We start from the raw sequence: 56,336 nt of genomic DNA, 5'->3' as shown, positions 1-56,336 counted from the left end.
CCGCAGCCGAAACCATGGCCCAGACTGAGCGGCCCGAGGTTAATGAATTGCCGAACTGGCCATGCAACAGGTTCCAGACGTAAAGGCCGAACTGCTCGATGAAGGGCCTGTTCAGACCAGCACTTTCGCGGATGGCTTCGATGCGCTGCGGATTATAGGCGACATCGCCGGGCGCGCGCAGAAAGATCAACTTAATCGGATCGCCGGCGCCGTAGAAGGCCAGCGCGTAGACGGCCAGCATCACGATCAGAACGGACGGAATCCAGATGGCAAACCGGGTCAGCACGTAGCGTAACAAGGTTACCTCCCACCGGTTGGCAGACACGTTCCGCATCAACGCGGACATGCGATGTCTTCTTGAAACTTGCGCGAAGGCCTTGCGGTCTTCGCGCGGTTGCTAGTATGCCCGAGGGCCATCTATTTCAGAATTCGTGCCGGCTCAGCCGATCGAAATATCCCAGGGCGCCACGACCTGCCAGTCGAGGTTCTTGTCCATGCCCTTGACCTCCTTGGTGGCCCAGCGCGACATCGCCTGAGAGTACCACGGAATGAAGGCCCAATCCTCGCGGAATGCCTTCTGGGCATCCTGTGCGAGCTTGATGCGCTGCGGATCGTCAACGGCCTTCGTCGCAGCTTCGGCGAGCGCCGCATCAACCTTGTCGTTCTTGTATCCGCCAAGCTTGTTTTGTGCGTTCGACGAGGTCGAGGCGATGCAGCCGGCAAGGTAGGAAACGGCATCGGGAACGCGGGTGCCGACGTCATCACGGAAGATCTGGACCGCATTCTGGTCCGGACCGGCATAGGAGTCCTGCTGCGGCTTCATGTCGACGGCCGTTATGCCGAGGTTCTGGCGCCACTGCTCGGCAATGAACTGAGCTGCTGCCTGGATTGCCGGTGCGGAAATGCCGACGAAGAGAATCTTCGGCAGGCGCTCGGGACCACCGTAGGTCGATTCCGCAAGCAGCTTCTTGGCGGCTGCGGGATCGTAAGGATAGGGCTCGAAGCCGGAATTGTCGGCGCCGGGCACGGAATTCAGGATCTGATCGGCCTTCTTGTGTGGGCCATCCGGATAGGAAGCCTTGAAGAGACCGTCGCGATCGATCGCCATGATCAGAGCCTGACGAACCTTCGGATCATCCATCGGCGCGCGACTGATGTTGAACCAGAAGTGCTGGCTGGTTGGGATCAGCGGACCGGCGGAAAACTCAGGGCCGAGGTCCTGGATGATCGTCGAGGTTACCAATTCGGTGTGGGCATTGAATTCGCCCGACTTGATCAGCGACGTCGCGGTGACGTTGTCTTCGATCGAGGTGATTTCAATGCGCGAGAGCTTCGGCTTTGGGCCAAAGAATTTCTCGTTCGGCTCGAACACCAGCTTGCCGGCGTCGATGTCGATGCTGATGAGCTTGAACGGGCCGGAATAAACGGCGCTATTGTCGGGCTTATACCAGTCGGCCACTTCCTCGCCGTCGCTGCCGCGCGACTGAGCGGCCTTGGCGATCGGAACAATGTGGTTGGCCAGGCGCATGTAAAAGATCGGGTCGGCTTCCGTCAGCGTGACGATAACCGTGCCTTCATCAGGGGTGGCGACGCCCGTCAATTCGTTGCCGGAACCGGCGCCGATTTCCTTATAGCCCTGAACCTTGCTCAGCACCTGGTCTGCACGCTGACTCTTGGTATTGGGCATGGAGGCGACTTCCCAGGATCCCTTGACGTCGGCCGAGGTGATCTTGCTGCCGTCGGAGAAGACAGCCTTGGGGTCGATCTTGAAGGTCCAGACCTTGTTATCGGGGGATTCCCAGCTGGTGAAGACGTAAGGTTTGATCTTGCCTTCGCTGTCGAAATACATCGGCGAGGCCCACCAGATCGAGTTCCAGCGGAACGGAACGCCGCCGCCGCGCAGTGGCGACCAATCCTGGTTGAAGGCCGGATTAGCAACCTTTAGAACCTGGCCATCATCGGCAAGTACGATGCGTGCATTCATGCCGAAGACTGTGAGGCCGACGCCGGCGGCGAGGCCAAGCTTCAGCGCTTCGCGACGCGACATCTGCGCTTTCTGCGCAATATTCCCTTCATTCCGATCAGTCATCGTGTCCTCCCATGACAAAATCAGTGACGGCACCACTTTCACTCTGTTTCCCGAAAGTGCGTCACGACATGGCGCAGACACTTGCGCGATAATGTAAATATGTCAACTAAAATTAATCATGATCGCCCGCTTTCAAAATATCTAAATATTTTTGTGAATATTTTCAGCATATTAAAAATTCACCGGCGAAGCTTTCGGTATTGTCATATTGACAACAAAGCTTCGAGGGATGAAGAAAGTGCCATCTTGCGGGTCGGGTTTCCCGCCGCCGCCCTATTTCGCGGCGTTCATCCGAGGAGGACGATATGAGCAATCACAAGATTACAGGCGTGTTCAGCGCGGCCGCGACGCCGCTCACTGCGGATGGCAGCCCGGACCTTGGTCTCTTCACCGAGCACTGCCAGCGATTGCTGCAGGAAGGGTGCCACGGCGTCGCCCTGCTTGGCACGACGGGTGAGGCAAATTCCTTCTCATCCAGCGAGCGCCGGGGAATTCTGGAGGCGGCGCTCAAGGCGGGTGTGCCGGCCGACATGTTACTCCCAGGGACAGGTGTCGTCGCCATTCCGGAAACCGTCGAACTGACCAAGCACGCCCTTTCACTCGGTGTGACGAAGGTCGTGATGCTGCCACCCTTCTACTATAAGGGCGTATCCGACGATGGACTGTTTGCTGCCTACTCGCAGGTTCTGGAAAAGATCGCCGACGCCAGGCTGCAGGTCATTCTCTATCATATCCCGCAGGTCTCGGGTGTTCCGCTTTCTATTCCGTTGATCGGTAGGTTGATAGAAGCCTTCCCCGACACGGTGGTCGGAATTAAGGAATCTGCCGGCGATTTCAACAACATGCAGGCAATCATCGCGGCCTATCCGGGCTTCTCCGTCCTGGCCGGCGCCGATCCGCTGCTGTTACCGCTATTGAAGGCTGGAGGTGCGGGCTGCATCACGGCAACCTCCAATCTCGTCGCGGATTCGCTGCGCACCGTCTATGACAAGGTGCATGACGAGGCGCAAGCAGGCGAGGTCGAAGTAGCCCAAGCCCGCATCAATGCCTACAGAACACTCTCCAACTCCTATGTGCAGATCCCGACGATCAAGGCCATGGTGAGCCTCAAGACCGGCAATGCTGCGTGGCGGCGCACGCGCGCGCCACTTATGCCGATCAGCGACGCCGATTATGCCGCGCTTTCCGAAGCCTACGCCAAGCTGCCGTAAGGAGCGCGATCATGAGCTTTACAGGTTTGCCACCCGAGGCCGTGCCGGCACTGATGACCGGAGAGATCGTTGCGAATTCGAGCGAGAAGGGACGCGCCGATGCATATCTTCCCTCTCCCTGCATTCAGAACCACGCCGCCAATCTCGCCTTTTTACCTGATGGGACGCTGACCTGCGTCTGGTTCGGCGGCACGATGGAGGGCATGGGCGACATCTCGATTTACATGTCGCGCCTCGCACCGGGAGCAACGCACTGGTCGCAACCGGAAAAGATGTCGGACGATTCGGCGAAATCCGAGCAAAACCCGTTGATTTTCAATGCACCAGACGGAAACGTCTGGCTGCTTTATACCTCGCAGACATCGGGCAACCAGGATGGCTCTGTTGTCAAATGTCGGATCTCTGAGGACGGCGGCAAAACCTTCGGAGTGGTGCGTGTTCTCTGCGACATCCCGGGCACCTTCGTCCGCCAACCGATCATCGTCAACAAAACCGGCTCCTGGCTTCTGCCGGTCTTTCGCTGCATCGGATTGCCAGGCGAACGCTGGACGGGCGACGTGGATACGGCAGGCGTGCTGATCTCGCGCGACCAGGGCAAGAGCTGGGCCATGGCCGAGGTCCCGGATAGCATTGGGGCGGTCCATATGAACATCGTGCCGATAGACGATGACAACCTTGTGGCCTTCTATCGCAATCGCTTCGCCGAATCGGTTTTGTATAGCCGCTCGAGTGACGGTGGTGAGCATTGGAGCGCGCCTCGGCCGATCGGTCTGCCGAACAACAACTCGTCGATTCAGGCGACAAAGCTAGAAAACGGCATGATCGCAATGGTTTACAACCATTCCAATGCCTTGACGTCGGATGCCCGGCGTCAATCGCTGTACGACGAGATCGAAGGCGATGAGGAGACCAAGGTCGCGCCAGCACCGACGGTCGAGCGCCGCAAGGCTGTCTGGGGCGTGCCTCGTGCACCACTCAGCCTCGCTTTCTCCCGCGACGGCGGCGCCAGCTTCCCCCGCCGCATCGACCTCGACACCGGAGATGGATATTGCCTCAGCAATAACTCGAAGGACTCCGTCAACCGCGAGTTTTCCTACCCTTCGATCGTCGAGGGGGCCGATGGCGCCGTGCACGTCGCCTATACCTATTACCGCCGAGCCATAAAATATGTCCGGCTTTCGGCTGACGCGATTGCGTGACGCCTTCACAGGTTGTCAGTTGTGAGCATTCATCGATCCGACGCGGCTTCGCAGAAGAGCCAGCCGCGTCGGATCGCGCTTCTGTTTTGACAACTTCATATCACTTGCCTAGCGATTCAGTGCCAGTCCGGACTCAACACCGCTAGATGGGGGTGTTTGCCATTTTATCATTTGTATCAGTGTAATAACCGGAATTTCGATTTTGCTTTGCGCACGCAACGACAAGGCGAATCGCAATTTCTTCCGGCTCCTGTGATCTCCTCGCTTGCCAAATGCGATGGCATTGTATAACAAATTTACATCTTTGTGACGCGGGGCGTCGCGGCATTTGCAGGGAGGAGTGATCCAGTGGTCAGCTTGGATTCGCCGATAACAATCGTCCGGCCGCATTTGATCGAGTTCGGCGTCGGCACGGCGGAGCGGCTCGGCAAGTGGGCAAGCGAGAAAGGCTATATCAGGGTTCTCGTCATTTCCGACGCCTTCAATGCGACGCGTGTCGATGCGCTGGCGCTCAAGGGTGAAGTCACGGTGTTTGCTGATGTGACACCCGAGCCGGATATCACCAATCTCGACAAAGTGCTGGCGGTGGCGAATGCGGCAGATGCTCAGCTCGTCGTCGGTTTCGGCGGCGGCAGCGCCATGGATCTTGCCAAGCTTGCCGCCGTGCTCGCCAGCTCGCCGCAGACGCTGCATGAGGTTGTCGGGCCGAACAAGGTCAGAGGGCCGCGACGCGTTGCGCTGGCGCAGGTGCCGACGACGTCGGGCACCGGCAGCGAGGCGGGCATCCGAGCCCTCGTCACCGATCCGAAGACGATGGCCAAGCTTGCTGTCGAGAGCATGCATATGTTGGCCGATATCGCTGTCGTCGACCCGACGTTGACTTTCAGCGTGCCCGCACGCACGACCGCGGCGACGGGTGTCGATGCCATGGCGCATTGTGTTGAAGCCTTCACCAATCGCAAGGCGCATCCGATGATCGACCTCTACGCGATCGAGGGTACACGGTTGGTCGGAAAATATTTGGCCCGCGCCGTCAAGGACGGATCCGACGCAGAGGCGCGTGCAGGCCTGTCGCTAGCCTCGCTCTATGGCGGCTTCTGTCTTGGCCCGGTCAATACGGCCGGCGGTCACGCGCTCGCCTACCCGCTCGGTACGCGCTGGCATGTGGCGCATGGTGCGGCAAACGCCCTGATCTTTCCGCATGTTCTAGCGTTCAACACCCCGGCGGTTTCCGAGAAAACGCGTGCCATTATGGAGGCGCTTGGCCAAAAGACCTCCGACAGTGTCGAGTCCGTCTTTGACGCCGCTTATTCCTTCTGCGCCGGACTCGGGATTGAAATGAAGCTCTCAGGCCTCGGCGTACCGGCAAGCGATCTGGACGCGATGGCCGACGATGCCTTTGCCATCCGTCGCCTGCTCGACAACAATCCGCGTGATCTTTCGCGCGCAGATATCCGCTCGATCTACGAAGCCGCCTTTTGAGGCAGGCTTCCATTCAAAGAGGACCGTGAGTGATGGACAGGAATGCGAAAGTCGCCGTAACGCTCGGCGATCCGGCCGGCATCGGCCCCGAGGTGATCGTCAAGGCGCTTGCCACGATGCCGGAGCAAGAGCGGCGGGATTTCGTCATCGTCGGCAATACGCAAGCACTCGAGCGCGCCAACCGTAGCGCAGCGGCAGGTCTTTCCTTTGCGCCGGCAGATGCATCGGGTGCGGGCAAGATTGCCGTCGAGGAGGTGGAGCTTGGCGCGCCGCTGCCTGAGATCGGCAAGGTCAGCCCGGTCGCGGGCGATGCTTCCGTGCGATACATCAGCCGCGCCGTCGATCTTGCGATGTCAGGCAATGCTGATGTCATCGTCACCGCGCCGATCAACAAGGAAGCGATGAACCTTGCCGGTCATCACTATGACGGTCACACCGGCCTTCTGGCGCACCTTACCGGTTCGAAAAGCTCGTTCATGCTGCTCGCTTCGGAGCGGCTGAACACCATCCACGTCTCTACACACATTTCGCTCAAGGGGGCGATCGAGCGCGCCAAGACCGAGCGCGTGCTGGCAACGATCGAGGCGGGTCACAATCATTTCATGCGTCTTGGCAAGAAGGCGCGTATCGCGGTTGCCGGTCTCAACCCGCACTGCGGCGAGAACGGTCTGTTCGGCACCGAGGATATCGAATTCCTGGCGCCCGCCGTCGAGCTGGCGCAGGCAAAGGGCATCGATGTCGTGGGGCCAATCTCGGCCGACACCGTGTTTGCCCGAGCCTACAATGGGGCCTTCGATCTGGTGATCGCGCAGTATCACGACCAGGGCCACATCCCGATCAAGCTCATCGCCTTCGATACGGCCGTCAACGTCTCGCTCGGCTTGCCGATCGACCGTGTGTCTGTCGACCACGGCACGGCTTTCGACATCGCCGGCACGGGCAAGGCCAACCATGTGAACATGCTCTCGGCCATCGCCTATGCGCGGCTGATGGCGCGCTCCCCACGCCGACAGGCGACGTAACGCCCGGAAAGCGCTCTGGATCGTCGACGGCGCAGTGTTGCGCCGCCTGCCGCTTTGCTCTTTGGAGGAGATGAGCGATGGAAAAGACTGTTGTCGTTCTCGGCGGCGAACTGGCGCCGGAAGGTCGTGCGCTTCTGGAAGATGTCGGGGCAAATGTCATTGCCACGCCGCCCTATATCGACCGGCAAGCCGTCATCGCAATAATGAGGGCCCACAAGCCGGATGCAGTCATCGTGCGCCTGCTCGCCGATCTTCTCGGGCCGGAGGAAATGCAGGTGGGCGGCAGGCTCCGGCATATCGCCAAGCACGGTGTCGGAACAAACGACATCGACGTGGACGCGGCCACAGCGCTCGGCATTCCGGTTTCTATGACGACAGGCAGCAATGGGCACTCGGTCGCCGAGCACGCGCTCGCGCTGATCATGGCGCTGGTCAAGGATCTGCCGCGTCAGGACGCGCTGATCCGCGACGGCATCTGGGACAAGAACCAGTACAAAGGGCGCGAGTTGCGCGGCCAGCGGCTCGGTCTTGTCGGTTTCGGCTTTATCGGCCAGACGGTTGCCAGGATAGCTGGCGCCATCGGCATGATCGTCTCGGCCTTCGATCCGCATACGCCGGACGGCGCCTTTCAAGATGGCGTCAGCCGCGAAACCGATCTGGATACGCTTCTTGCAAACTCCGACATCGTCAGCCTGCACTGCCCGTTGACGTCGGAGACGCAGAACCTGATCAACGCCCGCCGCATCGGGCTGATGAAGCAGGGCGCGTTCCTGATCAACACGGCGCGTGGCGAAGTCGTCGACGAGAAGGCGTTGATCGCGGCTCTTGAACATGGGCATCTCGCCGGTGCCGGGTTGGACAGTTTCGCCCTCGAACCGCCCGACATCGACAATCCGCTATTTCAGCTGTCGAACACGCTGGTGACCCCGCATGTTGCAGGCGTCACGCTCGATGCGAAATGCGCGGTTTCGATCATGTCGGCCGAGAATGTGCTGGCGGCGCTCGATGGCAGGACGCTTGCCCCCCGCTTTCTGGCGCGCTGACCGGTTTGGTGGCGAGACATCATGGAGATGAACATGGGCGAGACACCCGATACCCGCTATGCACCGGATACGTTGCGCCAATTCGCGCAGGCGCTGTTTGCCACTGCCGGGCTCGAGGAGGAAAAGGCGGCCGCCGTTGCCCACTATCTCGTCGAAGCCGATCTGATGGGGCACACGACGCATGGCCTGGCATTGGCCGGCTGGTACCTGCAAAGCATTGCCGATGGCGTGATGAAGCGTGAGGGCGTGCCGGGTATCCTGTCCGATCGCGGCCCAGCCGTCGCCTGGTGTGGGCGCCGCCTTCCCGGTGCATGGCTGACATCCGAGGCGGTCAAGCTCGCCTGCGAGCGCGCCGTCACCTATGGCACAGCGACGATCGCAATTGCCGACAGCCATCATATCGGTTGCCTTGCCGCCTATCTCACCATTGCAACCGATCGCGGCTATATGGTCAGCATTGCAAGCTCCAGCCCATCCGGTGCACAGGTCGCGCCCTTCGGGGGAAGAAAAGGCGTCTATACGCCCAACCCGGTCGCCCATGGCATTCCGACGCCCGGCGATCCGATCCTGATCGACATCAGCGCGTCGATCACGACGGTCAACATGGCGCAGCGGTTGGTCCGCGAAGGCCGACAGTATGAGCACGAGTGGCTGATGGATGAAAACGGCGAGGCGAGTCGCGATCCGCGGGTGATCGAACGCGGCGGCACGCTACTGCCGGTCGGAGGGCTTGATCATGGCCAGAAGGGCTATGGCATGGCACTTCATGTCGAAGCCTTCACGCAGGGTCTTGCTGGACTTGGCCGTGTGGATGACCTCAAGGGTACGAACGCGGCCGTCACGGTTCAGGTTTTCGATCCGGACGCCTTTGGTGGCCGAGATGCCTTTCTGCGGCAGACCGGCTGGCTCGCCGATGCCTGCCACAGCAATCCGCCGCGGCCCGGAGTTACGCGAGTTCGGCTGCCGGGAGAGAACGGCCTGGCGCTAAAGCGTGGCGCCCTTGTAGATGGAGTGGTGCTGCACCCTAACATCATGGCGTCTCTGGCGCCCCATGCCGAGCGACTCGGGGTTGTCATGCCCTAGCTCCGGCATGGTTCCTCCTATCCTGAACAAAAGCACGTGGAGAGCTCGATCGAACCGTTTCGATGGGCGCCGCGAGGCGGTAAGTGTTTACACAGTGTAAACACTCAGAGGGATGAGATGAGAAGCTTTGCAGTAAGCCTGACCGCAGCTCATTTGGAGCAAATGCTGACGCCCTACATCGCCGAGCGGCAAGTGGAAGCTGAACGCGACAATGCGGAGCGTGGGGATGGGCGCGGCAATGCTCCCACCAAGGAAGCCGCGGAGAACGCCTGGACGTCGTCTCGCAATTATTCCCGCTAACCATATTCCGAGAACCGACACTTGGCGCCGCCGATCGTCGGTTTTTTGTTGTCCGGCGATCTCATCGAGCCGCGGTGAGCCGTTTGCTTCATGCACCATGATTTAGGATACATCGACCTGGAGCAGAGAACCTTGGAAACCATCGACAACCCGTTCGGCACGAGGTTGTTACCCATGTGTTAGGTACGTTTTGTTACCTATGTCTCTGGCCTGGACAAGAAAAACTGGAGCGGGCGAAGGGATTTGAACCCTCGACCCCAACCTTGGCAAGGTCGGTGTTGCGTGTTTCTCGGGATCACTGAGAAGCACTTGAATGTCACTAACTAGTTATTTTTGTTGCGTATCATGTCATTTATATATATCCATGGATCCTCACATATAACTCCTTGGTGGCGACACGGTGGCGACACGTGGTGGCGACACAAAACACCGGCCCATTCACATGACCTCACAAAAACGCAAGCTTACAAAATCGCATGTCGACGGCCTCGAGCCGGGTCCGAAACCGTTCCGCGTCTATGACGCCGAGTTGAAGGGCTTCTCGGTCCGAGTGGCTCCCTCTGGCGACAAGCGTTGGCAGGTCGAATACCGCCCCCACCCCGGCGGACGCGATATTCCAAAGAAGCGGATGACGCTGGGCGCGACCAATGTGCTGACGGCGGAGCAGGCGCGGGAGCGGGCAAAGGCCATTCTCGCCGAGGCCGCCAAAGGGGCCGACCCCGCCGCCGAACGACTTGAGAAGCGTCGAGAGATCAAAATGAGCGATTTGATCGACGTCTACGAGAAGGAGGGCTGCTACGTCCTGCGAGGTACCCGGATCGGGCAGCCGATGGCGGTCAAGACGAAATCCTACACGATGGCGCGCCTTCGCAACCACGCCGTCCCATTGATCGGAAAGAAGCGGGTTTCTGAGGTGACGTCGGCTGACATCGAGCAAATGGTCCGCGACATCGCCGCTGGCAAGACCGCCAAGGATGAGAAGACCGGCCCACGTCGCCGTATCATCGTGCGGGGAGGAGATGGCGCGGGCCGCAAGGTGGCGAGGGACGTGTCGGCGCTTTTCACGTTTGCCATCCGCAACGGCTACCGGTCCGACAATCCGGTTGAGAACGCCGCCGTCAACAAGGTCGATGGACAGCGGACCCACTTCCTCACCCTTGAGCAAATCCGGCAGCTCGGTACGGCGCTCGATGAGCTTGTGGCGGAAAATCTCATTAACCGAAAGGCAATCGACATCACCCGGCTTTGGGCAATGACCGGCTGCCGCCGTGACGAGGTCGCTGCCTTGAAATGGTCTGAGGTTGATCTTCAGCAGTGCTGCCTTGTTCTTGAAAAAACCAAGACGGGCCGCTCAATCCGGCCGTTAGCCGCCCCTGCGCTCATGCTGCTTTCATCGCTGCCTCGATATTCGGATAGCCCCTTCGTGTTTCCAGCCTCATCGGGTGAGGGGTATTACCAAGGCACGAAGCGCGTCTGGCCGAAAATCGTCAAAAAGGCCAAGCTGCCGGGACTGACGCCGCATGTTCTCCGCCATACGGTCGGAGCCGCTGCCGTGTCGAGTGGCGAGACGCTGCAGATGGCCGGATACCTGCTCGGCCACGCTAGCCACCGCTCGACCGCGATCTACGCCCATATTGCGGCCCATCCCGGCGCACAGGCAGCCAACCGCACCATCGGTGGCATTGCCGCTGCCCTCGGGGGCAAGAAGCCCGCCTCGGTCGCGTCGCTGGCCGAAGAAGAAGGCAGGGAGGTGATGGATGATTTCGCCAAGGAGTAAAACGGATGCTGGAAGAACAGGCAAAGTCCGCTCATCCGATGGATGACATCATCTTATCGGTGGAAGGGGCGCTGTTTGACCGCCGAGGCTCAAAACCACTTCCGGATGCGTTGAGTCTGCGAGATGATCTCCAGTTGATGATCGATGGGGCCCTACGGTGGTATGAAATTTTCAAGGCATTCGATCCGAAGCAGCCAATAGCCAGTCGCAGGAAAGATGCCGAGAGGGTGATCAAGACGATCGATGCGTTGCTTAACCAAAACGCCTTCCCGGAGGTGATGACGACGGGACTGGTTAGTGAACTGCGCACCGCTCGGGCAGTGTTGAAAGGTAAAACAATGAGGAATACTGCCCGCGCCTCGCATGCAAAAGCCTTCCGCACAAAAGCTGTCCGTGCAAAGACCGTCCTCGCAAAAAACGCCCGTAAAAAAGTGCAGCTTGGCAGAGAGACCTCCGTGCAGTGGTTGATTGGTGAGCACCTAGCAGGCGTTTACGAAGAGATTTTCGGCCAGTCGACGGGCAACCAGCGCGATACTCCCTACATCGCATTTGTTCAGGCAGTCTTCCGATATGCCGGGATGGTGCCGTTTTCGCCGGAGACCGTCTTCCTTTACCGTAAGCAGGGCATTCGAAGGCGCAGGCGCCCAATAGCAAATAGTGAAAGTTGTGCTCTGAAATAATTCGAGTTTACCGTTTTGAATGGGCATCACGAATAACGGAAACTGCTTCCCGACAACGCGAGAGGATCGCGGAGAACGGGAGAAATTAGATGAAACTCCTCCGAAGCAATGGTCCGGCGTCGGACTACCTGCTGGAACAACACGGTATCAAGCGCACACCAGCGACCTTGCGGAACCTGCGGGTCAAGGGTGGCGGACCAGCTTTTATGAAGGTCGGCTGCGAAGTCTATTACGAGGTAGGGGCGCTTGACGCGTGGGTGGCATCGAAGCTGTCCAAGCCGGTATTCTCCACGGCTGAACTGCCCATTAAGGCCGCATAACGAAGCCCGCCACGCTTAGTCGCGACGGGCTTCGTTATGCATCCGGCTCAATCCCAATGGCCGGAAGCATAATCCAGCACCGTACCTCGCGCAACGTGGCATCACGAAGGGGTGGTGCATGGATGTGCCGCAATCTCGAACTCCAAGCTCGTACCGAGCGGCACGCGCTCATCCGACATATTGAGCAGTCCCGCCGTGATTTCGAGCGGGAAATCCAGAGCCGCCGAAAGCTGCTGGCGACGTATCAGAAGGATATGGAGCAGCGAGCGGAGCCGCCCGATCCGTTGCTTGAGGATATCGAGCGGCAGTGGCAGCGGCTTTATGCCGACTATCGACAATATCGTCGGCAGCACGGCTATCCGGTCCCAGCCCAGCCGCAAAAAAGGAGGACCGGGAGATGAACGTCGTCGATCTCTCCAGCGATTGGAGGAAAAACCTTATGTCGAACGGCAATGGTCATATTCTCGAAAACCTCGCTAACGTACTCGTCGCCTTGCGCGAGGCATCGGAGTTCTCAGGGCTCTTTTGCTATGACGAACTGGCTTGTTCGGTCATGGTGCAAGCGCCATTGCCGGGCTCTGATGCCTTGTCGGCTTTCGAGCCGCGTCCGCTGACCGACGCCGATGTGCTTAGTGTCCAGGAGTGGCTACAGACGCAGGCCCTGCCCACAATCGGTCGCGGTGTTGTCGCTGATGCGATTGATCTGGTCAGCCGCGAAAACAGCTTCGATCCTATCTGCGACTACCTCGACAGCGTATTTTGGGACGGCACGCCCCGCATCGAAAATTGGCTGCACTTCTATCTCGGCGCTGAGGAAAGCGAATACACAAGGGCCATAGGCAAAATGTTCCTCGTGGCCATGATCGCCCGCGCATACGAGCCAGGGTGCCAGGCTGACCATCTCCTGGTTCTCGAAGGCGCGCAGGGAACCAGGAAATCGACGGCCTGCCGGATATTGGGCGGCGAGTGGTTCAGCGACAGCCTGCCGGATATCCGCAACAGCAAGGCCGTCAGCCAGCATCTGCGCGGCCTCTGGCTCATCGAACTGTCGGAACTGTCGGCGCTCACAAGAACCGAAAGCGAGGCATTGAAAGCCTTCATCAGCCGGACGACCGAACGCTATCGCCCGCCCTATGGCCGCAATGAGGTACATGAACCGCGCCGCTGCATCCTCATCGGCACGACGAACAAGGATGGCTATCTGCGAGACGAGACCGGGGGCAGACGGTTTTGGCCGGTCAGGACAGGCAGGATCGACAGTGAGGCGCTTGCCGCTGATCGGGACCAACTCTTTGCTGAGGCGGTGCATTTCTATCAGCAGTCCGGCTGCTGGTGGCCCGATCAGGAGTTCGAAGCTGCGCACTCGAAGCCCGAGCAGGAGGGACGCTACGAGCAGGACGCATGGTTCGCGGCGATCGCCGATTATCTTAGCCGCGAGCATGGTTATGTCGAGCTGATGAGCGTTGCCCGCAATGCCCTCAATTTTCAAGACAAGGAAATCGGAACACGCGATCAGCGGCGAATCAGTGCTTTGCTGACGGCCTGTGGATGGGTCCGCGCGCAGACAAACGATCCTCTGACCCGCCGCGCCCGCTGGTACAGGGACAATCTAGATGATTGAAGGCTCTTCGAAGGCATTTCGAAGGCTCCAGAAGGTGGTGCCTTCGCTAAATTCCACATTCATTTCGGATGCTTACCTTATGGCGAAGGCACACGTAGGCATATTTCTAATTAAATACGCACATACATGCGCAGGGAAAAAGTGTTTTGCAGTTCGAAGGCTTCGAGTGCCTACGATCCCCTCGTCGAGGCAGCAACATTTGCCGCGCGAAACATTTACCAAGTGCTTGGTTTCATTCACGGTTGTCATTGTGCGCGCGGCCCCCGACATGGCGGCTGCCTGCAGAGGGCAACCCAAAATCACCCCTCTCTACAACTTTCCAAAGCAGCAGATTGGGAACGCCGGAGCCGACGATCCGGCAGGAGGAAAGGCAATGAAGAAACTAAATGACATCGACCCGGATCTCCGCGAAGCCATTTGGCACGCCTTGCGGAGGGCCGGGATTACCTCACTGGATCGATGCGTGGCGTTCATATCGGCACCCGATGGCAGCCTCCGTGTGGCCAGCAAGGAGGACCTTGAAAACCTTATGCGCGAACCCACCCACCACTGAGTTTCGGCACGCCGGAGCCAACGATCCGGTTAATGAAAGGAATGAGACCATGAGCGACGAACTAACAGTCGGGGGGCTCCATCCTGATGCACGAGTCGGCGAAGCTTTTGAAAATAGACAAGGTTGCTGTTGGCCGAGCTTGGTCCGCTGCATCCAAGTTCTGGCTCCGGCTGAAGCTGGCGACGAGAAATTGTGGCTCAGCGACGATGACGATGTCCGGGATGCCGAACAGTGCCTCACGCTGGCTGATCGGCTTGACGGGCTGCTCGAAGACGGATCTGTCGCGGATTACGTGGCCGGGCGAAACGCCTACTTTTCGGAACGTCCGCGCCCGGAATGTTCCACATGTGACGGGACAGGGGTCCGCCGCCGACGCCAGATGGACGAGCCGTCCGAGGAGCCGGGTGTCCTCACAAGAGAACAACGAGAAATACCACACTCCGCTGAGCAGGTTTGCTTTACTTGTAACGGGTTAGGTACCGTCGAGCATCAGAGGTATCGAGATCTCTATGTCAGCGACATTCGCGAGTTCAGCGAATTTCTGCGCCACGCTGGCGGCTTTTACGTTTGGGTTTTCGAAAGTGCTGTCAACTCAGAGCGCTTCCGCGAGAAATGGGGCTAACGGATGACCTGGTGCCGGGCAATTTCCGCGCTCGTCGGTGGCAATAGGCGGGACGGCTCGAATGAGGCGCTTGTGCCCTCATGTCTCCGGCCGACGACTAAATAGGAAAGGACTGGACGATGAGTAAGCGATACCGTGGCCGTTTCAAGCGCTCGGCGCGCGATCTTTACGACACGCCGCTCCGATCGGTGCTGCCGGTCATCCCGTTCCTGCGAGCCTCTGGCGTCCGTGACTTCGCCGAACCCTGCGCCGGTAACGGCAAGCTGATCGGTCACCTCCAGCAGGCCGGCTTCACCTGCGCCTCGGCCGGGGATATCGCGACCGGACAGGACGCCCTGGCAGTGACATGCTTCGCGATGCCTGTGGTGACGAATCCACCGTTCTCCCGAGATCGGCTCTTGCCGCTCATCGAGCATTTCATCGCGGCAGCGCCGAGCGTCTGGTTGCTACTCCCGGCCGACTTCGCGCATGTCGCCTACGCGCGGCCATATCTCCGACACTGCTCGGATATCGTTGCCGCTGGCCGGGAGGCGTGGTTTGGCGGTGGCGGCACAGAGAACATCGCGTGGTATCGTTTCGACAGACGGCATCACGGCCTGCCGCTCTTCCACAATGGCACGCTCGGGGCCGGTATGGCGTGCGCCAGTTGCGGCCGTTCGTTCTCGACGAGCCGCAGCGATGCGAGGACTTGCTCGGCCACATGTCGGCAGCGGCTTCGACGCAAGCGCCTTTTAACCAGCCGTGACATCAGCCGTGACATCGGCGGCTGAAGGGGCGTTAATGGCGGCCGGAACAGATGCCTATCGCTTTCGTGACACGGTCAGCACGACGAACGATATCGGAAGGCGGCCGGAGTTGCTGTCGACCTTGGCGAGTTTCCCGGGAGGGAGTATTTTGACGCCATGCCACCGCTTTCGAACCAGCGCCATGAAGCTTTCTGCCGCGCCATCAGCCGGGGTGAAGCCGCGAGCAGAGCTTACGGTTCGATCTATCACGCCCCCACCAAAACTGCTGAGGTGAACGGCTCGAAGCTACTGAGAAACCCCAAGGTGGTCGACCGCATCGCCGAACTGAAGGGGCAGGCGGCAAAAAGGACAGTAAAAACAGTCGAAAGTCTGGTCAGCGACCTCGACGAAACCATTGCTTTTGCGAGGGAATGCCGAAATCCGGCGGCTATGGTGGCCGCCATCAACGCCCAAGCGCGGTTGCTTGGATTGGTGGTGGAACGGTCAGAGGTGAGTGTCCTGCATAAGCCCGCACCTTTACCGACAAGAACCCTCGAATTATCCGAAGCGGAATGGACGGCGCAATTCGGGGGCGGAAGCGGCCCACGGCCCGCAATTGTCGGTTCCAAGCGCTCGACCGCAGAGAAGCGGAAACTGAACAGTGGTGCCGTAGCGGCCCCATCCATCACATGGGATGCCGACGCAGCCCAGATACGGGCTAGAGGAGCGATAGACATTGAATAACGACTTAATGGCAAGCCGGAAGGCAAAACCTCCACAGGTCACCCGTGAAGGCGTTGTTGCTGATCTTCGAAGGTTGGCCGATCTAGCGGAAGCGAGTGGCAACAGGGTTTCCGCTGTCCGAGCGCTGAAGTGCGCATGGCGCATTGAGCACGTTTGCCCGATCCGTCCCGTTCCGCCTTCCATCGACCGCATCATTGAAGTTTGCGAGACAATTGGCCCACTCGTGCACCGCTTCATCCCGGAAGATGCCGCAAGGGTCTCAGCGACCGTTGCCGGTCTGCGCCGCTGCCGCATGGAACTGATCGCGGCAGAGCGAGAAAACGCCACCGTTCACTGATGGTCCTCAACCGGCGTGGCGCACGCAACGATCGTTGACACGTGCCACACTGGAGGATATTGGTATGCATATGTGAGACATCTAATGATGGAAACCGCCAATGAACGCCAAAAAGCCCATCAAGTTTGTCGTTTACACCCGCGTTTCGACCAAGGAGCAAGGCAGGTCGGGGCTGGGCTTGGATGCTCAAGAGCGCGACATTGCTCTCTTCCTCGATAACCGTGATGGCGAGGTCATCGGTCGTTTCTCTGATGTCGGGTCCGGTGCCGATACGTCGCGCCCGGAATTCCAGAAGGCGCTCAAGCTGGTGATGAAGGAAAAGGCTGTGTTGCTGGTCGCCAAGCTCGACCGTCTGAGCCGCGATGTCGCTGATATCGCCACCCTCATGAAGTCGATCCACTTCAAAGTTGCTGTCATGCCGGATGCCGACGAATTCCAACTGCACATATATGCCGCGCTCGCAGAGCAGGAGCGCCGGTTCATCAGCCAGCGCACCAAGGCCGCACTTGCCGCTGCCAAAGAGCGCGGGGTCAAGCTTGGCGGCTATCGCGATGGTTCTTTGCAGAATGCTAATATACAACGCGCTCACGATGCCATGAGCTTCGCAACGAAGACCTATCCAATCGTAAGGGCGTTTCTGGGTGAAGGCCTATCATTCCGGCAGGTGGCCGATAGGCTTACTGCAAGTGGGATTGCCACGCCGAGTGGCGGCAACTGGGATGCAAAGGCAGTAACGCGCCTTATCAAGCGCATGGAGGGTGCTGCACCAGAGCAGCGAGCCTAGCGAGGGGGCAACGCCATGGTGGGTCGCCACCCGCCCTCCGGGGGTCGTTCGACGGGCGGGGGTAGGGGGACAAAAAGGGGCCCACTCTTCTCACAAAATTTGGTCTACAGCGACTTGTTGCAAACAGGTCCAGCCAAGGGGTGCGATGCAGAGCGATTTCAGAACCGCAGGTCAGAGATTTTTTAGTATATCGGAGGTCGGCGACGTTAATTCTCGGTCTTTTTGCTGCCTTCAATTGAGCGCGGCGAATAGCATCTGCCTCATCACGGCGCTGTTGTCGCGTCATCGCGCTTGCGCGGACATCGACACTGCCCTCCGGTATGTATGGCCCCAAATCCTCCTGCGGCACTGTCGACCTTCACGATGCCTGCAGGAATGCGTCTAAGCCATATTTAGCCATTGCTTCGTTTCTCGCTCTCGCTTGTTCTACGTGGGTCTTTGCAGCCCGCGATGCATCAACCAATCTTTGAAGGCTGTTCTCTTCTTCGAGGTCTTCGAAGGACGCCTCGATCTCGTGGCGATCCCAGATCACCCGGCCGCCTACTCGCTTTGGCTTCGGCATCCGGCCCTCCGCCACAAGCTTGTCGAACGTCGTTTCACCGACGCCAATATAACGGGCGGCAACCTCCCGCGACATGCCGCGCGGGGGATACGAATACCTATCTTCCTTGTTGGGCATTTGTCTTCCATACGATTTGATAGTTTTGTGTACGGCTCAAAATGGTCCGGACCGATGGCACGTCATCAGCTACGGACGGTTGACGGTGGCTGCTATGGTTTGAGCCGCCGCCATATTGGAACGGGTTCGCTCCCGCCGTCCAGCGGTAGTTAAGAACGGCGACCCAAGCTCCAACGCCTCCCTAAAAGCGTTGTGCATCTTGGCGAAGAATGGCAATCGTCGAACAAAGGCTCAGTCGAATTTCGCGCGCATCGATTTCGACGGCCTATTTGGAAAGTAGGGCGAATGATATTTCTTGGCTTTGATCCCGGTGGCGCAAAAGGGTTCGGATGTTGCGCGCTCGGCCCGTCGTCAATATCTGTCACGACAAAAAGCTCGGTAGCCGAAGCGCTGCAATGGGCGATTACTCAATCCGGGGACGAACCGCCTTTCGCGGCGGGTATCGACACGTTGCTCCATTGGTCGGACGGCCCGTCGGGCTGGCGGCACGCAGACAATTTTCTCAAAATCGCTTATCCCGATGCGATTTCGAGCGTTATGTCGCCCAACTCGCTTTTCGGTGCAATGGCGGTGGGAGGGGTCGGCTTAGCCATTCGTTTGCGGCGACGTTGGCCGGACATAGTGCTGACCGAAACACATCCGAAGGTGCTGTTTCACGCGCTTCGCGGAGCAAGATATACGAAAACAGACATACCTCTCGCATTCGAATGGTTCATGACGAGAACAAAGCTTTCTGCTTGCGAAATCCGAAACGAGCATGAACTGGACGCCCTCATATCTGCTTGGGCCGCCCGAGAAGGCATTCTCAACAATTGGCGCGATCTGTGCGAGCCGAGTTCCCCCGACATGATCTTTCCGGCGGGGCCGGTCTGCTATTTTTGGCCCGAAGTGCGCGAGGAACCGGGAGATCCCAATGAGTGAGGAAGACTATCAACCGAAGAAGCCAAACGAAATATTCTCGACGTCGCCGGAGGCTTCCGCCACCGACTTGGTGAGATGAAGCAGGCCCGTACAGACTTCGTCGTCTTCGGTCACGCAACAAGAACGAATCATAAAACAGCCTGCTCCGGCCATCGCTGGAACACTTGGACATTTAGGTTAGGCAAGTATCAAGATCGGTATTCAGATACCTGTAATTCGTATCGTTCTCAGCTGGTTTCCCTTCCCGAAACGCTTTGGATCAACAGTCTTGCATTGGCAAGACGGATTGTCAGCGCGCGATGATCTGCTAGGGTCGGCGGGAATTATGATGGGGATTGCATAAAGTGACGACTCTGACTTTGTCGCAGCTGGAGAACCATCTCTGGCGGGCGGCGGATATCCTGCGCGGATCGATCGATTCGGGCGATTATAAGCACTACATCTTCGGGCTCCTTTTCTTCAAACGCCTGTCGAACGTCTGGGAGGAGGAGTATGAGGAGCGCCTGGCGCGCTATCACGACGCCGAGCTCGCAGCTGATCCCGACGAGCATCGTTTCGATATTCCGAAGGGTCATTTTTGGAAGGACGTGCGCAAGCACACGACCGACATCGGAACGCATCTGAATGCTGCCTTCCGCGCCATTGAAGATGCGAACATGCGCCTGCGCGGTGTGTTCCAGGATGTCGACTTCAACAACAAGGAGCGCTTTCCGGATGCCATGCTGGAAAAGCTGCTTCAGCATTTCGAGACCTACCGGCTGCGCAATTCCGATGTCGAGCCGGATGTGCTCGGGCAGGCCTATGAGTATCTGATCGCTCAATTCGCAGACGATGCTGGCAAGAAGGGCGGCGAGTTCTATACGCCGAAGATGGTCGTGCGGCTGATCGTCGAATGCCTGGAGCCGAAAGAAGGCATGTCGATCTACGACCCGACCTGCGGCTCGGGCGGCATGCTGCTGGAGGCTGTGCATCATCTGGAGCGGCAGGGCAAGAATCCGAAAAGCTTGTCGCTATTCGGCCAGGAGAAGAACCTCAACACCTGGGCGATCTGCCAGATGAACCTCTTCCTGCACGATATCGACGACGCCCAGGTGGCGCGCGGCGATACGCTACTGGAACCCAGGCATCTGACCGGGGAGGGTGTGAAGGCAATGCGGACCTTCGACCGTGTGCTGGCCAACCCACCGTTTTCGCTGAAAAGCTGGGGCTATGATGTCTGGAGCCAGGGTGATGCCTATGGTCGCGACCGCTATGGCTGCCCGCCGAAGTCCTACGGCGATCTCGCCTTCGTGCAGCACATGGTGGCAAGCCTGAAGGCAGACGGCGTCTGCGGCGTGGTGCTGCCGCATGGCGTGCTGTTTCGCGGCGGCGCGGAGGGTAAGATCCGCGAGGGGCTGATCCGGGATGATCTGATCGAGGCCGTCATTGGCCTTGCGCCCAACCTGTTTTATGGCGCGGGCATTCCCGCCTGCATCCTGATCCTGCGCAAGACGAAGTGTGCGGCGCGCAAGGGCCAGATCATGATCGTCAACGGGGCCGAGCATTTCGTCGAAGGCAAGGCGCAAAACCATCTGTCGGAGGCCAATGTCGCCACGCTGGCGAAAGCCTATTGCGATTTTGCCGATGTCGAGCGGCTGGCTCGGGTCGTGCCGGTGAGCGAGATCGAAGCGAACGACTTCAATCTCAATATCAGCCGTTATGTGCATCTCGGCGAGCAGGCGGAAGAGGTCGATGTCGCGGCGGAAGTGGAAAAGCTTGTCGAGCTTCAGGCCGAGCGGGATGCGGCGGAAGCGCGGATGATGGGCTTTCTAGGGGAGCTTGGCTATGTTGCGTGATGTGCCTGAGGGGTGGCGGACGGAGGCCCTTTCTGAGCTGGCGAGCTACATCAATGGTCGCGCTTTTAAGCCGACGGATTGGTCAACCAGTGGATTGCCAATCATTCGAATCGCAAACATGACCAACCCGGAAGCCGTATACAATTTGTATCCGGGCGACGATCTGGATGACGGTCACCTGGTATACGACGGGGACATTCTGTTCTCATGGTCTGCTACATTGTCGATCATGAAGTGGTCCAGAGGTCCAGGCATTTTAAACCAACATATTTTTAAGGTAGTGCCTGCCGAGTTCGTGCATCCCGATTGGCTTTTGTATGTCCTGCAGAATGAAGTTGAAGGCCTTGCTGGTCAGTCGCATGGCAGCACCATGAAACATATTAAGAAGGGTGTATTGAAGACACATATAGTCGCTCTCCCCCCACTCCATGAACAGCGCCGGATCGCCGAAATCCTGTCCAGTGTCGATGATGCCATCGCGGCCACGCGGGCGGTGATGGAGCAAACCAGGAAGGTCAAGCAAGGCGTGCTCGAACGCCTGCTGACCAGTGGCATCGGCCATACGCGCTTTAAGCAAACGGAGATCGGGGAGATCCCGGAGGGGTGGGAGGTTGTTCAGCTCCATGAAATTGCAGCCGTGCGGACTGGCATGGCAAAAAACAAGAAAGAAATCGCAGATCCAGTCGAACTTCCATACCTCCGAGTTGCGAATGTGCAGGATGGCTATGTTGATTTGGCCGACCTCCAGACCATTCGTGTCAGCCGTAGTCAGGTAGAACGGTATCGACTTATGAAAGGTGACGTGTTGATGACGGAGGGCGGCGACTACGACAAGTTGGGGCGAGGAGACGTCTGGGATGCCTCCGTAGACCCGTGCCTACATCAAAACCACGTGTTCGCAGTGCGGGCTGATAGGGCCAAGATTCTCCCGGAATTTCTTGCGCTCCTGACCGCGTCAAAAGGTGGGAAGGCATATTTCCAATCGTGCTCGAAGCAAACTACCAATTTGGCTTCCATAAACTCAAGCCAGGTCAAGGAGTTTCCTGTTCGCCTACCCGCGCTGGCGGAGCAGCGTGAAATCGTGGCAATCGGCGCTGTTCACCAGAATTATCTCAACGCTCAGGAAACTGACTTAGCCGCCAAACAGAGGCTAAAATCCTCTCTAATGTCCGACCTAATCACCGGCCGCAAGCGCGTCACCGATACCCTGCTCATGGCGGCGGAATAGGAACGCCCATGAGCCAGGGTCCCGAATGGCATTTTGCCGAACGTCCTGCGATGGAGCATCTCCAGGCGATGGGCTACGGCTTCGTGCCCATTGCAGAGCACGCGGGCCTGCGCGATGGCGAGAACCAGGTTATCTTTCGTCCGCAACTGATCGACGCGCTGATGCGTATCAACGGCATCGACCGCGCCTCCGCTGAGGCCGCCTATGGGGAACTGGCGACAATCAGCGATAACGAGACCTGGCTGAAGGTGCTGCGCGGCGATTATGCCCGCAAGGTGACCGGCCAGGAGACCCGGCAGACGCTGCGGGTGATCGATTTTCTTAACCCCGGCAACAACCGGTTCTCCGTGACGCATCAGCTGCGGGTGAAGGCGGAGAATACGCGCAAGCCCGATGTCGTGGTCTACGTCAACGGCATTCCGCTGGTCGTGATCGAGGCCAAGAGCCCGCTGAATGTAAAAGACAAGACCGGTGAGGCCTTCGAGCAGATCCGGCAATATGAGCAGGACATTCCGCGCCTGTTCTTCTCCAATGTCTTCAATATCGTCACCGACGGAGCGCTGGTGCTCTATGGCGCGACCGGCTCAGGGTCGAAATATTTCGCCGAGTGGCGCGACCCTTGGCCGAAACTGGAGGCCGATTTTCCCGACAGCCTCGCCAAGGGCCTCTGGTGCCTGCTGGAGCCGAATCGACTGCTCGACTTCATTGCGCACTACATCGTCTTCGAGAAGACCGAGAACGGCACGATCAAGAAGATGTGCCGCTACCAACAGTTCCGCGCCGTCAACCGCGTCGTCGAGCGCGTGCTGGACGGCAAGCACCGGCAGGGCTTGATCTGGCACACCCAGGGCAGCGGCAAGTCTCTGACCATGGCGTTTGCCGCGCTGAAGCTGAAAACGCACCGGACGATCCAGTCTGAGGCTCTCACCAATCCGAACATTCTCGTGTTGACCGACCGCGTCGACCTGCACACCCAGATCAGCGGCACCTTTGCTGCCTGTGGTCTGCCGAACCCAACACCGATCGAGAGCATAAAGGATCTGCATGATCTGATCCGCAGCGGCAAGGACGGGCACACGGCGCTCTCGACCATCTTCAAGTTCCAGGGTTCGAAGGAGCCGATCGAGAATTCCGAGAACTGGATCGTCATGGTTGACGAGGCCCATCGGACCCAGGAGAAGGATCTCGGCGCCTATCTGCGCGCCACGTTGCCAAAGGCGCGCTTCTTCGGCTTCACCGGAACGCCGGTGAAGAAGGACGACAAGGACACCTACGCCAATTTCGGTGTGGTCGGCGAGAACTACCTCGATAAATACGGCATCGACGACGCAGTGGCCGACGGCGCGACCGTGCCGATCTACTATACCGGTCGCAAGACTGACTGGCACATCGACGAGGCCAAGATCGACATCCTGTTCGACACCTGGTTTTCCGAGCTCGATGATGACCAGCTGAACGAGATCAAGAAGCGCGGCGTCCGGATCGAAGATCTGGTCAAGCATCCGCGCCGGATCGAGCTCATTGCCTACGACATATGGACCCATTTCAAGGCCTATGCTCGGCCGGACGGTTTCAAGGCGCAGATCGTCGCCATCGATCGCGAGGCCGTCATCCTCTACAAGCAGTCGCTGACCAAGGTGATCGCCGAAGACTTGAAGGACGAGGGCATTGATGCCACGGAAGCGCTGGCGCGCGCGGATGCCATGTCGGCCTGCGTCTATTCTACCAGCCAGGAAGACAGTAAGCCGAGCGAGGATCCGCACAAGCAGGCGATCCGCGACGCGCTGAAGACGCACTATGTCGACGCCGACGCCGAGAGGCTGGTGAAGAAGGCATTCGGCCGGAAGGGCGAGGACCCGCAATTTCTCATCGTCTGCGACAAGCTCTTGACCGGCTTCGACTGCCCGATCGAAAGCGTGATGTATCTCGACAAGCCGCTCAAGGAGCATGGCCTGCTGCAGGCGATCGCTCGGACCAATCGGGTCTCCGACGCCAATAAGCGCAATGGCTTGATCGTCGACTATATCGGCGTCTCTGGAAACCTTGAGGAAGCGCTCGCCTCCTACCGCGCCGACGACGTAAAGAATGCCATGCGCGACCTGGACGATCTGCGCAACCAGTTGCGGGCTGCACACTCTGCCGTCGCCGCCCTGAAGAAGTCGCTGAAACGCAGGGCGAGCGACAAGGACGGGCTGAAGGCGGAATATGATGCTTTCGTGAAGCTGCTCGGCACGGAGGACAAGTGGTTCGACTTCAAGGCGAAGGCGCGCGGCTTCATCGCCCTCTATGAGACGCTGAGCCCGGACCCGAGCGTTCTGGAATTCACCGCTGACCTGAAGTGGGTCGCCAACTTCCTGCTCTATGGCACGCAGCACTTCGAGAAGCGCCAGGCCTTTGACCAGATGAATTACAGCGAGAAGATCCGGGAGATGCTGGAGAAGCATCTGGAGGCGACGGGTCTCAGCGTGACCGTCAAGCTGCGCCACATCACCGATCCGGAGTTCTGGGAGGATTTCGATCCGGCCGACAAGACTGAGGAAGACCTGATGACGGCAGCGATCCGCAAGACGACGGAGCTGCGCAAGTCCGTCACCGAGCGGATCGACGACAGCCCGCATCAATATGGCAAATTCTCCGAACGCCTGCGCCAGCTGCTGGAGAAGTTGGAAAGCGCGCAGCTGAGTTGGTCAGAGAAGCTGAAAGCGGCGGAAGAACTAGCGAAAGACATCACGGCTGAGGATGCGGCTCATGTCGAGGCAGGCCTGTCTCCCGTCGCCTACGGAATCCTGCAGATCCTCAACGGCTTCACGTCAGGCCCAGAGGGCGAGGATCTGGCGATCCGGCTTGAAGGCCTCTACACCGACCCGACGACCGCACCTGCCGGTTGGTGGGAGAAAGATGGATTGCGCAAAAGTCTGCGCCAGCAGGTTCGCTCCATGGCGCACCTAGCCGGATTGACCCAGCTCAAGGAGATCCCGGAAGAGATCGAGGCCTACGCGCTCAAGCATTTTGCGGAGCAGTGAAATGCCAATGTTTCGGATCGGTGAGCGGGAGATCGAATATACGCTCCGGCGTTCCGCAAAGGCGAAGAAGGCCAGTCTCAGCGTCACGCCGCACTCGTTCGAGCTCCTTGTTCCGGAGCAGGCGACCGAAAGCCAGATCGATGCAGTGCTCCAGCGTCGTCGCGCCTGGATTCTCGAGACCGTCCAGCACATGCAGGAGCGTGCAATGGCACAGACGCGTGTCTACCGCTTTGTGTCCGGCGCCAAGATTCCCTATCGCGGCCGGATGACGAGGCTCACTATCGAGCCCTTCGATGGAACCCTGGTCGAGGTGAGCTTCCGCAACGGCTTTTACATCCGCAAACCGCAGGACCTATCGCTGGACTCCGCCGATGCCATCATCGAGAGCGCGCTACGGCTTTGGCTCAAGCGCCGGGTGCGTGATGATGCCCGAGAATTTGTCCGCCGACACGGCGAGCGCCACGGCCTGAAGCCACGCGGGCTTCAGATCAAGGACCAGCAACACATGTGGGGCAGCTGCGGCCAGGATCGGCAGATTAACCTCAATTGGCATCTGATCTTTGCCCCAAAGCCGGTGCTCGAATACGCAGTCGTCCACGAGATGTGCCACCTCAGGCATCGCAATCACGAGCCGGAGTTCTGGAATCTGGTGGGACGGATCTTGCCGGACTGGGAGGCGAGAAAGGCCTGGCTTGACAAGAACGAGCACATGCTGGGGTGGGCGAAGGTGGGCCCTACGACTTCCTCCCAATGAAAAGGTGGGGAAGTTCATGGCGCGTGAGGCTCGCGGAAGCGGCCACGCGTATCAAAGTAACGGCATGCCGGTACCCGAGGTATCAGAAAATCACGGTTTGGACGTTTTCGAGGTAAAGCTAAGATGCTTCTCGAATTGTGTCGGCAGGGCGGAGTTGGACGTTCTGAAAGAAATGGCCGCGTCAACTAATACCCGGCGAAATCAATCTTTCCTCTTAGCTTAGGATAGTAGCTCTGGTCATCGCTAATGGCGTGCGTTGACCGCTCATACGGGCCGTAGGGGTCGTCAACGCTATGCACTCTTCGGACAACAGCGCCTGGAGCGTGAAAGAACAAGCAGCTGTCTTCACCCATGTTTTTTGCGGTAGCGTCGACTACGCAATGGGCAAAGATACGTCGCTGGAAAATGTCATTCGGGGCGAAGGAGTCGACCGTCCCGAACTCTGTGACCCACACATATCGTGGCAGCTCAGTGGTATTAAGAAGGCCTTTCGTTGCGTCTGTCAGTCGGTTGCGCAACATGCGGTGCTTGTACTTCCATCCGTATGTCAGGTACGTTCTTGCGACTACAGTGTTGGCAGCCAGTGCGCTGTTGAACTGGTCACCGAGTGCCACCGATGTTCCCAGTTGGGCAGCCGCTTTGAAGGCTGCCCAAGAACTCGAGTATTTGGTCAATATGTCCCAAGCGAAAAGTTCAGCCTTCTCCGCTGGCAGAAACACCTTGTCCGGCAATGGTATGATCAAGAAGCGGACATTGCCTCCGACACTGTAAGTCGTTTCGCCGATAGCATCACCAGTTGTCACTGGCATTCTCAGGTTTGGACCGCGCTGATCGTCATTGATATAGAAAGCCGAACAGAAAGCCGCCCTAGTCGGGCGTGGAGGGAGCGCTGCTGGCACTTGCTGTGAGAAGACTTGCCCCGAGGCGATCACAGCGTGGCCGACATTCTGGCCGGGGAAACCAAGTCCAACAATAACCGGGATACCAGAATCGACGTAGCGATTTATGACATCTGCGGGTCGCATTCCTTGCCAAAGGAAGGTCACCGGATCATCTGCCATGTAAATCAGTGGCTTCCGCCCAGAAACACGTAGAGCTGACACCATCCCGCTCAAGCTGAGAAATTCCGATCCATTCGGAAGTGTCGAGCTAACGGAGAATACCTCCTGCGTCATGGCGGCTTCCGTTATGCTGACCATCGAGACCCACGGCCCGCTGTATCGTGCGTGGAAGTGTCTGGCTGCCGACCAAATAGCGGCTTGTGCGCACGCTCCAATCCTTTGGTCTTGTTGCGTCATAGGAAACGCGTCAATTACAAGCTGAGCACCAAGCAGATGGACATAATATTTCGCTTTGACAAGCGGATGGGCCTCGTACCCCGTTGGTGGAAGAGGCGTGCGGAGAACTGCTGTCGCAATTGGCGCTTGGTGCACGGGCCGAAGGATAATGAATCCAGCGTAATCGCCCTGACATCCTTCGAGCGCCTGCGCCATCGCGGCGTCCGTTGGACTATTCAGGACGGCCGATAGATCCTGGCAGAAAAAATGTATCCTGCGACAAATCTTGCTGTGCCGCTTAAAAAGGCGAGCATAGTATGCCGCGAAAGCATCAGTGAAATCGCGATCGATATACTCGTCTTCCATCAAGAAGGTTTGGACGCCGACCGCACGCAGCTGCTCTATGAGCTTCAGCGTTAAATGTGGGTTTAATTGATTATCGTTGAGAATGCCCTCAAGCTGTGTCCAACCATCAGCATCGAGCAAAACTGCACTTACGGTCATTGAAGGACTTCTTCTAAGCGCAGTGCGCTGTCAAGCAACCAGGAGATGCCCGGCTTTCTGTTCAGCCGCACGAATGTTGGCATCAACCTGCTTCAGCGCTTCGACGGTTTCAGTCGAAATCCGCGTGTCAAAATTGGCGACTACTTGCTGCCCAGGTTTAGGCTGATTTCGCTGCGCAGAATCGTTGATTCGCTTCAGTTCCATGACACCGCTCCCAAAGGTAATGCTTCTAAACCGTTGATCTGACTCATCTTTCCCTATGTGGGAAAATCAGTATTTGCTTTAAAATCAACGCGTTAGGTACGAAATTGTTCAGTGCAGTATGCACAATAGATGCAAATAATCTACTAAAATCCTTGACACGAATGCAATTTCCACTTTGTACCGCTGTCGCGAGAGCGGAGCCTCGCATCGTGTCAGCACGAGGACAGTGGTCTCGCCTAATGGAAGGTTAGAGCCACCTCGCCAAATCTCGGCTTTGACTTTCGACCGCCCGCTGCTCGGCAGCGAACCCGCCCTGACTATTTCGGACCCGATCGACCGCGCGGCGCCTGTCCGCGCGAGCCCCAGGTTGGAGCTGTTAGCGCTCAACAGTTACAGTGATTGACGTCGATCGGTTTGCGTTTGCGGGCCCCGAATGGTGGCGACACTGTGGCGACACGAATATCCATCGCGCAAAACGCCACGACACCGTCGCGGCTAACGCATTGATTTTCATGATAAAACTGGAGCGGGCGAAGGGATTTGAACCCTCGACCCCAACCTTGGCAAGGTTGTGCTCTACCCCTGAGCTACACCCGCTCAATCCGCATCGGTCCGGGGTAGTTGTGAGGACCGTGGGCGCCACCTTGCGGCGACGGGCGCTATATCGCCCAAACGATTTTCAAATGCAACAGGGAAATGACGGAAATTCGAAGAAAAATTCTCGAACCTCGTTTGAAGTCATCGGAAGCGCCGCAAATGCAGGGTAAAGCGTCAACTCCGGGCGTTGCAAAAGACGGCGGCGGGACGTAATCAGGCACCCTATCGCTCCTCCCGACCGCATGGATTTTACGATGACCGACGCGACGCCGAAGACCAGAGATGACCTTTTTGCCTTTCTCGATGGTCTGGATATCAAGCACAGCACCAAAAGCCATGCACCCGTCTTCACGGTTGCCGAATCGGTCGCGCTGCGTGACGAGATTCCTGGCGGCCATACGAAAAATCTCTTCGTCAAAGACAAGAAGGATCAGTTCTTCCTGCTGACGGTGGAGGAGAACGCGGCGGTGGATCTGAAAACGGTGCACACGCTGATCGGCGCCGCCAGCAAGGTCTCGTTCGGAAAGCCGGAAAAGCTGATGGAGTATCTTGGTGTCGTCCCCGGGGCTGTCACGGCTTTTGGGGCCATCAATGATACGGGCGGAAACGTAACGTTCGTTCTTGATGCCGATCTGATGGAAGACGCGATCATCAATTGCCATCCGCTGTCCAATGATGCCACGACATCGATCGCAAGCAGCGATCTTATTCGCTTTATGGAAGCGACGGGGCATAAGCCGCTTGTCTTGAAAGTGACGTCCTGACATACGATTTTAGCGCTAGAAAAGCCGGCTGACCGGCACGGCGGGAGATATCCATGAGCGGCAACGACAATCCTTACAGCAATTCCATTGGTCAGATGACGGCGACTGCAAATTATGGAGCGGCCCCAGCCCCCGGTGCGGGCGGTTACATCAAGGATACGACGACCGCGAATTTTACAAAGGATGTCATCGAGGAATCGCGCAACCAGCCGGTTCTCGTCGATTTCTGGGCACCCTGGTGTGGGCCCTGCAAGCAACTGACCCCAGTGCTCGAAAAGGTCGTCAATGAAGCGCAAGGGCGCGTCAAGCTGGTCAAGATGAACATCGACGACCACCCCTCGATCGCCGGGCAGCTCGGCATCCAGTCGATTCCGGCCGTGATCGCCTTCGTCGGCGGTCGCCCTGCCGATGGCTTCATGGGCGCTGTGCCGGAGAGCCAGATCAATCAGTTCATCGATCGTATCGCCGGTCCGGCCGGCGCCGACCAGGCGGCCGAAATCGAAGGTGTCCTCAAGGAGGCTGACGAGCTGTTGGCATCCGGCGACATCAACGGCGCCGCCCAGCTTTACGGCGCCGTCATGCAGGCCGATCCCGAGAATGCCAAGGCGTTGGCGGGAATGGCGGAATGCATGATTGCCGCAAACCAGCATGAGCGTGCGCGTGAGGCGCTGACAGAATTGCCGGAGGAAATGGCGAAGGACCCGGCAATCCAGGCCGTGTCGAAGAAGCTCGATCAGATTGAGGAAGCGCGCAAGCTCGGTGATCCAGTTGCTTTGGAGCAGGATTTGGCGCGAAATCCGGACGATCACGAAGCCCGGCTGAAACTTGCCAAGATCCGCAACGTCGAGGGTCGGCGCGAAGAATCGGCAGAGCATCTGCTTTACATCATGCGCAAGGACCGGGCTTTCGACGACGATGGCGCACGCCGTCAGCTCTTGCAGTTCTTTGATGTCTGGGGCTTCAAGGATCCTGTTACGGTCTCGGCGCGGCGCAAGCTCTCCGCTATGCTGTTTTCATAATTCGGACTTCAAGTTTCGACCCGCCGCCCTTGTGTTTTTGGAGGCGGGCCCCACATTTCCGTTTGTGCGGGCGCATCGTGTCGCGCCCGCTGGCAATGCAGGACCAGTCTCTATGCAAGTGGGGAATGCACGATATTTGAAGCCCGGTGATCTGCCTGATACGATCGCGGTCTTTCCGCTTGGCGGCGCTCTGCTGCTGCCGACAGGGCAGTTGCCCCTCAATATTTTCGAGCCGCGCTATCTTGCCATGTTCGATGCCGCTTTGTCAGGCAATCGACTGATCGGGATGGTCCAGCCCGCACTGGGCGACCAGGAAGGGCCGGGGGAGGCTCATCTGGCCCCGGTTGGCTGCCTTGGGCGCATTACCTCGTTCGCCGAAACGGGTGATGGTCGCTACATCGTTTCCCTCACCGGCATCTGCCGTTTCCGCCTGCTTGAGGAAAAGGAAACGCATCATCCTTTCCGAACCTTCCGCATCGCGCCCTTCATCGCCGATCTTTCCGCACGCGACGAGGAGGATGCGGTTGATCGGGCCGCGCTTCTAGCCGCCTTCAAAGCTTATCTTGACGCAAACAAGCTCGAGGCGGATTGGGAAAGCGTCGAGCGCGCCAGTAACCTGACGCTCGTCAATTCGCTGGCGATGATGTCGCCGTTCGGACCGGCTGAGAAACAGGCACTCCTGGAGGCTCCCGATCTGAAAACGCGGGCGGAAACGCTGATCGCGATCACAGAGATCGTGCTGGCGCGTGTCTTCGGTGACTCGGACACGGTTCTGCAGTAGAATCATCTTATGGATGAAAAGCTAAGCCGTGTTGACCCGAAGCTTCTGGAATTGCTGGTATGCCCCCTGACCAAAGGGCGGCTCACCTATGACAGGGAGCATAATGAACTCGTGTCGGAGAAGGCGCGCCTCGCCTATCCGATCCGTGATGGCATTCCGATCATGCTCGTCTCAGAGGCGCGCGGGCTGGACGACTGACTAAATTGTCTGCCCTGCCAGCAGGCGGGGATTGTCCCTGGCGGTGGTGCCGGCAGCCTGTCCGATAAAGAACGATTTGAGGCCGGGGAGGCGATCCACGATACCCAGACCGAAATCGCGAGCGATGCGCAGCGGCGCCATGTCGTTCGAAAAGAGCCGGTTCAGCACGTCCGTAGTGACGCCCATGCGGAAGGTGTCGAAGCGGCGCCATGCCTGATAGCGCTCGAGAATGTTGATCGAGCCGATATCAAGGCCAAGCCGGTCGGCTTCGACGACGGTTTCGGCGAGGGCGGCGACATCCTTGAAGCCGAGGTTCAGGCCCTGACCCGAAATCGGGTGAATGCCGTGCGCAGCGTCGCCGGCGAGCGCCACGCGCGGCGCCACGAAAGCCCGCGCAAGCGTCAGCCCAAGCGGGAAGGCACGCTTCTCGCCGACAACCCTCAAGGTACCGAGCTTGTGACCGAAGCGGCGCTCCAACTCTTCGTCAAAGATGAGATCGTCGGATGTGACGAGACGGTTGGCTTCAGGTGTCGGCTCCGTCCAGACGAGCGAGGAGCGGTTCCCTTTCAGCGGCAGGATGGCAAAAGGTCCAGACGGAAGGAAATGCTCTTCCGCACATCCATGATGCGGACGCTCATGCTCGACCGTCGTGACGACCCCCGACTGGCCGTAGTCCCAAGAGACTGTCTTGATGCCTGCCAGATCCCGCAGGTGTGAGCGGATGCCGTCGCAGGCGACGACGAGCCGGGCTTCCTGCACACTGCCATCCGAGGCCGTAACCGTTGCATGCGTATCGGCAATGGAAAGCCCGGTCGCGCCAAAGCCATGATGAATTTCGATGCCAAGCCGTTCGCATGCCCCTCGAAGTGCTCGAACAAGTGCGACATTCGAAATCATGTGCGCGAAAGGCCGTCCATCCTCCACTTCGCCATCAAAGGTCAGGAAGACCGGGCGTACGGGATCGGCTGTCTTCGAATCGGTAACGATCATCTTGGTGATCGGCTGCGCGTCGGGCTCTATCTCGTCCCAGATGCCGAAAACCTCAAGCATTCTGGTGGCGGCGGCGATAATGGCCGAGGCGCGCATGTCCTTCTGCCAGACGCCCGCCGGCGCTGCTTCAACGACGGCGACGTCGAGATGAGGCGCCGCCTGCTTGACCGCCACAGCCGCGGAAAGCCCGACATAACCCGCGCCTACAACCAGCATGTCCCGCATGGAGTTCCGCTCCGTTTCTTGTGAATATCGTATTGATCTATATAGATCATCGCTGCCGCACTTCCTACCGTCCGGAGCTATACAAAATGACGCGTGACACCGAAAAACCGACTGCGATGGAGACCCTGCTTTCCACGCTGGATCTTGAATCGATCGAAGTCGACATCTTTCGCGGGCGCAGCCCGCAGGTTGGCTGGCAGCGTGTTTTCGGCGGTCAGGTCATCGCCCAGGCGTTGATGGCGGCACAGCGTACGGTGGAGCGCGACCGAACCGTGCATTCGCTGCACGCCTATTTCATGCGCCCCGGCGATCCTTCGGTGCCGATCGTCTATCAGGTGGAGCGGATTCGCGATGGGTCGAGTTTCAATACACGCCGGGCCGTGGCCATCCAACATGGAAAGGCGATTTTCGCCCTATCTTGTTCGTTCCAGATCGAGGAACCCGGCTTCGATCATCAGATCGCCATGCCTGAGGTGCCTGTTCCCGAGAAGCTGCTCGATGAACAGCAGATTGCGGCGCAGTTCCTCGCCAACGCGCCGGCCCCGATTCGCAAATACTGGGAGCGCGAACGGCCGATCGAAATCCGGCCGATATCGCTCACGCACTATTTCTCGGACAAGAAGCTTGATCCGGTGCAGCATGTCTGGGTTCGGGCAACAGGGCCGGTTCCCGACGATCGGTACTATCAGGCTGCCATTCTTGCCTATCTGTCCGATATGACCCTGCTCGATACCTCGCTCCATCCGCATGGGACGTCGATCTTCAACCAGACGATCCAGGTCGCCAGCCTCGATCACTCCATGTGGTTCCATCGGCCCACAAAACTCGACGATTGGCTTCTTTATACGCAGGACAGCCCCTCGGCCTCGGGCGCGAGGGGCTTGACCCGCGGTAGTCTGTTTACGAGAGACGGTGTCCTGATTGCGTCTGTGGCGCAGGAGGGACTGATTCGCAAAAGGGCAAATGAATAAATTATAGGCATATTTATTCATTTGGATATTTTCTGAGCGATTATTGGGCAATCATTTGCCTGTTTATTGGCGTCAATTTATATAACTTTTATTTTTCAATGAGTTAGTTTCCCGTCTCGAATCTGGCACGCCCTTTGAATGTATATCCCCAGTCGCTGTTCGGGAACGTCAGTGGCAAGGAGAGTCGGCTCCGCGCCGAGGGTAACGAAGGATGGAAAACCAGATGAAAATTGTGATGGCCATTATCAAGCCGTTCAAGCTGGATGAGGTGCGCGAAGCCCTCACGGCGATCGGCATTCAGGGCCTGACCGTGACCGAAGTGAAGGGCTACGGGCGCCAGAAGGGGCATACTGAGATTTACCGCGGCACCGAATACGCGGTCAGCTTCCTGCCGAAGCTCAAGATCGAGATCGCGGTTGCCTCCGAACTCGTCGACAAGGCCGTTGAGGCTATCGCGTCATCCGCCAAGACCGGCCAGATCGGCGATGGCAAGATCTTCGTCTATTCGATCGACCATGCCGTGCGCATCCGTACCGGCGAAACCGACACAGAAGCGCTGTAAGAGCGGCAGAGCAAGGGAGCCTCTTTCAATGTCAATTTCGAAGTTTTCTTCCACATATACGCGGCTTGCTGCTGCGTCGGCTGCGCTGCTCGCGCCGATCGCTGCCTTCGCGCAGGATGCCGCCACGACGGCTGCGCCTGCTGCCGCCGCTGCCGCTCCTGCGATGACGGTCGACAAGGGTGACAATACCTGGATGCTGATTTCCACGGTTCTCGTCCTCTTGATGACGATCCCGGGTCTTGCCCTCTTCTACGGCGGTCTCGTTCGCGCCAAGAACATGCTCTCGGTTCTCATGCAGGTCTTCATGATCACGGCCGTGGTCATGATCATCTGGGTTACCTACGGCTATTCGCTGGCCTTCACCGATGGCGGTTCGCTCAACAGCTTCGTCGGCGGCTTCTCGAAGGCCTTCCTCGCGGGTGTCGATACGACCACCGTGTCCGAGACCTTCACGAAGGGCGTTGCGATTCCAGAGCTGACCTTCGTCTGCTTCCAGATGACTTTCGCCTGCATCACGCCGGCCCTGATCGTTGGCGCCTTTGCCGAGCGCATCAAGTTCTCGGCTGTCATGCTCTTCGTCATCCTCTGGGTCACGTTCGTCTACTTCCCGATGGCACACATGGTCTGGTTCTGGGGCGGTCCGAGCTCCTACACCTCTCCGTCGGGTCTGATCTTCTCCTACGGCGCGCTTGACTTTGCCGGCGGCACGGTCGTCCACATCAATGCCGGTATTGCCGGTCTGATCGGCGCCATCATGCTCGGCAAGCGGACGGGCTATAAGAAGGAAATCATGGCTCCGCACTCCATGACCCTCACCATGGTCGGTGCTTCGCTTCTGTGGGTTGGCTGGTTCGGCTTCAACGCCGGCTCTAACCTCGAAGCCAACGCCTATGCTTCGCTCGCGATGATCAACACTTTCGTCGCAACGGCCGCCGCTGCTGTATCCTGGTGCCTCGTTGAAAACTTCGCACGCGGCAAGGCTTCGATGCTCGGTGCAGCTTCGGGTGCCGTCGCCGGTCTCGTTGCCGTCACCCCGGCAGCTGGGTTCGCCGGGCCGATGGGTTCGATCGTTCTCGGCCTCATCGTTTCGCCGGTCTGCTACTTCTTCGTGGATGTCGTCAAGAACAAGTTCAACTACGACGACTCGCTCGACGTCTTCGGCGTTCACTGCATCGGCGGGATTCTCGGCGCTATCGGCACCGGTATCCTGGTCAACCCCGCGCTCGGTGGTGCGGGCATCGTCGACTATTCCACGGCTGATTTCGCGGCGGGCTATCCGGGTACTGCAACCCAGGTTCTCGCTCAGCTGAAGGCAGTTTTGACGACGATCGTATGGTCGGGCGTCGGCTCCGCGATCCTCTACAAGATCGTCGATGTCGTCATCGGTCTGCGCGTCTCCGTCGAAGCCGAGCGCGAAGGTCTCGACCTCGCAACCCACGGCGAAGCAGCCTACCATTCGTAATCAAGGCATTGCGGCGCCTGCGGAAGCAGGCGCCGCTGAACAGCCCGTCGCGGCCTATTCATCCGAACAGACCGCTCTTGGCCCGGACCTCCACAGGTTCGGGCTTTTTTATTTTCCGGTGCAAGATGTGGGGACGGCATGGTTAACACCGCTTTAACCGTCCTCTGATTAGGTGGGGCGAAGGTACTGAGCGCAGACGCTTGGCGATTCGCACGCTCTCACGCATTGGACGGGTACACACATGGCAAGAAGCACATCGCCAGCAATGGATGGCCGGCCGGACCGTTTTTCCCTTTCGGGTTTCATGTTCCGGCAGGCGCAGACGCTTTTTGGCTTCGCGATCTTCCTGCTGCTTGCATTGGCAGTCGCAGCGCTCGCGACCTGGAACGTCGCGGACCCAAGCTATTCCTATGCGACCGGGAACGAACCGAGCAATATTCTGGGCTACGGCGGCGCCGCTTTCGCCGACATCGCCATGCAGTTCTTCGGTCTTGCCAGTGTCGTCGCGCTGCTGCCGGTCGTCGCTTGGGCTCTCGCATTGATCTCCGGCCGCCGTTTCAGTCGTATTCCTGCGCGAGCTGCGGCATGGGGCCTCGGCTCCGTGCTCTCCTCCGCCGTCATCGGTTGCTTTCCGCCGCCGCTCACTTGGCCGATCCCCAACGGCATCGGCGGCGTCATCGGCGATATGATCCTGCGGTTTCCGGCGCTGTTTGTTGGCGCCTATCCGACCGGCGCATTTGCGACCGCGGTCGGCTGCGTGTTTGCTGTCCCGACGGTGTGGATGATGCTGTTTGCCGCCGGTCTCGTCGGTCGCAGCGAGGATGAAGAGGACGAGGCTGAGGCGGAATACGCAAACACGCGCTCCAAGCTGCGCTCGGTGGGCGACGAGGACGAAGACGACGATGACGGCGGCTGGCTTGCCTTCGGTGCGCTGACGCACGCCTGGTATATGAGCCAGGCGCGCATGCGTCGCCTGCTCGGCATGGGTCCGCGCAAGCGGCGGCAGGAGGATTTCGAGTCGCCCTACGACTTCAATGATGACGAGTTCGGCAAGCTGAACGAGCCGGTTCGCGCCAAGACGCCGACCGGGCGCGGAGAACGCATGGAGCCATCGATGGACCCACGCGCTGCTTCGCAGCGTCGCGTCGTTTCTGCGCCCTCCATTTCGCTCAATGATGACGACGAGGACGTCGATCTGCCGTTCGACGACATGCCGCCGCGGCCGGCCGATATCTTGCCTGATGACGACGACTGGATGATACGCGCGCCGGCCAAGTCTACTGGCGGGCGCCCGGAGCCGCGCGTCGTGCAGCCTGCGGCGCGGCCGAAGCCTGGTGCCCGCGTCGAACGCGAGCAGCAGGGGTCGTTCATTCGTCCCGAAGGCTTCCAGCTTCCGTCGATGCACCTGCTTGCCGAACCGAAGAATGTTGTGCGGGATTCGACGCTGTCCGCTGATGCGCTGGAACAGAATGCGCGGATGCTCGAAGGCGTGCTCGAGGATTTCGGCGTCAAGGGCGAGATCATCCATGTTCGTCCGGGTCCCGTCGTGACGCTTTATGAACTGGAGCCTGCTCCCGGCATCAAGTCGTCCCGCGTCATTGGCCTTGCCGACGACATTGCCCGTTCGATGAGCGCGATCGCCGCCCGCGTCGCCGTCGTGCCGGGCCGCAACGCCATCGGTATCGAGCTGCCGAATTCGACGCGCGAAACGGTCTATCTGCGCGAACTGATCGCATCGCGGGACTTCGAAGGCTCGAAGGCGAAGCTCGCCATGGCGCTCGGAAAGACCATTGGCGGTGAGGCTGTCATCGCGGATCTGGCGAAGATGCCGCACCTGCTGGTGGCTGGTACGACCGGCTCCGGTAAGTCGGTTGCCATCAACACCATGATCCTGTCTCTGCTCTACCGTATGACGCCCGAGCAGTGCCGTTTGATCATGATCGATCCGAAGATGCTGGAATTGTCCGTCTATGACGGCATTCCGCATCTTCTCTCGCCTGTGGTGACGGATCCCAAGAAGGCCGTTGTTGCGCTCAAGTGGACCGTCCGCGAGATGGAAGAGCGCTACAAGAAAATGTCGAAGATCGGCGTCCGCAACATCGATGGCTTCAACAGCCGCGTCGAACAGGCGCTTGCCAAGGGTGAAGTGATCTCGCGCACCGTGCAGACGGGCTTCGACCGCCATACCGGCGAGGCGATGTACGAGACGGAGGAATTCGACCTGCAGCCGATGCCTTACATCGTCGTCATCATCGACGAGATGGCAGACCTGATGATGGTCGCCGGCAAGGACATCGAAGGCGCGGTGCAGCGCCTGGCGCAGATGGCGCGCGCGGCCGGCATCCATGTCATCATGGCCACGCAGCGTCCGTCCGTCGACGTCATCACCGGCACCATCAAGGCGAACTTCCCGACGCGCATCTCCTTCCAAGTAACATCGAAGATCGACAGCCGCACCATTCTCGGTGAACAGGGTGCGGAGCAACTGCTCGGCATGGGTGATATGCTCTATATGGCCGGTGGCGGACGCATCCAACGTGTCCATGGCCCGTTTGTTGCCGATATGGAAGTGGAAGAGATCGTCTCCTATCTGAAGACGCAAGGTGCACCGCAGTACCTCGACGCCATCACGGCTGATGACGACGAAGATGGCGACTACGGCGGCGGTCCGGCCGGAACGTCCAATCTCTCCGATTCCGACGATCCCTACGATCAGGCCGTCGCGATTGTTCTGCGTGACGGAAAGGCGTCAACGTCGTATATTCAGCGCAGACTTGGCATTGGGTACAACCGCGCCGCATCACTGATCGAGCGGATGGAGCAGGAAGGCATCATCGGTCCCGCCAATCATGCTGGAAAACGCGAGATTCTGGTTCCGACCGAAGGCGATATTCTCGACCGCTGAAGCCGGCAGTAATTGAATGACGCCGGCTTCACGGAAACCTGATTGCCTCGAAACCGTTAGTTTATGCAGGTCTGCGAACTACGCCATGAAGGCGCCGCGTTTCCGCAGCATTCAAATTGCATAAAGGAGACATAGATGAACAACTCCGATTCCATCATGGACCGCATCTCGCTGACCCGGCGCCATCTTTTGGGTACGCTGGCGGTCGCTGCGGCATCTGCAATTCCAATTGCTGCCTATGCCCAGGCGGCATCCGCTGCTTCCAACAACGCTACAGCACAGGCGATCGCGGACCACTTCTCGAGTGTCGGCACGATGCAGGGCGAATTCGTTCAATTCGGCCCGCGCGGCGAGCAGACGGGTGGGAAGTTCTACATCCAGCGCCCCGGCAAGCTGCGCTTCAACTATGACAACCCGTCACCGATCCGTGTCATTGCGGACGGGAAGAACGTCGCTGTCGGAAACATGAAGCTCAAGACCTGGGATCTCTATCCGCTCTCCAAGACGCCGCTCAGCCTGTTGTTGGCGCAGCGTATCGATTTGTCGGCCGGTTCGGTGAAGAGCGTCAAGCAGGAGTCCGACCTGACGACGATCGCCCTCGGCAACAACACGGTTTTCGGTAACTCGACGATTACGATGATGTTCGATCCGAAGACCTATGATCTTCGCCAGTGGACGATCACCGACAACCAGGGCAAGGATACGTCGGTAATGGTCTTCAACGTCAAGACCGGCGTCCAGTTCGACGACAAGGTGTTCAGGGTGCCGTACGAAGTGATCCCGGGAACGGCCGCTTACCGCGACTAATCTTGTTGTTTACAGACGAAACGCCCTGCCATTCCGCGGGGCGTTTTTCTTTGCGCATCCGTTCCATCGACGCAGCCTATGCTCTAAAGCCAGTTCATCTGGTTTTGAAAGGCAATCGAATGGGCTTCTCGGTCACTACTTGGAATATCAATTCTCTGCGGCTGCGCATGCCGATCGTCGAGCAATTCGTCCTCAAGCACAAGCCTGACATCCTCTGCCTCCAGGAAACCAAGGTTCCGAATGACCTGTTTCCTGCCTCGCCGCTGCGCGCGATGGGCTACGAACACATCATCATCCATGGCCAGAAGGGCTATCATGGCGTTGCCATCGCCTCGCGCTTTCCACTGGTCGAGGACCACCGCCAGGACTACTGCAACGTCGGCGACGCGCGACACATCTCGGCCGTCTTCGAGCGCGGTGGCCGGCGCATTCGCCTGCATAATTTCTACGTACCAGCCGGCGGCGACGAACCGGATCGGACGATCAATCCGAAGTTCGGGCACAAGCTTGATTTCGTCGAGGAAATGAAACAACTCAAGGCAAATGGCGAGGCGAACACCTCGGCAATCCTTGTCGGCGACCTTAACATCGCCCCCCTCGAGCACGACGTCTGGTCACACAAGCAGCTGCTCAAGATTGTCAGCCACACGCCTGTGGAGACCGAAGGTCTTCTCGAGGTGATGCAACGTGGCGCCTGGCTCGACTTGATGCGGCAGCACATCCCGGAAAACGAAAAGCTCTATACATGGTGGAGCTATCGCGCCAAGGACTGGGAAGCGGCCGATCGTGGCCGCCGCCTTGACCATATCTGGAGCTCAAAGGACCTTGGACCGCACCTGCAGCGCATCGATATCCTGAAGGAAGCACGCGGCTGGGAACGGCCGTCCGACCATGTACCGGTCACGGCGCATTTCGATCTCTGATCTGTCAGGCGAAGCGGTGCAGTTGGGCCGCGGCTTTGGCCGCGAGTTCGGCGATGTTGTCGCGGATGCGGCTCTCGATCAGCCGGGCAGCATCCGGATATTCCTCGATCAGCCGATGGAAGAGCGAGCGGGTGATACGGATGATGCTGGTGTCTTCCGTCGCAACAGCGGTAAACTTGCGCTCGACCAGGGTGATCAGCGCAAGTTCGGATAGAAGCGTGCCGGGTCCGACCGTGCTCTGGATTTCGGGCTGACCATCGCGGCCGGTCCGGCTGAGCTCCACGCCCCCACTGAGGATGACATAGGCGCTTTCCGCCGGCGAGCCTTCACGAAAGAGCATCTGGCCGGCTGAAATGACGCGTCGATCCGCACCAAAGGCGATCAGCCGCAGCTGATCCTCGGACATGCCGTGGAACAGCGGCAGCTGCGACAACAGTCGAATGTCATCGTTTAGTGCCATCTTACGGTATGATCTTGTAGCCGCCGTTTTCCGTCACCAGAATTTCGGCATTGGAGGGATCGCGTTCGATCTTCTGGCGCAGACGATAGACATGGGTTTCCAGCGTATGCGTCGTCACGCCGGAATTGTAACCCCATACCTCTTCCAGCAGCACGTCGCGGGTGACGACCCTCTGCTCAGCGCGGTAGAGATAGCGAATGATCGCCGCTTCCTTTTCGGTCAGGCGGATCTTTTGGCCGCTGTCCATGGTAAGGAGCTTCTGGCTCGGCTTGAAGACGTAGGGGCCGACATTGAAGGTGGCGTCCTCGCTCTGCTCGTGCTGGCGCAGCTGAACGCGGATGCGCGCAAGCAGAACTGCAAAGCGGAAGGGCTTGGTCACGTAGTCGTTGGCACCTGCTTCCAGGCCAAGGATCGTATCGGAATCCGTGTCATGGCCGGTCAGCATGATGATCGGGGCTTTTAGTCCGCCCTTGCGCAGCAGCTTCACAGCCTCGCGGCCGTCCATATCGGGCAGGCCCACATCCATGATCAGCAGATCGATCGGCGTAGATCGCGCGCGCTCGACACCCTTGGCCGCCGTCATTTCCTGAAGGACCGTGAACTCGTCGTAGAGAGAAAGCTGCTCCGTGAGCGTCTCCCGGAGGTCGTCATCATCATCCACCAAGAGAATGGTGCGTGCGGTCATGCGGCTCTATCCCTCGCCTTCGGTCCCGTTAGTCCTACGCCAATTTTCCACCATTGGCAAAGATCGGGCGACCAAGCTGTTGTCGTATACGATGCTATGTGATTTCAATCGCGATCCTAGCAATGGCCAACACATGTGAGAAAAATGGAGAAAACAAGGCGCTCGAGGCGGATAAAGTCGATGACCCTTCTCGTTCGTCCTGCACCGGGCAAAAAAAGTCGGGCTCTGGTCCAGCTCGGCACGATTACGGTGCCCGCCGCAATCGGTCGTTCAGGCCGAACGGTTCTCAAGCGCGAGGGAGATGGTGCCACCCCCATAGCCTCGATGAAGCTGCTTTCCGGCTTCCGCCGCGGTGAGCGGCCCGTGCGCCTTGAGACGCCGCTCGCGATTCGTCGCATCAGCGAGGAAATGCTCTGGTGTGACCAGCCCGAGAATGCGAATTACAATAGGCTCGTCAAAGCGCCGTTTCGACCGAGCCACGAGGAAATGATGCGCAAGGACGGGCTGTACGATGTCTGTCTCGTCATGGACTGGAACATCACTTCGCGCGCGCGGAATCGCGGTTCGGCCATCTTCTTCCATTTGATCAAACCGGGCTACGAGCCGACCGCGGGATGCGTGGCCGTTCATCCGCGCGATATGCGGCGTCTTCTTCCCTTCATGCGCAAGGGCACGACCGTACGCGTTCTTTGATGTGCGGGGGTGATAAACCAGCCGAGCTGACCTATATGCCTTTTCGACCGGCGCAAGGGCTGAAACGCGCGCAGGGAAGTCCGCAAAGGCTGCGGGTTCAACTACGCCCCGTCCAATTCTTCAAACTTCCGGAGATATATTGTGGCACAACAACCCATCATCACTTTCCATGACGGACATTCCATTCCCCAGGTCGGTCTCGGCGTGTGGCAGACACCCCAGGAGATTGCAGCACCGACGGTCCGCACGGCCATTGCCGCCGGCTATCGTCACATCGATACGGCTTCCGGCTACGACAACGAGGAAGGCGTCGGCGAGGGCATCCGCTCGTCCGGCCTAGATCGCAAGGACATTTTCGTTACCACCAAGCTCCGCAACACAGACCAGGGCTACGACGCGACCATGCGCGCGTTCGAGGGCAGCCTGAAGAAGCTCGGTACGGATTATGTCGATCTCTACCTCATCCACTGGCCATCGCCGCACCGCGGGCTGTATCGCGAAACCTGGAAGGCCTTCGTGAAGATCAGGGAAGAAGGCCGCGCCCGTTCCATCGGTGTTTCGAACTTCTATCCCGATCATCTGGAGCAGATCATCGGCGACACAGGCGTCGTTCCTGTTATCAACCAGATCGAGCTGCATCCGGATTTCCAGCAGAAGGCGGCGCAGGAAGCACACAAGAAGCTGAACATCGTCACCGAATCCTGGAGCCCGCTCGGTCAGGGCAAGTTGGTTGCCGATGCAACGATTGGCGAGATCGCCAAGAAGCACGGAAAGACGCCTGCGCAGGTCATCATCCGCTGGCATATCGATGGCGGCCTCGTCGTCATTCCGAAGTCGGTGACGCCATCGCGGATCGAGGAGAATTTCAAGGTATTCGATTTCAAGCTCGATGCGGCCGACATGGCGGCGATTGCCACGCTCGACGACAAGAGCGCCCGCATGGGGCCTGATCCCTACACCGCTAACTTTTGATCTAAACTTTGCTCTCCCTTCTCTCCATGTCAGAGGAGGGAGACGCAGCTTTCGCTTAGGCGAGCGAGCGCGGCGTGACGAACCGTTCCAGCGTGCCGCTTTTTGGCTTCAGCTGTTTCCAGCGATCGGCATCGAAGTCGATCACCGCAAGGGCGGCCGTCGGGAATTTCTGCCTGATGCCAGAACATGCCTCCGGATCGCCAGCGCCGATCAGGCCATCAGCAAGATCCTGAAAGCCAGGATTGTGCCCTATCAGCATAAGCGTCCGAACCGATGGATCGATCGACTTTATGACCGTAGCGATTTTGGCCGCGGAGGCTTCGTACAAGTCTACGGTATCCTGCTTTGCAATTGAGGATGGAAGCTTTTTGGCGATGAGCTCCCAAGTCTGTTGGGTGCGGCGAGCTGATGACACCAGTACAAGATCAGGAGTAAGCCTTTCACGGGCAAGATAGCGCCCCATCAGCGGGGCTGCCTTCTCTCCGCGACCTGCAAGCGGACGGTCGTGGTCGGCAACGTCTGCCGGCCATGCGGATTTGGCGTGACGAAGAAGGAGGAGGCGCCGTTTGGCGGTCGACTTTGCGGCGTTCATGTTGCCCATCCGAAAGGTGTTCAGGGTTCGAACGCCGCTATTGTCTCACCGAATGCGTCCGGTGTCTGCTGAGATAGCCTCCCCTCGTTTCCGAAGGGAGGCTTTCCTGTCTTAGTTCCACTCGCGAATATCGACGAAATGGCCGGCGATCGCGGCAGCGGCAGCCATCGCTGGAGAGACCAAGTGCGTGCGGCCCTTGAAGCCCTGGCGGCCTTCGAAGTTGCGGTTCGAGGTCGAGGCGCAACGTTCGCCGGGCTTCAGACGGTCGTCGTTCATGGCAAGGCACATGGAGCAGCCAGGCTCGCGCCAGTCGAAGCCAGCGGCCTTGAAGATCTTGTCGAGGCCTTCCTGCTCTGCCTGCTCCTTCACCAGGCCGGAGCCCGGAACGATCATGGCATTGACGGTCGAGGCAACGGTCTTGCCTTCGACGACCTTGGCTACGGCGCGCAGGTCCTCGATACGGCCGTTGGTGCAGGAACCGATGAAGACGCGGTCGATGTTGATCTCGGTGATCGGGGTGCCGGGCTTCAGGCCCATGTAGTCAAGCGCCCGCCACTTGGAGGCGCGCTTCGTCTCTTCCGGGATTTCGTCCGGGTTCGGAACGACGCCCTGAACGGAGATGACGTCCTCCGGAGAGGAGCCCCAGGACACGATCGGGGGCAGTTCGGCGGCGTTGAGCTTCACAACGCGGTCGAAATGCGCGCCCTCATCCGACTTCAGGGTCTTCCAGTAAGCGATTGCCTGTTCCAGCGCGTCGCCTTTCGGCGCACGCGGCTTGCCCTTGATGTATTCGAAGGTGGTATCATCAGGCGCGATCAGGCCGGCGCGGGCGCCGCCTTCGATCGACATGTTGCAGATCGTCATCCGGCCTTCCATCGACAGCGCGCGAATGGCTTCGCCGGCATACTCGATAACGTAGCCGGTGCCGCCGGCGGTGCCGATTTCGCCGATGATGGCGAGCACGATATCCTTGGCGGTGACGCCAGCCGGCAGCACGCCGTCGACCTGCACCAGCATGTTCTTTGCCTTCTTCTGGATCAGCGTCTGGGTCGCGAGCACGTGCTCGACCTCAGACGTGCCGATGCCATGGGCGAGTGAGCCGAAGGCACCGTGCGTCGAGGTGTGGCTGTCGCCGCAGACGATCGTCATGCCAGGCAGCGTGAAGCCCTGCTCCGGTCCGATGATGTGGACGATGCCCTGACGCTTGTCGTTCTCCGAGTAGTACTCGACATTGAACTCGGCAGCGTTGATGGCGAGCTGCTCGACCTGGATACGGCTCTCCTCGTTCTTGATGCCGAGATGACGATCGGGCGAGGTCGGGACGTTGTGGTCGACGACAGCCAACGTCTTCTCAGGCGCGCGGACTTTGCGGCCGGTCATGCGCAGGCCTTCGAAAGCCTGCGGCGAAGTGACTTCATGGACCAGGTGGCGGTCGATGTAGAGAAGACAGGTGCCGTCGTCCTGCTGATCGACCAGGTGGTCGTCCCAGATCTTATCGTAAAGGGTACGCGGTGCGCTCATGGCGGTAGGTCCGTTCTTGGATGCATATGGAGAAATGGAGCTGGTGGCGGTGATCGCCAGGCCGTCGTTCGATCAACGAAGTCGGCTGTTGAGTGCACCGGAAACGGCCGCAAAGAAGCGTGCCGGCAGGCGGTAATGATCCTGCAGCACGAAAATATGCGCCCCAATGCAACTGAACTTGGATTCCATGCGCTGTCACATACCAATTTTTCGCGACGGCGGCAATTCGAATCATTCGGACTCTAGCGCCGGTCCTTCCCGCGCATCCGCTTCTCCACTTGCCTCAACGCAAGCGACAAACCGATTGTCAGGATGAGGTAGATATAGGTGACGATCGAATAGGTTTCAAAGAAGCGAAACGAGCCGGAGGCGTAGATCTTGCCCATCTGCGTGATGTCCGAGACGCCGAGCACCGAGACCAGCGAACTGTCCTTGACCATGGCGACGAAATCGTTCGACAGCGGCGGAAAGATCACCTTGATCGCCTGCGGGAAGACGACGAAGCGGAAGCGATGATAGCGCGACAGACCGAGCGCCTTGGCGGCCTCGATCTGGCCGTGGTCGACCGACTGGATGCCGGCGCGGAAGACTTCGGCGATGAAGGAGGAGTAGCCGATCATCAGCGCGATGATCGCTCGCCACATCAGCGAGAAGTCGCGCACCATCACCGGTTCGCTCAAGCCGGCCTGGACCAGCGGGCGGGTCAGGAAGTTGTAGGCGGCGACGATGCCGGGGGCGCCGACAAAGGCGACATAGAACAGCAGCACCAGCATCGGCACGCCGCGGATGACCTCGATGTAGAAGCGCGAGATCTGGCGGAGCGCAATGCTGTCGGAGAGCCCGAGCAGCGCGATGCCGAGGCCGAGAATGGTCGCCAGCGCAAATCCCACCAGCGTTACGAAAATGGTGACGCCGACGCCGTTGAAGACAGTGCGGAAGACCTGCGCATAGATGTCGTTGGTGATGATGACGACGGCAAGGACGATGCCGATCGCGACAAGGGCGACCAGCCACCAGGGGTAGTCGCCCTTACTATGCCCGCTTGGGGCTGGCTGAGGAGCCATTACGCGTTAACCGAAGACAGGATCATTCGCCCATCTTGTAGTCGAGGAACCACTTCTTGTTCAGCGCGTCGAAGGTGCCGTCGGCCTTCAGGCTTGCGATCGCGGCATTCACCGGGCCGACGAGATCGGAGCCCTTCGGGAAGATGAAGCCAAAGTCTTCGGTGCCGAGCGGGCCGCCGATGACCTTCAGGCCGCCGTTAGAGGCATCGACATAGCCCTTGGCCGCGACGCTGTCGGTCAGCACGACGTCGACATCGCCGGCCTTGAGGGCCTGAACGGTGGCGCCGAAGGTTTCGAAGAGCTTGACGCGCGGGTTCTGTTCGTTGCCATCGAGGATTTCATAGACAGCCGTATAAAAGGGCGACGTGCCCGGCTGGGCGCCGACGAGGCCGTCATTGAAGGCACCGAAGGTCTTGGCGTCGGTGAAGCGGCTTTCGTCGCCGCGCACCAGCATGAACTGCTGCGAGCGCATGTAGGGATCGGAGAAATCCACCTTGGCCTTGCGATCATCCTTGATGGTGATGCCGGTCATGCCAATGTTGTACTGGTTGTCCGACACGGCCTGGATCATCGCGTCCCAGCTGGTATTCTGGTACTCGACCTTGAAATTCAGCCGCTTGGCGATCTCGTTCATTGCATCATACTCCCAGCCGATGGCCTTGCCCGACTTCGGGTCGACGAACTGCAGCGGCGGATAGGCATTTTCAGTAACGACGACGACCGACTTGCCCTTGAGGTCCGGAAGGTCGGCGGCCAACGTCGCCAGCGGCGACAGGATCAAAGCGGTCAGTCCTGCAAGGACGGTGCGGCGGAACGGCATTAAATATCTCCCCGAAATAGCCCGCGAAACCTGTCATAGTTGCGAAGCGAATGGCAAGAGCATTGCCGCATGCGCTCACCCAAAAACAGAAAAGGCGGCCCAAAGACCGCCTTTCCATGCAAAGATTTTTGCGGGATAGGTCGCAAATGTCACTGCCAGTACCCGGAGAACATTCCGTCTGGTCCAGGTCCAAGAGGTTAGCCAGTCGTTGCAATGCCGTCGAGTTTCTCGATGGCGTCGTCCGGCAAGGCGATATCGGCAACCGCGAGGTTCTCTCTGAGGTGGGTACGTGATGAGGTGCCGGGGATCAGCAGGATGTTTGGCGCGTGCTGCAGGAGCCAAGCAAGAGCTACCTGCATCGGTGTTGCGTCGAGCTCCGCCGCAACATCAGATAGCGTGGACGACTGCAATGGCGTGAAGCCGCCAAGCGGAAAGAACGGCACGTAGGCAGTCCCTTCCACCGCAAGCTGTTCGATCAGCGCGTCATCCCCGCGAAGCGCAAGGTTATACTGGTTTTGAACGCAGACGATCTCGGTAATCCTTCGCCCGTCCGCGATTTGCTTGGCGGTGACATTGGAGAGGCCAATGTGTTTGATGAGACCCTGGCGCTGAAGATCGGCGAGGACGGTCAACGGTTCTTCTAGAGATCCTTCGGCAGGGCCATGGACATCGAATATGGCTCGTAGATTGACCACATCGATCACGTCAAGGCCGAGATTCTCAAGGTTGTCATGGATCGCCTGCGTCAGTGCTTCTTTTGTGAAGGCCGGATTCCACGACGCGTCTAGGCCACGCGTTGCTCCAATCTTCGTGACGATCACAAGATCACTCTTATAAGGGTGCAGCGCCTCCCTAATGATCTGGTTGGTGATGTGCGGACCGTAGAAATCGCTGGTGTCGATATGGTTGACGCCGCTTTCGACCGCTTCGCGCAGCACAGCTATCGATTCGGCGCGGTCCTTCGGTGGCCCGAAGACGCCCTTGCCAGCAAGCTGCATGGCACCGTAACCGAGCCGCGTCACCGTGCGGTCGCCGAGTGTGAATGTGCCCGATTTTTCAAGGTTGGACATGGTCTACTCCGTTTAAAGACGGGGTAGAAATAGAGCAGGTTCGCTCCGGCGATAACGGCATACATTCCGCACGGGCTGTTCGGAATTTTCGGACAATGGCTCGTAAAGGACCGGAGATCGCCCGGGACGCTGTCGGAGTGCAGTGGCGCTCTATTGCGCGCAACAAAAAAAGGCGGCCCAGAAGCCGCCTTTTCCGACAATCGCTAAGGATTGAAACTTATTCTGCTGCCGGCTCAGCCGCTGCGGCAGCTTCTGCTGCTGCCTTGGCTTCGGCGGCTTCCTGAGCTGCCTTTTCGGCTGCGAGCGCCTGAGCTGCTGCAACCTTTTCGGCTTCCAGACGTGCCTTTTCCTCGGCAACGGCCTGACGCTCGGCGTCGTTCAGCTTGCGGGCGCGGGTGCCGGTGTTCTCGACGATACGAGCCGACTTGCCGCGACGGTCGCGCAGGTAGTAGAGCTTCGCGCGACGGACCTTACCGCGGCGAACGACTTCTACGCTTTCGATAGCCGGGGAGTAGACCGGGAATACGCGCTCGACGCCTTCGCCGTAGGAGATCTTGCGAACAGTGAAGTTCTCCTGCAAGCCGCCGCCGGAGCGAGCGATGCAAACGCCTTCGTAGGCCTGTACGCGGGTACGATTACCTTCCTTGACGCGAACGTTGACGCGAAGGGTATCGCCCGGGGAGAATTCCGGAAGCGTGCGCTGGGCTTCGATCTTGGCGACCTGTTCGGCCTCAAGCTGCTGAATGATGTTCATGACTCAACCTCTTTGTTGGTTCAACAGCCAGAGCGCTCTGAACGATCTATCCTTGGTCGAGCCGCAGATATTTGCCGGTGAGGGCAGGAGCGAATTCGTCTGTTTTTCTTTACGTGGTTGATGGGAGTTTTCCCATTCCGGGCGTGCGCATACCGTATTGCGCAGGCTTTGTCACCCCTTCGGCCCGGAAATTTTGTCAACCCGACCGTTAAATGTGGATGCCTGGCGGCCGGCCATCTCTTATTCGTCCAGCAGGTCCGGGCGTCGTTCCCGGGTTAGTTGCAGTGCCTGCTCGCGGCGCCATTTGTCGATCGCGCCGTGATTGCCAGATGTGAGGATCGCTGGAATTTCCCGACCCTCCCATTCCTGCGGCCGGGTGTAGTGCGGATGCTCAAGCAGGCCGCCTTCGAAGCTTTCATGCAGTCCGGAAAGATCGTTGCCCATGACGCCAGGCAGAATACGGACGATCGCATCGAGTACGGTCAGCGCCGCCGGTTCGCCCCCTGAGAGCACGTAGTCACCGATCGAGACTTCCTCCAATTCACGCGCATCGATAACGCGCTGATCGACGCCCTCGAAGCGGCCGCAGACGATGATGACGCCATCACCGGATGCGAGTTCGCGCACGCGCTCCTGTGTCAGCGGCTTGCCGCGCGGGCTCATCAGCAGGCGTGGCCGGCTGTCGTTCTTGGAAGCACTGTCGATGGCGCGGGCGAGAACATCGGGTTTCAGCACCATGCCAGCGCCGCCACCAGCGGGTGTATCATCGACGGTGCGATGTTTGTCAGTGGCAAAATCGCGGATCTGCACGGTATCGAGCGACCATTGGTCACGCTCCATCGCCTTGCCGGCGAGGGAGTAGCCGAGATGACCCGGAAACATCTCCGGGTAAAGGGTCAGCACGGTCGCGCGGAACGCCATCGGCGGCCTCACTTCTTCTTTTTCGGCGTGTCGGACGTGAATTTCGCGCTGTCATCCTCGGTATCGACGAGGCCGGCAGCCAGCGGATCGATCGTGATCCTGCCACCCTCGAGGTCGATATCGAGGACTGAGGCCTCAGAGAAGGGGATCAGTACCGGGCGTTTGCCCGGTCCCTTCAATTCCAGGAGATCGCCGGCGCCGAAGTCGAAGACGCCGGTCACGGTGCCGTAGCTGACGCCTTGGTCGTCGAGCGCTTCCAGTCCCTCGAGATCGGCGTAGAAGAATTCATCTTCCTCAAGCTCCTCATCCGGCAGGTTATCGCGCTCGATGTAGAGCTCCAGCCCGTTCAGCGCCTCAGCAGCATTGCGGTCGTTGATGCCGCGGAAGCGAACGACGACGACGTTCTTCATCTCGCGGATATCGAGAATCTCGAAGGTGCGCCCATCGAGGCTGTGCAGGTTGCCGTAATCGCCGAGCGCGGTCGGGTCGGCGGTGTAGGCCTTGGCGCGCACTTCGCCGCGCAGCCCTTGGGCGCCACCGATCGTTGCCATCAGAACCGGATTTTCAAGCTTTGCCATGACGTCCTTCACATGAAGCCGCAAATCTGGGCTTCTCTTAAACGAAGTGCGGTGGAATGGAAACGAAAACGGGCGGCATGTCGCCATGCCGCCCGTTCGATAAGGGAAAGTCCCCGATTATTCTGCGGAAGCAGCAGCTTCGGCGGCGTCGGCGGCCTTCTGAGCCTTTTCAGCAGCGCGCTCCTGGGCCTTCTTGCCCGGCTTTGCCTTGACCGGGTTGTTCTTGGCGTCTCGCTTTGCGAGGCCGGCTTCGTTGAGGAAACGCAGAACGCGGTCGGTCGGCTGTGCGCCCTGCTCAAGCCAGTGCTTGATGCGGTCGTTGTTCAGCGTGATGCGAGCGTCGTTGTCCTTGGCAAGCATCGGGTTCCAGGAACCGAGGTTTTCCAGGAAGCGGCCATCGCGCGGCGAACGGGCGTCGGCGAGAACGATGTGGTAGTACGGGCGCTTCTTGGAACCACCGCGGGCGAGACGAATTTTCAGTGCCATTTTCTTTACTCCTTGGACTTTTCTGGACCGCCTGATCCGGCGGTATGGTTCATTTTGCTGCGGCGCCGTTTTCGGCGTGGTCTGCAGCGATCTGCTCATGATGCCGGATGACTTCCTTGATGACGAAGTTCAAGAACTTCTCGGCGAAATCCGGATCCAGATTGGCATCCTTCGCCAGGCGGCGGAGGCGTTCGATCTGGTATTCTTCGCGCGCCGGATCGGCCGGCGGCAACTTGTACTTGGCCTTGAGAACGCCGACCTCTTTGGTGCAGCGGAACCGTTCGGCCAGGATGTGGACCAGCGCCGCGTCGATGTTGTCGATCGACTGGCGATAGTTCGAAAGCTGGGCTTTGATTTCAGGATCAATCATCTTCTAAGCGACCCTTCACTTTTTCTTCGGCAAGCCGGGCAGACCCGGGAAACCGCTGCCAAGGCCAGGGAGCTTGGCGCCGCCCAGGCCCGGCAAACCACCCGACATTCCGCCGAGGCCAGGCAAGCCACCGCCCGGCTTTCCGAGACCGGCAGCTTCAGCCTGCTTCTGGAGCGCTTCGAGCTGCTTGGGGTCGATGTTCGAAAGATCGGGCATGCCACCGCCGAGGCCACCGAGGCCCATCTTGCCGGCGAGACCGCCCATCATCTGCTTCATCAGGCCGCCCTTACCCTTGCCGCCCATCATCTTCATCATGTCCGCCATCTGGCGGTGCATCTTCAGAAGCTTGTTGATGTCGGCGGCATCGGTGCCTGAGCCGGCGGCGATGCGCTTCTTGCGCGAATGCTTGAGAATATCCGGGTTGGCGCGTTCGGCCTTGGTCATCGAGCCGATGATGGCGAGCTGGCGGCCGAACAGGCTGTCATTGAGGCCGGCCGAGGCCATCTTGTCCTTCATCCCTGCCATGCCGGGCATCATGCTCATGATGCCGCCCATGCCCCCCATCTTCTGCATCTGGCGCAGCTGGTCGGCGAGATCGTTGAGGTCGAACTTGCCCTTGGCCATCTTGGCGGCCATGGCGGCCGCCTTCTCGGCGTCGATGTTTTCGGCAGCGCGCTCGACCAGCGAAACGATGTCACCCATGCCGAGGATGCGATCAGCGATACGGCGGGGATGGAACTCCTCGAGTTCGCCCATGCGCTCGCCGACACCGATGAGCTTGATCGGCTTGCCGGTCACCGCGCGCATTGAAAGCGCCGCACCGCCGCGGCCGTCGCCGTCCATGCGGGTCAGCACGAGGCCGGTGATGCCGACGCGTTCGTCGAAATTGCGGGCGAGGTTGACGGCGTCCTGACCGGTCAGCGAGTCTGCGACCAGTAGAATTTCATGCGGGTTCGACTTCTTCTTGATGTCGGCCATTTCGACCATCAAGGGCTCGTCGATATGCGTGCGGCCGGCGGTGTCGAGGATGACGACATCATGGCCGCCGAGCTTGGCTGCCTGCACGGCGCGGGCGGCGATGTCGGTCGGCGACTGGCCTGATATCACGGGAAGCGTGTCGATGCTCGTCTGGACACCGAGCTGGCGAAGCTGCTCTTGCGCAGCCGGACGGCGCGTATCGAGCGATGCCATCAGCACCTTTTTCTTTTCGCGGTCGGTGAGCCGCTTGGCGATTTTCGCCGTTGTCGTCGTCTTACCGGAGCCCTGCAGGCCGACCATCATGATGACGACGGGGGCCGCTGCATGCAGATCAACGCCGACGCCCTCGCCGCCGAGCATCTCGATCAGCTCGTCGTGGACGATTTTGACGACCATTTGGCCAGGCTTGATCGACTTCAGGATCTCGGCGCCGACGGCCTTTTCGCGGACGCGGTCGGTGAATGAGCGCACGACATCGAGCGCCACGTCTGCTTCCAGCAAGGCACGGCGAACCTCGCGCAGCGCTGCAGAAACATCGCCTTCCGAAAGCGCGCCACGGCCTGTCAGTCCATTCAGAATGGATCCAAGACGGTCCTGGAGGTTTTCAAACATCGGCTCTTCCTTGTGATTTCCGGGATGACGGAAACCTTGTGCTTTTCCTTGACGAAAACAAGACGCAAAGCCAAAAAGCACCCGAGGGCGCATCGCGCTGTCGGGTGTGGACCTCCGGGATCAGTTTATACCTTTGCGGGTCCCGGTCGGTGGCTCGAGTCTTGAAGCTCGTCGCAGATTGAGCGGCGGTAAACAGGAAAAAGCGCCGGGAGTCAAGGCAAGGTCGAGAAAAGACGGCGTTTCGACCTTTCAAAACCGCGCGCCCAATCCCAGATCTGCTTTCTCTTCAACGGAATCGCTCTTGCATGCCCACGGCCAAACGACGCAATCCCTACTATCAGGGGCCTGTCTCCGATCACTTCGACGGCACGCACTTCTTCAATCCGGATGGTATCGAGCCTCTCGGCTTTCGAGACCTGATGCGGTGGCAGTTCGGCGGCGGCCGCGATCGCTGGCCGAAGTCGGTTCCGAGCCCGTTCGCACCAGCAAAACCCGATCTGCGCGTGAATGGTGGCGATCTGCGGGTAACCATGGTCGGTCATGCGACACTGTTGGTGCAGGTCGCGGGACTTAACATCCTCACGGACCCGGTTTGGTCCGAGCGCGCCAGCCCCTTCACCTTTGCCGGCCCGAAGCGCGCCGTTGCACCGGGCATCGCATTCGACGATCTACCCCCGATCGATCTCGTGTTTGTTTCCCACAATCACTACGACCATCTTGATGTCGCGACGCTCAAGCGCTTGCAGGCAAAGCATCGGCCGCATGTCGTGACGCCACTTGGCAACGATACAATCATCCGCCGCGCCGTGCCCGACATACAGGTGACGGCGATGGATTGGGGCGAGCGCATATCCCTTGCGGGTATCGCGATCGATGCCGAGCCGGTGCATCATTGGTCCGCACGCGGCACTGGCGACCGTCGTATGGCGCTGTGGGCGGCCTTCGTCCTGTCGACACCGGCCGGGAAGATCTACCATGTCGGGGACACGGGCTTTCACGGCGGTGTCAACTATGAGGCGGCGCGGCAAATGCATGGCGCCTTTCGCCTCGCCATCCTGCCTTTCGGGGCATACGAGCCGCGCTGGTTCATGAAGGGCCAGCATCAGAATCCTGCGGAAGCGGTGATGGGCATGCAGTTGGCCAATGCGGCCTATGTGGCCGGGCATCACTTTGCGACGTTCCAGCTGACTGACGAGGCGATCGATGCGCCGCTCAAGGCGCTGGAAGCGGCCATGACCGAGCGCGGCATATCGCCGGAACGGTTCCGACCGCTCAGGGCAGGCGAAGTCTTCGACGTGCCGCGGGCATGATCAGTGCGGTTGGGCCCCTGAGCCGTGCGTGTTGATGATGGTGTCGGCCTCCTTGCCGTAAAGCTCCTCGAAGTGATCGAAGGTCTTGGAGAAGTGGCCGATGCCCTGGGTCGCGGATTTCAGCGATCGTGCCAACTCTTCCAACACACCGCCCGGCACTAGCGCTCGGAATATGTCCCAGCCCTTCGCGTTCTCGTCTCGGTCGAAGCCAAGCACCTGTCCTTTGAGAGAGGAGACGAGCGTCACCATACCCCCGGAGTAGACCGAGGGGATATGGATATCGACCCTGATGACAGGCTGCATGAGAACGGCGGATGCCTGCGACAGCGCCTGCTTGACGCCCATCTTCCCAGCTGCACGGAAGGCGAAATCGGAGCTGTCGACCGAGTGATACTGGCCGTCGGTCAATGTCACATCGACATCGATGACCTGGAAGCCAAGCGGCCCCTTCTCCATTGCCTCGCGTGCACCGGCCTCGACGGCCGGTATATAGTTTCGCGGCACAGTGCCGCCTTTGACACTTTCGCCGAAGGTGAAGCCTTGGCCGCGTTCGTTCGGCCGGACGCTGAGCTGCACATCGGCGAATTGGCCGGCGCCGCCTGTCTGCTTACGGTGCCGGTAACGCACGTCCGAGGGCTTCGAGATGGTCTCCCGGTAGATCGGGTTCGGCGCGCGGTCCGACACTTCGACGCGGAAGACCTCAGAGAGCGTCTTGCGTAGGTCGCGTAGGTGGACTGGTCCCTGTGCGCAGATCAGTGCCGCGCCGGTGCCTTCCTCCTGCATCACCTTCAGGCCGCGATCGGTTTCCGCCAATTTCGCCAGCGTTGCCGAGAGCTTGGTTTCGTCACGTTCGCTGCCGGGAACGAGGATTCTTTCGAGCATGGGTGTCGGAGGTGTCGTCCAGTCGGGCGGTTCGACGCTGGTGGACTGCGTCAGCAGGGCGGGCGCGGGCAGATGGTCCGACTTGAGAGCGGCAAAGATGCCGCCTGCTTGCACGGTGCCGCTGATCGGCTTTCCGCTGCCGGCTTCCTGCAAGGGACCCAAAGTAGCGCCGCCGAGGGAAGCGCCTTGCTTCAAGCCATCGGCAAACGCGCGTATGAGGACTGTCTTGCCGACATTGGCCTTGTGATAGGCGTGGAAACTAACGGCAGAAAGTTCCGCCTCTTGCGCGCCGGAGCTTCCAGCGAGCCTGGTCCGTAGCGCTGCTGCCGGTGGCGCCTCGTGGCGAAGAGCCTTCATCAGGCGCATGATGCCGTTGCTGTGCGAGGCGGCACCGAACAGCACGGGGATGACCCGGTTCTCCTTGAGTATCCGCGAGGAGATGGCAAACAGCGTATCACTTGCCGGCTCACGGTCTTCGATGAGCTCCTCGAGCAGCCAGTCGTCGAACTCCGAAAGCTGCTCGAGCATCTCTACGCGCGCCTCGTGCTCGCGCTCGACCGCATCGTGCGGCAGTTCGATCAGCGCGGAAGGCTGCCCTTCCCGGTAGCGCCAGGCCCGTTCGGAAATCAGATCGCAGCTGCCGACAATCGTGTCGCCTTCGCGGATCGGGACTTGCCGTAGGACGAGCGGATGGTTGGAGTAGGTCTGAAGTGCGGCGATGACATCGCGCAATCGGCCGCGCGGCTCGTCCATCCGATTGATGAAGGCCACGCAGGGCGTTCCCGAGGCCTCGATTGCGCGGAGATAGGGTGCTGCAAGAACGGCTTCATCAGGTGTCGGCGATATGCAGAGAATACAGGCGTCGCTGACGAGGAGGGCGTCCTGCGCCAAGGCCAGGGCCTCGTTTGCCCCGGGGGTGTCGATCGCACACCAAGCTTCGTCCTTGAAATCGAATTCCGTCAGGCTTGATCCATATGGAGAGGCTGACTTTCTGGGCGTTCCCTCGAGCGAGGCCAGCTTTGCGACGAGGGTCGTTTTTCCCGTCTGCGAGGGCCCAAGTACCGTGAAGCAGCGCATCGGCGATCCTCCCTGCCAAAAGCACGCATCCGAAACCAAAGAATGCCTCTAAGCGAAGAAAAGTGCCAGATAGTTGCGATCATTCTTAAATATGAGGCTTCGGTATGGTTCTCCCATGAATGTGTCGCGGTGCTCGGGTCCGTCAAGCCACTGGTAATTCCCCCGCATTTCCGCCATATACAGCCCAAACAGAGACGGACATGACACCTATGAGCGCAACGGTCGAATTCGCAAAGATGAACGGGCTTGGCAACAAGATCCTGGTCGTTG

General features: G+C 59.3%; 57 protein-coding genes and 1 tRNA gene (2 of these 58 running past the window's edge). 35 read left to right on the top strand and 23 right to left on the bottom strand.

Annotated elements, in window-relative coordinates:
• Both PMI09_RS13460 and PMI09_RS13455 read right to left on the bottom strand, forming a co-directional pair.
• Positions 1-298: the 5' end (the start) of an ABC transporter permease gene (locus PMI09_RS13460; protein WP_007794527.1), read on the bottom strand. 659 nt of this gene lie to the left of the window's left edge; only the first 298 of its 957 coding nucleotides appear in the window; the start codon lies at positions 296-298; the stop codon falls past the left edge of the window.
• A gap of 141 nt (positions 299-439) precedes the next feature.
• A complete protein-coding gene (locus tag PMI09_RS13455) occupies positions 440-2,089 on the bottom strand; it encodes an ABC transporter substrate-binding protein (protein WP_007794524.1) in 1,650 nt (549 codons plus the stop codon).
• Positions 2,090-2,394: 305 nt separating this feature from the next.
• Here PMI09_RS13455 and PMI09_RS13450 point away from each other — a divergent pair, with 305 nt between their 5' ends.
• The 10 genes from PMI09_RS13450 to PMI09_RS13410 all read left to right on the top strand — a co-directional run bounded on the left by PMI09_RS13450 (position 2,395) and on the right by PMI09_RS13410 (position 12,206).
• Positions 2,395-3,300 (top strand): dihydrodipicolinate synthase family protein, encoded by a 906-nt coding sequence (locus tag PMI09_RS13450; protein ID WP_007794520.1) that lies wholly within the window; start codon positions 2,395-2,397, stop codon positions 3,298-3,300.
• Between the two features lie 11 nt (positions 3,301-3,311).
• Positions 3,312-4,499, top strand: coding sequence for a sialidase family protein (locus PMI09_RS13445; protein WP_007794516.1), 1,188 nt, complete (start codon positions 3,312-3,314; stop codon positions 4,497-4,499).
• A gap of 348 nt (positions 4,500-4,847) precedes the next feature.
• On the top strand, positions 4,848-5,981 hold the full coding sequence (locus tag PMI09_RS13440) for an iron-containing alcohol dehydrogenase (protein WP_007794513.1): 1,134 nt from the start codon (positions 4,848-4,850) through the stop codon (positions 5,979-5,981).
• A 32-nt stretch (positions 5,982-6,013) separates the two neighbouring features.
• On the top strand, positions 6,014-7,003 hold the full coding sequence (pdxA, locus tag PMI09_RS13435; protein WP_007794510.1) for a 4-hydroxythreonine-4-phosphate dehydrogenase PdxA: 990 nt from the start codon (positions 6,014-6,016) through the stop codon (positions 7,001-7,003).
• Positions 7,004-7,080: 77 nt separating this feature from the next.
• Positions 7,081-8,046 (top strand): hydroxyacid dehydrogenase, encoded by a 966-nt coding sequence (locus PMI09_RS13430; RefSeq protein WP_007794507.1) that lies wholly within the window; start codon positions 7,081-7,083, stop codon positions 8,044-8,046.
• A 33-nt stretch (positions 8,047-8,079) separates the two neighbouring features.
• Positions 8,080-9,129 (top strand): Ldh family oxidoreductase, encoded by a 1,050-nt coding sequence (locus tag PMI09_RS13425; protein WP_007794504.1) that lies wholly within the window; start codon positions 8,080-8,082, stop codon positions 9,127-9,129.
• A gap of 117 nt (positions 9,130-9,246) precedes the next feature.
• Positions 9,247-9,429: a hypothetical protein gene (locus tag PMI09_RS29745; protein ID WP_007794501.1), complete on the top strand. Its 183-nt coding sequence runs from the start codon at positions 9,247-9,249 to the stop codon at positions 9,427-9,429.
• Positions 9,430-9,871: 442 nt separating this feature from the next.
• Positions 9,872-11,206: a tyrosine-type recombinase/integrase gene (locus PMI09_RS13420; RefSeq protein ID WP_052026539.1), complete on the top strand. Its 1,335-nt coding sequence runs from the start codon at positions 9,872-9,874 to the stop codon at positions 11,204-11,206.
• A 5-nt stretch (positions 11,207-11,211) separates the two neighbouring features.
• Entirely contained in the window at positions 11,212-11,886 is a 675-nt protein-coding gene (locus PMI09_RS13415; RefSeq protein WP_007794493.1) for a hypothetical protein, read from the top strand.
• A gap of 89 nt (positions 11,887-11,975) precedes the next feature.
• On the top strand, positions 11,976-12,206 hold the full coding sequence (locus PMI09_RS13410; protein WP_007794490.1) for a hypothetical protein: 231 nt from the start codon (positions 11,976-11,978) through the stop codon (positions 12,204-12,206).
• A gap of 101 nt (positions 12,207-12,307) precedes the next feature.
• Here the strand turns inward: PMI09_RS13410 and PMI09_RS13405 are convergent, their stop codons facing one another.
• Entirely contained in the window at positions 12,308-12,559 is a 252-nt protein-coding gene (locus tag PMI09_RS13405; RefSeq protein WP_157213372.1) for a hypothetical protein, read from the bottom strand.
• A 44-nt stretch (positions 12,560-12,603) separates the two neighbouring features.
• On the opposite strand from PMI09_RS13405, the gene PMI09_RS13400 reads away from it, so the two are divergent.
• The 6 genes from PMI09_RS13400 (at position 12,604) to PMI09_RS13370 (ending at position 17,592) form a co-directional block, all read left to right on the top strand.
• On the top strand, positions 12,604-13,827 hold the full coding sequence (locus PMI09_RS13400; protein WP_007794483.1) for a virulence-associated E family protein: 1,224 nt from the start codon (positions 12,604-12,606) through the stop codon (positions 13,825-13,827).
• 602 nt (positions 13,828-14,429) lie between these two features.
• The gene (locus PMI09_RS13390; RefSeq protein WP_007794477.1) at positions 14,430-15,002 is read left to right on the top strand and encodes a zinc finger-like domain-containing protein; all 573 of its coding nucleotides are present in this window, start codon (positions 14,430-14,432) and stop codon (positions 15,000-15,002) included.
• A 119-nt stretch (positions 15,003-15,121) separates the two neighbouring features.
• Positions 15,122-15,772, top strand: a complete 651-nt coding sequence (locus PMI09_RS13385; RefSeq protein ID WP_007794475.1) for a hypothetical protein — start codon at positions 15,122-15,124, stop codon at positions 15,770-15,772.
• A 132-nt stretch (positions 15,773-15,904) separates the two neighbouring features.
• Entirely contained in the window at positions 15,905-16,471 is a 567-nt protein-coding gene (locus PMI09_RS13380; RefSeq protein ID WP_007794473.1) for a terminase small subunit, read from the top strand.
• Positions 16,464-16,808: a hypothetical protein gene (locus PMI09_RS13375; RefSeq protein WP_007794471.1), complete on the top strand. Its 345-nt coding sequence runs from the start codon at positions 16,464-16,466 to the stop codon at positions 16,806-16,808. Before PMI09_RS13380 ends, PMI09_RS13375 begins: the two co-directional genes overlap by 8 nt.
• A gap of 100 nt (positions 16,809-16,908) precedes the next feature.
• Entirely contained in the window at positions 16,909-17,592 is a 684-nt protein-coding gene (locus tag PMI09_RS13370; RefSeq protein WP_007794468.1) for a recombinase family protein, read from the top strand.
• Positions 17,593-17,950: 358 nt separating this feature from the next.
• On the opposite strand, the gene PMI09_RS13365 is transcribed toward PMI09_RS13370, so the two are convergent.
• Positions 17,951-18,271 carry a helix-turn-helix transcriptional regulator gene (locus tag PMI09_RS13365; protein ID WP_007794465.1) on the bottom strand — a complete coding sequence of 107 codons (321 nt, stop codon included), beginning with the start codon at positions 18,269-18,271 and terminating at the stop codon, positions 17,951-17,953.
• 285 nt (positions 18,272-18,556) lie between these two features.
• Between PMI09_RS13365 and PMI09_RS13360 the strand changes: the two genes are divergently transcribed.
• Complete coding sequence (locus PMI09_RS13360; protein ID WP_007794462.1) at positions 18,557-19,192, top strand: DUF429 domain-containing protein; 636 nt, start codon at positions 18,557-18,559, stop codon at positions 19,190-19,192.
• Between the two features lie 9 nt (positions 19,193-19,201).
• Here PMI09_RS13360 and PMI09_RS32535 read toward each other — a convergent pair whose 3' ends face one another.
• Positions 19,202-19,324 carry a hypothetical protein gene (locus tag PMI09_RS32535; protein WP_007794460.1) on the bottom strand — a complete coding sequence of 41 codons (123 nt, stop codon included), beginning with the start codon at positions 19,322-19,324 and terminating at the stop codon, positions 19,202-19,204.
• Between the two features lie 212 nt (positions 19,325-19,536).
• On the opposite strand from PMI09_RS32535, the gene PMI09_RS13355 reads away from it, so the two are divergent.
• Genes PMI09_RS13355 through PMI09_RS13340 form a run of 4 tightly spaced genes read left to right on the top strand, consistent with a single transcriptional unit; the run spans position 19,537 to position 26,032 of the window.
• Complete coding sequence (locus tag PMI09_RS13355) at positions 19,537-21,027, top strand: type I restriction-modification system subunit M (RefSeq protein WP_007794458.1); 1,491 nt, start codon at positions 19,537-19,539, stop codon at positions 21,025-21,027.
• Positions 21,017-22,255 (top strand): restriction endonuclease subunit S, encoded by a 1,239-nt coding sequence (locus PMI09_RS13350; protein ID WP_007794452.1) that lies wholly within the window; start codon positions 21,017-21,019, stop codon positions 22,253-22,255. The genes PMI09_RS13355 and PMI09_RS13350 overlap by 11 nt, the downstream gene beginning before the upstream one ends.
• Positions 22,256-22,263: 8 nt before the next feature.
• Entirely contained in the window at positions 22,264-25,278 is a 3,015-nt protein-coding gene (locus PMI09_RS13345; RefSeq protein ID WP_007794449.1) for a type I restriction endonuclease subunit R, read from the top strand.
• 1 nt (position 25,279) lies between these two features.
• Positions 25,280-26,032: a M48 family metallopeptidase gene (locus PMI09_RS13340; RefSeq protein ID WP_007794445.1), complete on the top strand. Its 753-nt coding sequence runs from the start codon at positions 25,280-25,282 to the stop codon at positions 26,030-26,032.
• A 185-nt stretch (positions 26,033-26,217) separates the two neighbouring features.
• Here the strand turns inward: PMI09_RS13340 and PMI09_RS13335 are convergent, their stop codons facing one another.
• From PMI09_RS13335 to PMI09_RS13330, 3 genes are all read right to left on the bottom strand, one after another.
• Positions 26,218-27,813 carry a hypothetical protein gene (locus tag PMI09_RS13335; RefSeq protein ID WP_007794443.1) on the bottom strand — a complete coding sequence of 532 codons (1,596 nt, stop codon included), beginning with the start codon at positions 27,811-27,813 and terminating at the stop codon, positions 26,218-26,220.
• Positions 27,814-27,843: 30 nt separating this feature from the next.
• Complete coding sequence (locus PMI09_RS31355) at positions 27,844-28,017, bottom strand: hypothetical protein (protein ID WP_007794440.1); 174 nt, start codon at positions 28,015-28,017, stop codon at positions 27,844-27,846.
• Between the two features lie 522 nt (positions 28,018-28,539).
• Positions 28,540-28,614, bottom strand: a tRNA-Gly gene (locus PMI09_RS13330).
• A 254-nt stretch (positions 28,615-28,868) separates the two neighbouring features.
• On the opposite strand from PMI09_RS13330, the gene PMI09_RS13325 reads away from it, so the two are divergent.
• From PMI09_RS13325 to PMI09_RS13310, 4 genes are all read left to right on the top strand, one after another.
• A complete protein-coding gene (locus tag PMI09_RS13325; RefSeq protein WP_007794436.1) occupies positions 28,869-29,378 on the top strand; it encodes a prolyl-tRNA synthetase associated domain-containing protein in 510 nt (169 codons plus the stop codon).
• 53 nt (positions 29,379-29,431) lie between these two features.
• A complete protein-coding gene (trxA, locus tag PMI09_RS13320) occupies positions 29,432-30,397 on the top strand; it encodes a thioredoxin (protein WP_007794434.1) in 966 nt (321 codons plus the stop codon).
• 112 nt (positions 30,398-30,509) lie between these two features.
• Positions 30,510-31,178 carry an LON peptidase substrate-binding domain-containing protein gene (locus PMI09_RS13315; protein WP_007794432.1) on the top strand — a complete coding sequence of 223 codons (669 nt, stop codon included), beginning with the start codon at positions 30,510-30,512 and terminating at the stop codon, positions 31,176-31,178.
• Positions 31,179-31,187: 9 nt separating this feature from the next.
• Positions 31,188-31,376 carry a Trm112 family protein gene (locus tag PMI09_RS13310; RefSeq protein WP_007794429.1) on the top strand — a complete coding sequence of 63 codons (189 nt, stop codon included), beginning with the start codon at positions 31,188-31,190 and terminating at the stop codon, positions 31,374-31,376.
• On the opposite strand, the gene PMI09_RS13305 is transcribed toward PMI09_RS13310, so the two are convergent.
• Positions 31,377-32,624 carry a ubiquinone biosynthesis hydroxylase gene (locus tag PMI09_RS13305; protein ID WP_274533079.1) on the bottom strand — a complete coding sequence of 416 codons (1,248 nt, stop codon included), beginning with the start codon at positions 32,622-32,624 and terminating at the stop codon, positions 31,377-31,379.
• A 53-nt stretch (positions 32,625-32,677) separates the two neighbouring features.
• Here PMI09_RS13305 and tesB point away from each other — a divergent pair, with 53 nt between their 5' ends.
• From tesB to xth, 6 genes are all read left to right on the top strand, one after another.
• Complete coding sequence (tesB, locus tag PMI09_RS13300) at positions 32,678-33,562, top strand: acyl-CoA thioesterase II (RefSeq protein ID WP_007794423.1); 885 nt, start codon at positions 32,678-32,680, stop codon at positions 33,560-33,562.
• 211 nt (positions 33,563-33,773) lie between these two features.
• Positions 33,774-34,124, top strand: a complete 351-nt coding sequence (locus tag PMI09_RS13295) for a P-II family nitrogen regulator (protein ID WP_007794422.1) — start codon at positions 33,774-33,776, stop codon at positions 34,122-34,124.
• Positions 34,125-34,152: 28 nt separating this feature from the next.
• Positions 34,153-35,586 carry an ammonium transporter gene (locus tag PMI09_RS13290; protein WP_007794419.1) on the top strand — a complete coding sequence of 478 codons (1,434 nt, stop codon included), beginning with the start codon at positions 34,153-34,155 and terminating at the stop codon, positions 35,584-35,586.
• Positions 35,587-35,827: 241 nt separating this feature from the next.
• A complete protein-coding gene (locus PMI09_RS13285) occupies positions 35,828-38,491 on the top strand; it encodes an FtsK/SpoIIIE family DNA translocase (RefSeq protein WP_007794417.1) in 2,664 nt (887 codons plus the stop codon).
• A 135-nt stretch (positions 38,492-38,626) separates the two neighbouring features.
• Entirely contained in the window at positions 38,627-39,298 is a 672-nt protein-coding gene (locus tag PMI09_RS13280) for an outer membrane lipoprotein carrier protein LolA (protein ID WP_007794412.1), read from the top strand.
• 119 nt (positions 39,299-39,417) lie between these two features.
• Positions 39,418-40,221 (top strand): exodeoxyribonuclease III, encoded by an 804-nt coding sequence (xth, locus tag PMI09_RS13275; RefSeq protein WP_007794408.1) that lies wholly within the window; start codon positions 39,418-39,420, stop codon positions 40,219-40,221.
• Between the two features lie 4 nt (positions 40,222-40,225).
• On the opposite strand, the gene PMI09_RS13270 is transcribed toward xth, so the two are convergent.
• Together PMI09_RS13270 and PMI09_RS13265 are read right to left on the bottom strand one after the other, a co-directional pair.
• Positions 40,226-40,681 carry a cyclic nucleotide-binding domain-containing protein gene (locus PMI09_RS13270; RefSeq protein ID WP_007794404.1) on the bottom strand — a complete coding sequence of 152 codons (456 nt, stop codon included), beginning with the start codon at positions 40,679-40,681 and terminating at the stop codon, positions 40,226-40,228.
• A 1-nt stretch (position 40,682) separates the two neighbouring features.
• Positions 40,683-41,366 carry a response regulator transcription factor gene (locus tag PMI09_RS13265; RefSeq protein ID WP_007794400.1) on the bottom strand — a complete coding sequence of 228 codons (684 nt, stop codon included), beginning with the start codon at positions 41,364-41,366 and terminating at the stop codon, positions 40,683-40,685.
• A 144-nt stretch (positions 41,367-41,510) separates the two neighbouring features.
• Between PMI09_RS13265 and PMI09_RS13260 the strand changes: the two genes are divergently transcribed.
• Positions 41,511-42,059: a L,D-transpeptidase family protein gene (locus tag PMI09_RS13260; RefSeq protein WP_037082997.1), complete on the top strand. Its 549-nt coding sequence runs from the start codon at positions 41,511-41,513 to the stop codon at positions 42,057-42,059.
• A gap of 141 nt (positions 42,060-42,200) precedes the next feature.
• A complete protein-coding gene (locus PMI09_RS13255) occupies positions 42,201-43,031 on the top strand; it encodes an aldo/keto reductase (protein ID WP_007794394.1) in 831 nt (276 codons plus the stop codon).
• 55 nt (positions 43,032-43,086) lie between these two features.
• On the opposite strand, the gene PMI09_RS13250 is transcribed toward PMI09_RS13255, so the two are convergent.
• The 11 genes from PMI09_RS13250 to ffh all read right to left on the bottom strand — a co-directional run bounded on the left by PMI09_RS13250 (position 43,087) and on the right by ffh (position 52,797).
• Complete coding sequence (locus PMI09_RS13250; protein WP_007794392.1) at positions 43,087-43,623, bottom strand: SixA phosphatase family protein; 537 nt, start codon at positions 43,621-43,623, stop codon at positions 43,087-43,089.
• A 111-nt stretch (positions 43,624-43,734) separates the two neighbouring features.
• A complete protein-coding gene (gene leuC / locus PMI09_RS13245; protein ID WP_007794390.1) occupies positions 43,735-45,144 on the bottom strand; it encodes a 3-isopropylmalate dehydratase large subunit in 1,410 nt (469 codons plus the stop codon).
• A gap of 242 nt (positions 45,145-45,386) precedes the next feature.
• Positions 45,387-46,208: an amino acid ABC transporter permease gene (locus PMI09_RS13240; RefSeq protein ID WP_007794386.1), complete on the bottom strand. Its 822-nt coding sequence runs from the start codon at positions 46,206-46,208 to the stop codon at positions 45,387-45,389.
• A gap of 22 nt (positions 46,209-46,230) precedes the next feature.
• Positions 46,231-47,028: a transporter substrate-binding domain-containing protein gene (locus PMI09_RS13235; protein WP_007794384.1), complete on the bottom strand. Its 798-nt coding sequence runs from the start codon at positions 47,026-47,028 to the stop codon at positions 46,231-46,233.
• Positions 47,029-47,225: 197 nt separating this feature from the next.
• Complete coding sequence (locus PMI09_RS13230; protein ID WP_007794381.1) at positions 47,226-48,098, bottom strand: aldo/keto reductase family oxidoreductase; 873 nt, start codon at positions 48,096-48,098, stop codon at positions 47,226-47,228.
• Between the two features lie 217 nt (positions 48,099-48,315).
• Positions 48,316-48,852, bottom strand: a complete 537-nt coding sequence (rplS, locus tag PMI09_RS13225; RefSeq protein WP_007794379.1) for a 50S ribosomal protein L19 — start codon at positions 48,850-48,852, stop codon at positions 48,316-48,318.
• Between the two features lie 240 nt (positions 48,853-49,092).
• Positions 49,093-49,773, bottom strand: a complete 681-nt coding sequence (trmD, locus tag PMI09_RS13220; RefSeq protein WP_007794377.1) for a tRNA (guanosine(37)-N1)-methyltransferase TrmD — start codon at positions 49,771-49,773, stop codon at positions 49,093-49,095.
• Between the two features lie 8 nt (positions 49,774-49,781).
• A complete protein-coding gene (rimM, locus tag PMI09_RS13215) occupies positions 49,782-50,351 on the bottom strand; it encodes a ribosome maturation factor RimM (RefSeq protein ID WP_007794374.1) in 570 nt (189 codons plus the stop codon).
• A 117-nt stretch (positions 50,352-50,468) separates the two neighbouring features.
• A complete protein-coding gene (gene rpsP, locus PMI09_RS13210) occupies positions 50,469-50,837 on the bottom strand; it encodes a 30S ribosomal protein S16 (protein WP_007794371.1) in 369 nt (122 codons plus the stop codon).
• Between the two features lie 49 nt (positions 50,838-50,886).
• Positions 50,887-51,207 carry a chorismate mutase gene (locus PMI09_RS13205; RefSeq protein ID WP_007794368.1) on the bottom strand — a complete coding sequence of 107 codons (321 nt, stop codon included), beginning with the start codon at positions 51,205-51,207 and terminating at the stop codon, positions 50,887-50,889.
• 15 nt (positions 51,208-51,222) lie between these two features.
• Complete coding sequence (gene ffh / locus PMI09_RS13200; RefSeq protein WP_007794365.1) at positions 51,223-52,797, bottom strand: signal recognition particle protein; 1,575 nt, start codon at positions 52,795-52,797, stop codon at positions 51,223-51,225.
• A gap of 305 nt (positions 52,798-53,102) precedes the next feature.
• On the opposite strand from ffh, the gene PMI09_RS13195 reads away from it, so the two are divergent.
• Positions 53,103-54,107 (top strand): MBL fold metallo-hydrolase, encoded by a 1,005-nt coding sequence (locus PMI09_RS13195; protein WP_007794362.1) that lies wholly within the window; start codon positions 53,103-53,105, stop codon positions 54,105-54,107.
• On the opposite strand, the gene PMI09_RS13190 is transcribed toward PMI09_RS13195, so the two are convergent.
• The gene (locus PMI09_RS13190; protein ID WP_007794359.1) at positions 54,108-56,066 is read right to left on the bottom strand and encodes an elongation factor G; all 1,959 of its coding nucleotides are present in this window, start codon (positions 56,064-56,066) and stop codon (positions 54,108-54,110) included.
• Positions 56,067-56,275: 209 nt separating this feature from the next.
• On the opposite strand from PMI09_RS13190, the gene dapF reads away from it, so the two are divergent.
• Positions 56,276-56,336 carry the 5' portion of a diaminopimelate epimerase gene (dapF, locus tag PMI09_RS13185; RefSeq protein WP_007794356.1) on the top strand. 845 nt of this gene lie beyond the right edge of the window, so 61 of the gene's 906 nt are visible here — the first part of the coding sequence; it begins with the start codon at positions 56,276-56,278; the stop codon falls past the right edge of the window.

It is taken from the genome of Rhizobium sp. CF122, from assembly GCF_000282035.1.
Lineage (GTDB): Bacteria > Pseudomonadota > Alphaproteobacteria > Rhizobiales > Rhizobiaceae > Rhizobium.
Note: the sequence above shows the minus strand (reverse complement) of the source record. Positions and strands in the feature narration are given on the sequence as shown.

Bases quoted from the DNA above. Each gene is read 5' to 3' on its own strand.
- PMI09_RS13455 (WP_007794524.1), bottom strand. From the start codon at position 2,089: ATGACTGATCGGAATGAAGGGAATATTGCGCAGAAAGCGCAGATGTCG.
- PMI09_RS13450 (WP_007794520.1), top strand. From the start codon at position 2,395: ATGAGCAATCACAAGATTACAGGCGTGTTCAGCGCGGCCGCGACGCCG.
- PMI09_RS13445 (WP_007794516.1), top strand. From the start codon at position 3,312: ATGAGCTTTACAGGTTTGCCACCCGAGGCCGTGCCGGCACTGATGACC.
- pdxA (WP_007794510.1), top strand. From the start codon at position 6,014: ATGGACAGGAATGCGAAAGTCGCCGTAACGCTCGGCGATCCGGCCGGC.
- PMI09_RS13430 (WP_007794507.1), top strand. From the start codon at position 7,081: ATGGAAAAGACTGTTGTCGTTCTCGGCGGCGAACTGGCGCCGGAAGGT.
- PMI09_RS13425 (WP_007794504.1), top strand. From the start codon at position 8,080: ATGGGCGAGACACCCGATACCCGCTATGCACCGGATACGTTGCGCCAA.
- PMI09_RS29745 (WP_007794501.1), top strand. From the start codon at position 9,247: ATGAGAAGCTTTGCAGTAAGCCTGACCGCAGCTCATTTGGAGCAAATG.
- PMI09_RS13420 (WP_052026539.1), top strand. From the start codon at position 9,872: ATGACCTCACAAAAACGCAAGCTTACAAAATCGCATGTCGACGGCCTC.
- PMI09_RS13415 (WP_007794493.1), top strand. From the start codon at position 11,212: ATGCTGGAAGAACAGGCAAAGTCCGCTCATCCGATGGATGACATCATC.
- PMI09_RS13410 (WP_007794490.1), top strand. From the start codon at position 11,976: ATGAAACTCCTCCGAAGCAATGGTCCGGCGTCGGACTACCTGCTGGAA.
- PMI09_RS13400 (WP_007794483.1), top strand. From the start codon at position 12,604: ATGAACGTCGTCGATCTCTCCAGCGATTGGAGGAAAAACCTTATGTCG.
- PMI09_RS13390 (WP_007794477.1), top strand. From the start codon at position 14,430: ATGAGCGACGAACTAACAGTCGGGGGGCTCCATCCTGATGCACGAGTC.
- PMI09_RS13385 (WP_007794475.1), top strand. From the start codon at position 15,122: ATGAGTAAGCGATACCGTGGCCGTTTCAAGCGCTCGGCGCGCGATCTT.
- PMI09_RS13380 (WP_007794473.1), top strand. From the start codon at position 15,905: ATGCCACCGCTTTCGAACCAGCGCCATGAAGCTTTCTGCCGCGCCATC.
- PMI09_RS13370 (WP_007794468.1), top strand. From the start codon at position 16,909: ATGAACGCCAAAAAGCCCATCAAGTTTGTCGTTTACACCCGCGTTTCG.
- PMI09_RS13365 (WP_007794465.1), bottom strand. From the start codon at position 18,271: ATGCCCAACAAGGAAGATAGGTATTCGTATCCCCCGCGCGGCATGTCG.
- PMI09_RS13360 (WP_007794462.1), top strand. From the start codon at position 18,557: ATGATATTTCTTGGCTTTGATCCCGGTGGCGCAAAAGGGTTCGGATGT.
- PMI09_RS32535 (WP_007794460.1), bottom strand. From the start codon at position 19,324: ATGATTCGTTCTTGTTGCGTGACCGAAGACGACGAAGTCTGTACGGGC.
- PMI09_RS13350 (WP_007794452.1), top strand. From the start codon at position 21,017: ATGTTGCGTGATGTGCCTGAGGGGTGGCGGACGGAGGCCCTTTCTGAG.
- PMI09_RS13345 (WP_007794449.1), top strand. From the start codon at position 22,264: ATGAGCCAGGGTCCCGAATGGCATTTTGCCGAACGTCCTGCGATGGAG.
- PMI09_RS13340 (WP_007794445.1), top strand. From the start codon at position 25,280: ATGCCAATGTTTCGGATCGGTGAGCGGGAGATCGAATATACGCTCCGG.
- PMI09_RS13335 (WP_007794443.1), bottom strand. From the start codon at position 27,813: ATGACCGTAAGTGCAGTTTTGCTCGATGCTGATGGTTGGACACAGCTT.
- PMI09_RS31355 (WP_007794440.1), bottom strand. From the start codon at position 28,017: ATGGAACTGAAGCGAATCAACGATTCTGCGCAGCGAAATCAGCCTAAA.
- PMI09_RS13325 (WP_007794436.1), top strand. From the start codon at position 28,869: ATGACCGACGCGACGCCGAAGACCAGAGATGACCTTTTTGCCTTTCTC.
- trxA (WP_007794434.1), top strand. From the start codon at position 29,432: ATGAGCGGCAACGACAATCCTTACAGCAATTCCATTGGTCAGATGACG.
- PMI09_RS13315 (WP_007794432.1), top strand. From the start codon at position 30,510: ATGCAAGTGGGGAATGCACGATATTTGAAGCCCGGTGATCTGCCTGAT.
- PMI09_RS13310 (WP_007794429.1), top strand. From the start codon at position 31,188: ATGGATGAAAAGCTAAGCCGTGTTGACCCGAAGCTTCTGGAATTGCTG.
- tesB (WP_007794423.1), top strand. From the start codon at position 32,678: ATGACGCGTGACACCGAAAAACCGACTGCGATGGAGACCCTGCTTTCC.
- PMI09_RS13295 (WP_007794422.1), top strand. From the start codon at position 33,774: ATGGAAAACCAGATGAAAATTGTGATGGCCATTATCAAGCCGTTCAAG.
- PMI09_RS13290 (WP_007794419.1), top strand. From the start codon at position 34,153: ATGTCAATTTCGAAGTTTTCTTCCACATATACGCGGCTTGCTGCTGCG.
- PMI09_RS13285 (WP_007794417.1), top strand. From the start codon at position 35,828: ATGGCAAGAAGCACATCGCCAGCAATGGATGGCCGGCCGGACCGTTTT.
- PMI09_RS13280 (WP_007794412.1), top strand. From the start codon at position 38,627: ATGAACAACTCCGATTCCATCATGGACCGCATCTCGCTGACCCGGCGC.
- xth (WP_007794408.1), top strand. From the start codon at position 39,418: ATGGGCTTCTCGGTCACTACTTGGAATATCAATTCTCTGCGGCTGCGC.
- PMI09_RS13270 (WP_007794404.1), bottom strand. From the start codon at position 40,681: ATGGCACTAAACGATGACATTCGACTGTTGTCGCAGCTGCCGCTGTTC.
- PMI09_RS13265 (WP_007794400.1), bottom strand. From the start codon at position 41,366: ATGACCGCACGCACCATTCTCTTGGTGGATGATGATGACGACCTCCGG.
- PMI09_RS13260 (WP_037082997.1), top strand. From the start codon at position 41,511: ATGGAGAAAACAAGGCGCTCGAGGCGGATAAAGTCGATGACCCTTCTC.
- PMI09_RS13250 (WP_007794392.1), bottom strand. From the start codon at position 43,623: ATGAACGCCGCAAAGTCGACCGCCAAACGGCGCCTCCTCCTTCTTCGT.
- leuC (WP_007794390.1), bottom strand. From the start codon at position 45,144: ATGAGCGCACCGCGTACCCTTTACGATAAGATCTGGGACGACCACCTG.
- PMI09_RS13240 (WP_007794386.1), bottom strand. From the start codon at position 46,208: ATGGCTCCTCAGCCAGCCCCAAGCGGGCATAGTAAGGGCGACTACCCC.
- PMI09_RS13235 (WP_007794384.1), bottom strand. From the start codon at position 47,028: ATGCCGTTCCGCCGCACCGTCCTTGCAGGACTGACCGCTTTGATCCTG.
- PMI09_RS13230 (WP_007794381.1), bottom strand. From the start codon at position 48,098: ATGTCCAACCTTGAAAAATCGGGCACATTCACACTCGGCGACCGCACG.
- rplS (WP_007794379.1), bottom strand. From the start codon at position 48,852: ATGAACATCATTCAGCAGCTTGAGGCCGAACAGGTCGCCAAGATCGAA.
- trmD (WP_007794377.1), bottom strand. From the start codon at position 49,773: ATGGCGTTCCGCGCGACCGTGCTGACCCTTTACCCGGAGATGTTTCCG.
- rimM (WP_007794374.1), bottom strand. From the start codon at position 50,351: ATGGCAAAGCTTGAAAATCCGGTTCTGATGGCAACGATCGGTGGCGCC.
- rpsP (WP_007794371.1), bottom strand. From the start codon at position 50,837: ATGGCACTGAAAATTCGTCTCGCCCGCGGTGGTTCCAAGAAGCGCCCG.
- PMI09_RS13205 (WP_007794368.1), bottom strand. From the start codon at position 51,207: ATGATTGATCCTGAAATCAAAGCCCAGCTTTCGAACTATCGCCAGTCG.
- ffh (WP_007794365.1), bottom strand. From the start codon at position 52,797: ATGTTTGAAAACCTCCAGGACCGTCTTGGATCCATTCTGAATGGACTG.
- PMI09_RS13195 (WP_007794362.1), top strand. From the start codon at position 53,103: ATGCCCACGGCCAAACGACGCAATCCCTACTATCAGGGGCCTGTCTCC.
- PMI09_RS13190 (WP_007794359.1), bottom strand. From the start codon at position 56,066: ATGCGCTGCTTCACGGTACTTGGGCCCTCGCAGACGGGAAAAACGACC.